Origin of the sequence: Actinomadura graeca, assembly GCF_019175365.1 — a bacterium.
In the GTDB taxonomy this organism is placed as follows: Bacteria; Actinomycetota; Actinomycetes; order Streptosporangiales; family Streptosporangiaceae; genus Spirillospora; species Spirillospora graeca.
This window is the reverse complement of the sequence record NZ_CP059572.1, coordinates 7,175,275-7,230,368: the sequence shown is the minus strand read 5'-3', so window position 1 is coordinate 7,230,368 and position 55,094 is coordinate 7,175,275. Positions and strand designations below refer to the sequence as shown.

Here is a 55,094-nt window from a genome sequence, read left to right as displayed (position 1 = left end):
ACGGTAGGGAAACGGCCTGATCACGCCGTGTATGCCCGCTCAGGAGAGGTCAGCGGGTGTCCGCGGTGACCTCGCGAGCGCGGGCCACGTCCCGGTGCATCTCCTCGATCAGCGCCTCGACGGAGTCGAACTTCAGGGTGTCGCGGATTCGGGCGACGAAGTCGACGGCCATGTGCTCGCCGTAGAGGTCGAGGTCGTCGCGGTCGAGCGCGTACGCCTCGACGGTCCGCTCCCCCCCGCCCTCGAAGGTCGGGTTGGTGCCGATGGAGATGGCGGCGGGCCAGCGGAAGCCCGGGTAGCGGTCGGAGTCGCAGACCAGCCAGCCCGCGTACACGCCGTCCGCGGGGATCGCGGTGTGCGGCAGCGTCTCCAGGTTCGCGGTGGGGAAGCCGAGCGCCCGGCCGCGCTGGTGGCCGCGCACGACGACGCCCTCGACGCGGTGCGGGCGGCCGAGCGCGGTGGCGGCGGCCCCGACCTCCCCGCTCTCCAGCCGCGTGCGGATGTAGGTGGAGGAGATCGTGTCGCCGTTGGCGACCAGCGGCATCCCCTCGGCGGTGAAGTCGTACTTCTCGCCGAGGTCCCGCAGCAGCGCGACGTCGCCCTTGGCGCGGTGGCCGAACCGGAAGTCCTCGCCGACGATCACGTGGGCGGCGTGCAGCCGGTCCACCAGCACCGACTGGACGAACTCCTCCGGCGGCACCTTGGACAGCTCCAGCGTGAACGGGACGACCACCACCGCGTCGGTGCCGAGGCCCTCCAGCAGCTCGATCCGGCGCCGGGTGGAGGCCAGCAGCGGCGGGTGCGTGCCGGGGCGGACGACCTCGTCCGGGTGGGGGTCGAAGGTGATCGCCACCGAGCGCAGGCCGCGGCGGCGCGCCTCGTCCGCGGCGGCGCCGACGATGCGCTGGTGCCCGCGGTGCACACCATCGAACACCCCGATGGTCACCACCGAACGGCCCCAGTCGGCGGGAACCTCGTCGAGGCCATTCCAGCGCCGCACCATGCTCTCCCTGCGTCGGACGTGAGACCCGGTCATCTCCTGCGGTCTAAGGGTGCCATGCGAGGGCGCGCGGGGTCGCATCCAGGGGTGGCGGTGGGGGCCGCGGCCCAGGGTGGGGCACAGGCGGGGGCGCGGGCGGGGCGCGGGCGGGAGCCGCTCAGGCGGACTGGTAGACGACCAGCGACACGGCGATGTACTGGAGGACGTAGGCGGCCAGGGTGCAGGCGTGGAAGACCTCGTGGAAGCCGAACCAGCGCGGCGAGGGGTTCGGGCGGCGCAGCCCGTACACGATGCCGCCGACGCTGTAGCAGACGCCTCCGAGCGCGACCATCACGCAGGCGGCGACCCCGGCCCCGGAAAGGAAATGCGGCAGGAAGAACACCGCGACCCAGCCGAGGACGATGTAGAGGGTCACGTAGAGCGCGCGCGGGGCGCCGATCCAGGTCGTCCGGAAGACGACACCGGCGACGGCCCCCGTCCACACGATGGCCAGGACGCAGACGCGGGCGCCGCCGTCCAGCGCCACGACCGCGAAGGGGGTGTAGGTCCCGGCGATGATCAGGTAGATGTTGGCGTGGTCGAACCGGCGCAGGACCTCGATCAGCCGGAGCGACCGCTGCCGGTGGTAGGTCCCCGAGATGCCGAACAGCATCGCCGAGGTCGCCACGTAGACCGCCGACGCGAGCCGCGCCTGCGTGGTCGGGCCGAGGGCGACCAGGACGAGGCCGGCGAGCAGCACCGCCGGGAAGGCGCCGAGATGGAGCCAGCCGCGAAGGCGGGGACGGGTGGGAGACGGCGCCTGGGGTTCGCCGGTCTCGATGGTCGTCATGGGGACGCCTCCTCACGCGAACAACCTACGACCCAGTAGGTTACGCGACCGTAGGTTCACGCGCACGGCGTCCGGAGGGTGACCCTCGCCACCCGCTCAGGAGACGAAGACGGCGAGCGGTCTGGCCAGCCCGTCCCGCTCCTCGACGAGCGCCAGGAGGGTCCCGTCGGGCGCGAAGACGCCGACAGGCCCCGGGCCCTGTCCCGCCGCCGGGAGCCGCCCGCCGTGCGCGATCCTGCGGGCGTCGTCGTCCGAGACGTCCCGGCGCGGGAACGCGGACGCGACCGCCTCCTCCATCGGCAGGACCTCCGTCTTCACGGCCAGCTCGTCCAGCGTGCGGGCCATGCCCAGGTCGTAGGGGCCGACGCGGGTGCGGCGCAGCGCGGTCAGATGCCCGCCGCAGCCGAGGGACGCGCCGAGGTCACGGGCCAGCGCCCGGATGTAGGTGCCGGACGAGCAGGCGACGGAGGCGTCCACGTCGACCACGTCCCCGTGCCGCCGCACACCGGTCACGGTGAACGCGTGCACGGTCACCGGACGGGCGCGCAGCGCGACCTCCTCGCCCTTGCGGGCCATCTTGTAGGCCCGCTCGCCGTTCACCTTGATCGCGCTGACCTGCGGCGGGATCTGCTCGATCGGCCCGGTGAGCGCCGCGATCCCGGCCTCCAGCGCCGCGTCGGAGACCCCGGCGGCGGACGCGGTGGCGGTGGTCTCGCCCTCGGCGTCGTCGGTGTTCGTCGACTCGCCCAGGCGGATCGTCGCGTCGTAGCCCTTCTCGGTCAGCGCCAGATGGCCGAGCAGGCGGGTGGCCTTCCCGACGCCGACCACCAGGACGCCCGTCGCCATCGGGTCGAGCGTGCCGGCGTGCCCGACCCGCCGCGTCCGCGCGAGCCGCCGCATGCGGCCGACCACGTCGTGCGAGGTCCAGCCGGAGGGCTTGTCGACGATGACGAGGCCCGATTCAACCGATTCCACCTGTGCTCCGAAGCCGTCGGGTGAGGCGCTCTGCCCACGATGTGACTCTGCCGGATGTGACTCTGCCGCCCAAGTCACTCTGCCGCCTGTGCCACGCCGCCGTCGGTGTCACTCGCCGCCGTCCGCGTCACCGTCGCCGGGGACGCGCAGCGCGGCGCGCAGCCGGTCGATGATCCAGGCGGGCTCACCGCCCATGGTGAACGCGGCGGCGGTGCGGTGCCCGCCGCCGCCGAGCTCGACGCAGGCGCGGCCGACGTCCACCGAGCCCTTGGCCCGCGTGGAGACGTACCACTCGCCCTTGTCGGTCTCCTTCAGCACGACCGCGACCTCGGCCTCGTCGGTGCGCCTGAGCTGGTCGATGACGCCTTCGAGCTGGTCGTAGGGCACGTCCCGGCAGTCCCGGTCGGCGCGCGCGATCGTCGTCCAGACCAGGCCGTGGCCGCCGGCCGCGTCCCGCTCCAGCCGGGCCCGCGCCAGCGCGCCCGCCAGGACCTGGAGGTAGCCGAACGGCGCCCGGTCCCACAGCTCCCGGCTGACGGCGTCCGGGCGGACGCCCGCCGTCAGCAGCCGCCCCGCGAGGTCGTGCACCTCGGGCGTCGTGCAGGGGTACTTGAACGAGCCGGTGTCGCTGGCGAGGCCCGCGTACAGACCCTCGGCGATGGCGCCGTCCAAGGGGACGCCGAGCCGCCGGATCAGCTCCTCCACCAGGACCGCGGTGGCGGCGGCGTCCGGGTCGACCAGCCGCACCCCGCCGAACTCGGTGTTGGACGCGTGGTGGTCGACGACGATCAGCGCCCCGGCCCGCCCGGCGCGGGCGGCGAGCGAGCCCAGCCGGGACTGGCCCGCCGCGTCCAGGGAGATCAGCAGCGCGGGCGCCTCGGGCATCCGGTCGGGTTCGACGAGCAGTTCCTGCCCCGGCAGGAACCGCAGGATCGCCGGGACGGTGAACGGCTCGCCGAACGAGGCCAGGCACCGCTTGCCGAGCGAGCGCAGGGCCTGCCCGAGCGCGAGCATCGACCCGAGCGCGTCGCCGTCGGGGGCGACGTGGCAGACGAGGCAGACCTCGTCGGCGGCCCGGATCAGCTCAACGGCCCGTTCCCAGTCCAGGTCCTCGGCGGGGGACGCCGGCGCCGTGAGGGCGGGCGTCCCGGACTCGAGCGCGGCCGGGCCGTTCGGCGCGGGCCCCTTGACCGGCGTGGCGGGGACCGCCGAGGCGGCCCGTCCCGCGCCGGGGCCCGTGCGCGGGACGACGTCGTGACCGCCCGCGGCGTGACCGCCCCCGTCGTGCGCCGAGCAGCGCCGCGTCCACCCCGCACCCGGCATCTCCGCGCGACCCTCGGGCCCGCTCACGATGCCGGGCGTCCCGATCGGCCGTCCTCGCCGCCCCCCGCCGTGTCGCGGCCGTCGAAGTCGTCGTCGTCCGCGTCCTCGTCGTCGCCCTCGGGCTCGCCGGGCTCGCGGTAGGGATTGGCGTCGCCGGCGGGGGACGCGCCCTGGGCCGCCCTGGCGACCTCGGCGTCCCTCGCGCGGGCCTGCGCCAGCAGGTCGTCGATGTGCGCGGCGTTCTCCATCAGGGAGTCCATGACGAAGGTGAGGCTGGGCGTGTGCCGGACACCGGTCTTGCGGCCCACCTCCGTGCGGATGACGCCCTTGGCGCTCTCCAGGGCGGCGGCCGTCTCCGCGCGCTCCCCGTCCGAGCCGTACACCGTGTAGTAGACGGTGGCGTCGCGCAGGTCGTTGGTGATGCGGGTGTCCGTCACGGTGACGAACCCGAGCCGGGGATCCTTGATCCGGCGTTCCAGCATCTCCGCCACGATCTGCTGGATGCGGTCGGCGAGTTTGCGCGCCCGAGCTGCGTCCACCATGATCGCACTCCCTTTCCGTACTCGTCGCGACGAGCTCAGTCGTCGTCGTTGAAGAGACGCTGCCTGGCCGACAGCACCTCGATCTCCGGCCGCCCCGCCACGAGCCGTTCGCACTGGTCGAGCACCCGGGTGCAGTTGGCCGCGGTGGCCGAGACCACCGCCACACCCAGTTCCGCCCTGCGATGCAGGTCGTTGTCGCCCGTCTCCGCGACGGCCACCGCCGGGAAGCGCCTGTGCACCTCCGCGATGACGGGCCGCAGGACGGACCTCTTCTGCTTCAGCGACCGGACGTCGCCGAGCAGCAGGTCGAGCGTCAGAGCACCCACGTACACGTGGTCGATCACCTCGGGATCGCATAGTCAGAACGACGGCGGACCGCCGCCGTGTTCCCGGATCCGCCTCCGCCGGCGGCCGGGCCGGAACATGACGGACGCCAGGCTAGAAGATCCGCCTGGCGTCGGGGCACCGATCAGTCGATCATTCGGCCCCGGTCGATCGTCCGGTCGCCGGGACGGCCCGGCCGCGCGGCGCGTCCCGCAGGACGGCCGCGCGGCCGGGCCGGCGCCTCAGTCGCGGGGCTTCTCGCGCATCTCGTAGCACTCGATGACGTCACCGAGCTTGATGTCGCTGTAGCCGACGCCGATACCGCACTCGAAGCCCTCACGGACCTCGGTCGCGTCGTCCTTGAACCGCCGCAGCGACGACACCGTGAGGTTGTCCGACACCACGACGCCGTCGCGGACGAGCCGGGCCTTGGCGTTGCGCTGGATGATCCCGGAGGTGACCATCGAGCCGGCGACGTTGCCGATCCGCGGCACCTTGAAGATCTCGCGGACCTCCGCGGTGCCGAGCTGGGCCTCCTCGAACTCCGGCTTGAGCATGCCCTTGAGGGCCGCCTCGATCTCCTCGATCGCCTGGTAGATGATCGAGTAGTAGCGGATGTCGACGCCCTCGCGGTCGGCCAGCTCCTGCGCGTTGCGCTCGGGCCGCACGTTGAAGCCGATGATGACCGCGCCCTCGGACGCCAGCGAGAGGTTGACGTCGTCCTGCGTGATCGCGCCGACACCGCGCCGGATGATCCGCAGGTTGACCTCCTCGCCCACGTCGATCTTGAGCAGGGAGTCCTCCAGGGCCTCCACCGAACCGGACACGTCGCCCTTGAGGATGAGCAGCAGTTCCTGCCGCTCGCCCCGCTCCAGGTCCTTGAACAGCTCTTCCAGGGAGCTGCTCTTGCGGCTCTTGAGCAGTTCGGCGTTGCGCTTGCGCGCCACCCGCTTGTCGGCGATCTGCCGGGCGATCCGGTCGTCCTCGACGACGAGGAAGTTGTCGCCCGCGCCGGGCACGGCGGCGAGGCCGAGCACCAGCACCGGACGGGACGGGCCCGCCTCCTCGACGTTGTGGCCGTTCTCGTCGAGCATCGCGCGGACGCGGCCGTGGGCCACGCCGCAGACGATCGAGTCGCCGACCCGCAGGGTGCCGCGCTGGACCAGCACGGTCGCCACGGCGCCCCGCCCCTTGTCCAGGTTGGCCTCGATGGCCGAGCCCTGGGCGGGCATGTCGGGGTTGGCCTTCAGGTCGAGCTCGGCGTCGGCGGTCAGGATGACCGCCTCCAGCAGGCCGTCGATGTTGATGCCCTCGCGGGCGGACACGTCGACGAACTGCGTCTGGCCGCCGAACTCCTCGGCGACCAGGCCGTACTCGGTGAGCTGCGCCCGGACCCGGTTCGGGTCGGCGCCCTCGACGTCGATCTTGTTGACCGCGACGACGATCGGGACCCCGGCCGCGGTGGCGTGGTCGATCGCCTCGGTGGTCTGCGGCTTGACGCCGTCGTCCGCGGCGACCACCAGCACCACCAGGTCGGTGGTGTCGGCACCGCGGGCGCGCATGGCGGTGAACGCCTCGTGGCCCGGGGTGTCGATGAAGGTGATCTTGCGGTCCTCGCCGTCGACCTCGGTCTCGACCTGGTAGGCGCCGATGTGCTGGGTGATGCCGCCGGCCTCGCCCGCCTGCACGTTGGCCTTCCGGATGGCGTCCAGAAGCTTGGTCTTGCCGTGGTCGACGTGGCCCATGACGGTGACCACCGGCGGACGGGACTGCAGGTGCTCCTCGCCGCCCTCGTCCTCGCCGTACTCGATGTCGAAGGACTCCAGCAGCTCGCGGTCCTCGTCCTCGGGGCTGACGACCTGGACGTCGAAGTCCAGCTCCAGCCCGAGGGCCTGGAGGTCGTCGGGGTCCACCGACTGGGTCGCGGTGACCATCTTGCCGAGGTGCATCATGATCGCGACGAGCGACGCCGGGTTGGCGCCGATCTTCTCGGCGAAGTCGGTCAGGGACGCGCCCTGGGGCAGCCGGATGGTCCGGCCGTTGCCGCGCGGTGCCTGCACGCCGCCGACGGCGGGTGCCTGCATGTTCTCGAACTCCTGGCGGCGTGCCCGCTTCGACTTGCGTCCGCGCGCGGGGCGCCCGCCGGGACGTCCGAAGGCGCCCTGCGTGCCGCCCCGGCCGCGTCCGCCGCCACCGGGACGGGGGCCGAAGCCGCCACCCGGACGGCCGCCGCCACCACCGCCCGCACCGGCGCGGGGGCCGCCGAAGCCGCCACCGCCGGGACGGCCGCCGCCACCAGGGCCGCGTCCGCCGCCACCGGGACCGCGTCCACCGCCACCAGGGCCGCGTCCACCGCCACCGCCGCCACCGGGACCGCCGCGCCCGGGGGCGCCCGCGGGCCGCGAGGAGGGCATGTTCATCGGGCTCGGCCGCGGGCCGCCCGGCCGGGGCGGCATGCCGCCGGGGTTGGGACGGGGGCCGCCCGCTCCGGGGCCGCCGCCGGGACGGCCGCCCGCGGGACGCGGCCCGCCGGGACGGTCGCCGCCGCGGGGACGGTCGTCACGCTCGGGACGGTCGCCGCCCGGGCGCGGGCCGGGACGCGGACCCGGCTTGGGCGACTGGCCCATGCCGGTGTTGGTCGAGCTGAACGGGTTGTTGCCGGGGCGCGGCCTGCCGCCGCCCCCGCCTCCGCCGCCACCCTGGCGCGGGCCGGGACGCGGGCCCGGCTTGGGCGCGCGGGGGCCCGGCTTCGGGCCGGCTCCGGCGCCGGGGCCCCTGCCCCCGCCGGACGGACCGGCCGCGGGCGGGGCGCTCGGCGCCTGCGCGGCGGGCGCGTTCACCGGCGTGCTCGGCGCCGGCGGGACGGGCGGGCGCGGGCCCGGCTTCGGGCCACCGCCCGCGGGACCGCCGCCGCCCGCGGGACCACCGGGACCCGGCTTGGGCGGCGCGGGCGGGCGCGGCGCCGCGGGACGCGGGGCCTGAGGACCCTGCGGGCGGGCGCCGTGCCCGTCGGAGGTGTTGCCGGGCGCGCCACCGGGCGGACCCGGGCGCGGACCGGAGGGGCGCGGACCCGAGGGCCTCTTCTGCCCGCCGCGCCTGTCCCCCTGCTTGGAGGACGAAGAATTGGAAAAGGCTTCGGTAAGCCTGCGAACGACCGGCGCCTCTATCGTTGAAGACGCCGAACGTACGAACTCGCCCATTTCCTGGAGCTTGGCCATGACGACCTTGCTCTCGACACCGAACTCCTTGGCGAGTTCGTAAACCCGGACCTTGGCCACTGCACTCCCTAACTCGGTCCGGGGGTGCGGCCTCCGGACCGTCGCTAACTTGCCGTACTCATCGCGGCGTGCTCATCGAGCGCTCATAGCAATCTCGACCTGCTTCCGACTAGACGTCGCTTACCTTCGGTCATCCTGCTGCTGCACCGCCTGCTCCGCAAGCCTCGCCCGCAGCACACCTGAGTCGAGCGGCCCCGGCAGGCGGAACGCCCGAGGGAACGCCCGACGACGCTCTGCGAGCTCGAAACAGGCCAGGTCGGGGTGCACATGGGCGCCCCGGCCCGGCAGCCGCCCGCGGGGATCGGGGACGAGGACGTCCTCGACCACCACCAGGCGTAGCAAGTCGGACTTGACCGTGCGAACCCGACAGCCCACGCACATGCGTCGTGGAGCCACCCGGCCACGTGTCACGAGTCTACCGCGCCGAGGCGTCGGCGGGACCTGTCGCATGCTCTCCTGGCCCGGAAGATCCGGATTCGCCGGACTCGTCCCTACTCGGGGCACCCTCCCCCCGCGACGGCGCGGCCGTTTCCGGCCCCGGGCGCCGCGGCGCCGCGGCGCGGGCGGCGCCGGAGGCGTCCGCCGGTTCGGTGTCGGACCGGATGTCGATCCGCCAGCCGGTGAGCCGGGCGGCGAGGCGGGCGTTCTGCCCCTCCTTGCCGATCGCGAGGGACAGCTGGTAGTCGGGCACGATCACCCGGGCGACCCGGCCGTCGGCGTCCACGACCTCGACGGCCGACACCCGCGCGGGCGACAGCGCGTTCCCGACGAACTCGGCCGGGTCCTCCGACCAGTCCACGATGTCGATCTTCTCGCCGTGCAGCTCCGCCATCACGTTGCGGACGCGGCTGCCCAGCGGGCCGATGCAGGCGCCCTTGGCGTTCACGCCCGCCTTCCGCGACCGCACCGCGATCTTGGTGCGGTGGCCGGCCTCGCGGGCGATGGCGGCGATCTCCACGGTGCCGTCGGCGATCTCGGGGACCTCCAGCGCGAACAGCTTGCGGACGAGGTTCGGGTGCGTCCGCGACAGCTGCACCGACGGGCCCCGGTGCCCCTTGCGGACCTGGACCACGTAGGCGCGCAGACGCTCGCCGTGCTCGTACCGCTCGCCGGGCACCTGCTCCTGCGGCGGCAGGACGGCCTCGATCTTGCCGAGGTCGACCAGCACGTTCCGCGGGTCCTTGCCCTGCTGGATGATGCCGCTGACGATGTCGCCCTCGCGGCCGGCGTACTCGCCGAACGTCAGCTCGTCTTCGGCGTCGCGCAGCCGCTGCAGGATCACCTGCTTGGCGGTGGTCGCCGCGATGCGCCCGAAGCCGGTCGGGGTGTCGTCGTACTCCCGGAGGGCCGTGCCCTCCTCGTCGGTCTCGGTCGCCCACACGGTGACGTGCCCGCTCTGCCGGTCCAGCTCGACGCGGGCCTTGGGCGCCGCGCCCTCCGTCCGGTGGTAGGCGATCAGCAGGGCGTCTTCGATGGCCTTGACGGCCACGTCGAGCGAGATGTCCTTCTCGCTCTCCAGGCCGCGCAAGGCGGTCATGTCGATGTCCACGAGGTGTCCCCCCTCTAGTCCGGCTGAGCCGGAGAACGCGTTTCCTCGGCCGCGCCGTTCCCCCTGGAACTGCCCGCGGGAGCCTTGAACTCCACCTGCACCCGGCCGCGTCCCAGCTCGGCGAGGGCGAACCGGCGCCGCCCGGCCTCCGGCGCGGCGGTCCCCGGCCCGGCGGACCTGCCGCCCCGGCCACCGGCCCCCTTGCCCCGGCGCGCCCCGGCGACCTCGATCTCGACGGTCTCGTCGTCGGCCGCCACCACGCGGCCCTCGACCTGGCCGCCCGCGGTCAGCGGGACGGCGACCAGCCGGCCCACGGCGCGGCGCCAGTGGCGCGCCTCGGTGAGGGGGCGGTCGACCCCCGGCGAGGTCACCTCGAGCACGTACGGCGACGCGCCCATCACGTCGGAGGCGTCCAGCAGCGCGGAGGCGGCCTCGCTGACCTTCGCGATGTCGTCCAGCCCGACACCGCCGTCACCGTCCACGACGATCTTGACCAGGCGGCGCCGGCCGGCGGGGCGGACGTCGATCTCCTCCAGCTCGAAGCCGGCCTCGGCCACGGCGGGCGCCAGCAGCCCGGTCAGCTCGGCGACGACCGCCTCGCGGGTCGGCCGCGCCGTCCCCTCGCCGCGGCCCCCCTGAGCGCGGCCACCGCGGGACTCGACGCTCATGGGACCCTCCTCCTGTTGTGCTCCTGCGCGAAAACCCGCCCGCGGATGTGCGCGGGCGGTGCCTGCGCTGAAATCACCGCTCGTCCGTTGACCCTTCAAGACTATCGACAGCCGGACACCTCAGGGGTCCTTCGATCAGCTCACCGGCGCGGCGGATATGGAATGCTTGAGCTGGCCCGATGGGCGGGTCCAGGACGGGACCGCCGCGGGCCGCCACCACGACACTCCGGGTGAGGAGACGCCCTTGCCAGCGGCCTTTCCGCGTCTGCCACCGGCAGTGCCGCCTTCGTCACGGGCGGTGCCCGGCCCGTCCGGCCCCCGCGTTCCGCGCAGGGCGGTGCTGGGCGGCGCCGCGGCGCTGGCCCTGCCCTGGCTGTCCGGGTGCGCCGCGGAGGCGGCCCCGCGCCGGGACGTGGCCGTGCTCACCGCCGCCATCGCCTCCGAGCAGGACCTCGTCGCGACCTACGAGGCGGCCCGGCGGGCGGACGCCTCGCTCGCCCGCCGGATCGACGCCGTCCTGGCGCACCACCGCGAGCACCTCGCGGTGCTGCGGCGCCACTACGTGCCCGGGTCGGGCGACCGGGCGGACGAGGGCGGCCGCATCCCCGCCCCGCGCGCGACACCGCTGCCGTCCGGCGCGGGGCGGATCCTGGCCGCGCTGAGGAAGGCGGAGGAGCGCGCGGCGCTGGCGCGCCGGGAGGACACCGGGCGGGCCGGTCCCGGGCTGTCCCAGCTCTTGGCGAGCATCGGCGCATGCGAGGCGGGCCATGCCGGGACGGTCAGGAAACCGGCGCCGCGCGACGCGCCGAAGTCCGAGGTGCGGGCGTTGCAGGCGGCGCTGGCGGCCGAGCACGCCGCCGTCTACGGGTACGGGGTGCTCGGGGCGCGGCTTCGCGGGGCGCAGCGTCAGACCGCCAGGGCCGTCTGGGACGCGCACCGGGCCCAGCGCGACCGGCTGACCGCGATCCTGTCCGTCCCGCCGGTCGCGGCGGCGCCCGCCTACAGGCTGCCGGGGAGCACGGCCTCCCCGCGCGCGGCCGCCCAGCTCGCGGCGGCGCTGGAGGAGTCGGTGGGCTCGGCCTACGTCGGCCTGGCCGGGGCGTCCTCCCCCGACCTGCGGTATCTCGCGGCCGACGGCGCACAGAACGCGATGGCCCGCGCGGCGCGGTGGCGGCAGGCGGCGGGCGCGCCGGCCCCGGCGGCGGCGTTCCCCGGGCTGCCGTCCGCCGCGCTGCCGCCGCGTCCCGAACCGGGTGAGTGATCTTCCGCACTCCGGGGAACGAACGGGCTTCGTGTACGCGTTGGTCCTTTTTGTACTGGATCACTCGGGGGAGGAGCCCAGACCGGCATGACCATCACCCCGCACGGGAACGGGACAGGCGGGTGCACCGCCTTGGACGAGCTCCGTGCCGCCTACCACGCACAGCTGACGCAGCTCGCCGGCGAGCGCGACGAGGCCCGCCGCCAGGCGCGCCGGGCCAAGGACGACGCCGCCGTCGCGCGCGCCGAGCTCGCCAGCCTCACCGACCGCGTCCGCGACCTTCTGAACGCCGCCGCGCGGCACCTTCCGGACCTCCCCGCGATCGAGGCGCCGGCCGCACCCGCCGCGTTGCCCGCCGCCCCGGGCCGGAAGTCCACGCCGGACCAGCAGGCCGCACAGGAGGAGCCGGACGGGCAGGAACCGCGCGCCGCCGCGGAGCCGAAGCACAAGACGAACGACAGGCGGAACGCCCGCGGGACGAAGAGACGTCCCGTCCGGGCGGGCTGACCCGAAGGGAGCGGCCCGCCCAAGGGCCGCAGGAGGCCGCCCGGGACTTCCCCGGCGGCCTCCTCGAACGTTCCCCGGACGCTGCTAATGTCGGCCGAATGACCGCGTACGGCCTCCTCGTCTCCCCCTCGCACAACCGGGTCTACGCCCAGGCCGCGGCAGGGATGGTGAGGGCGGAGCTGTCGGTCTTCGGCGAGCGGGCGCTCGGCGGGCGCGTCCGCGACATCGCGGAGACCGTGATCGGCGGCGTCCCCTATGTCACGTTCTCGGCGGACGGCCTGTCGGAGACCGATGTCCGCCTCCTGTCCAACCTCTCGTCCCTCTACGCGCTGTTCGAGATCGAGGGCGGCCTCCTCCGCCCCGTGACGCTCGCCCCCCTCGACGTGTTCGGCAGCGACCTCCTCACCATCCAGAAGTACTCCGGCAAGACCAACGAGTACTTCACCAAGCTGCTGCTCAACGTGACCGCCATGGCGACCGACGCGCCCCTGGACCTGGTCACCGGGCGGCCCCGCGTCCTCGATCCCATGTGCGGCCGCGGGACCACGCTGAACCAGGCGATGATGTACGGCCTGGACGCGGCCGGGATCGACATCGACCGCAAGGACTTCGACGCCTACGCGGCGTTCATCAAGACCTGGCTGAAGAACAACCGCGTCAAGCACCAGGCGGAGATCGCCAACGTCCGGCGGGAGAAGGCCGTCCTCGGACGCCGCCTGCACGTCACGTTCGGCGCGTCCAAGGAGCGCTACAAGGACGGCGAGACGATGGAGATCACCGTCGTGAACGCCGACTCGCTCGGCGCCGGGCGGTTCTTCCGCCCCCGCTCGTTCGACCTGATCGTGACGGACGCGCCGTACGGGGTGCAGCACGGCAGCCGTTCCAAGGGCGCCCAGCCGGGCCGCAAGGGCAGGCCGGAGCTGTCGCGCAGCCCGGTTGAGCTGCTGGCGGCGGCGGTCCCGGAGTGGGCCGGCCTGCTACGCCCCGGCGGCGCCATCGGCATCTCCTGGAACACCTTCGGCGGACGCCGTGAGGAACTGGCGGAGATCCTCGCGTCCAGCGGCTTCACCGTGCGGGACTCCGACGCCTACCGGGGCTTCCGGCACCGCGTCGACCAGGCCATCACCCGCGACCTGATCGTCGCGACGAAGGGCTAGAGCGACGGGTCCTTCACGCGGCCGCCCACCGCTCGATGTGCGGGAGGAGCTCCCCCAGGTCGTGGATGACGGCGTCGGGGGGCGTGAGGCCCGGCCTGGAGAAAGCGAGGGTGGTCTGGTGCCAGATCTGGACCGCGCGCAGGCCCGCCGCCTTGGCGCCGTGGATGTCGTCGTAGGGGCGGTCGCCCACGAACACGCAGGACGCGGGGTCGGTGGCGCCGACCGCGTCCATGGCGGTGCGGAACGCCTCGGCATGGGGCTTGGTCCAGGGGATCTCGCTGGAGTAGACGGCGCCGTCGAGCAGGTCGAGGACATCGTCACGGGCGAAGACGCGCTCGTGCCAGGCGCGGGTGCACATCGTGTTCGACAGGACACCGATCTTGATGCCGCGGCCCCGGAGCGTGCGGAACAGGCCGGGGACGGCGGGGTGGGTGTGGGTGTGCGGCGTCCACGCCTCGAAGTGGGTGTCCAGGAGGGCCTCGGTGGGCTCGACGCCCGCGATCTCGAACAGCTCGTCCATCGTGGCGCTGCGGTGCTCCTCGGTGCCCCGGCGCCACAGCTCCAGCTCCGCGCCGGCGAGCGCGGCGGCGGCCTTCTCGACGGTCTCCGCGGGCAGGTGACCCGTGCAGATCGCGCGCCACATGTCGTCCAGCTCGATGTCGTGCCAGGGGGTCAGCGTGCCGCCCCAGTCGAAGATCACTGCCTGTACGCCCATGCGGGGATGGTAACCACCGAGATGCCGGACTTGGGACGGTCCAGACGGATGGATCGGTGTCCCCTCGCCCCCGGCGCATAGGGCGGCCCGCAACGGGGATACCGGTGCGATCAGCGCAGCCGAGCCGATCTGGAGGGCCGATGACCGAGCGCAAGCCCGGCGAGGACCGTGACTTCCGTGAGGACATGGACGACATGGGCGACGACGAGCAGGCGGAGGAGATCGCCCTGACCGAGCAGTACGTCCAGGACCCGCCGGAGGACCACGTCATCCGTGAGCCGGAGGAGGACAGGGACGGCGGCATCGGCATCACCGACTACGAGAGCCAGACGACCGACGAGGACGGGCGGGAGACCTGGCCGGAACCCGGTCCGCCCGCCGAGTCCGACGCGGTGAATCCCACCCGCAGGCCGTAGGGGCACGGCGGGCGGTCCGCGCCCGCCCCGGAAGTGGCAAGAGTCACTTTGCGGTTCCGTGACGCGGTCACGGGGAATGTCGTAGGCACGCCGTAGGTTGCGCAGAGCGGGCGGACTTGCGAGGTGACCGAGGCATGTACAAGGCAGTCGCGGTACCTGACCTGCCCTTCGCCCAAGCGGGCCCCGATCCGGGCCCCGGCCCACCTGCGGAGACACCCCCCGGAGCCACCGCCGAGCACACTCCGCGGCGCTCGTGGCCGAGGCGCCGGGCGGGTCTGCTGCTCCAGTGGGCGGTGCTGCTGGCCGCCTTCGCCGCCCTCCCGTTCGTTCATGATCAGCTTCCCGACCTCGGGGTGATGTGGTCGGCCGCCACCGGCGCCGATCCCGGCTGGCTCGTCGTGGTCGTCCTCGCCGAGGCCGGGTCGATGGCCGCCTTCGCCCGGCTCCAGCGGCGCCTGCTGCGCATCGGCGGCCTGCGGATCTCCCTCCGCCGCGCGTTCGCGATCACCTACGCGGGCAACGCCCTGTCCACCACGCTGCCCGCGGGCCCCGCGGTGAGCGTCGTCTACACCTTCCGGCAGTTCCGCCGGAAGGGCGCATCCGCGCAGCTGGCGACCGCCGTGATCCTGGCCGGCGGCGTGATCACCACGACCGCCTACACGGTGATCGGGCTGGCCGCCCTGATGGCCGATCCGCACGCCCGCGAGCTGGCGATGACAACGCTGGCGGTCCCGGCGGCGTTCGTCCTGCTGCTGGTGCCCGCGCTGCGGTGGCGGCCGCTGCGCGCGGTGGTCACGGCACCGCTGCGGCGCCTGTACCGGATCGCGCTCGCCCATCCCCGGATCGCGCCGCACGCCGAGCGCGTCGCCGGGATCCGGGACGTGCTGCGCCCGACGGCCCGCGACTGGGCCGCACTGGTGGTCCTGGCCACCCTGAACTGGCTGTTCGACATCCTGGCGCTGCTCGCCGCGGCACGGGCGGTCGGCATCGACGTGGGCCCGCACGGCGTCACCCTCGCCTACTTCGCGGCGCAGGCGGCGGGCAGCGTCCTGCCGCTGCTGCCCGGCGGGCTCGGCGCGATCGAGAGCAGCATGGCCGCCTCCCTGGTCGCATTCGGCGCGACCCTGTCCCCCGCGGCCGCCGCCGTGGGACTGTACCGGCTCGTCTCGTACTGGGCCGTCGTCGGAGTCGGCTGGATCGCCTGGCTCGCCCTCCAGGAGGGCCCGCGGCTGTCCGCCCGCTCCCGCCGCCACCTCGCCCGCACGGGCCGCCTCGTCCTGGACGGCCTGACCTCGACGGCGCTCCTCAACCCCTACAGCGCGGTCCACGCCGCGTCCCCGGCGCTGACCGCCGTCCGCGCTCCCGGCCAGCCGGGAGGACTGCCCGCAAGGCCGGTGCGCTGAACCGAGGTGATCCGGCCGTCCCGCTTCCGCCCCGGGACCGACTCCCACCGGGACCTTTGACCGAGATCGCCCTCGATCGGAATCATCGCGGCGGAACACGGGCTTTAGTGGATGTGCGCCGTGCACGCCCGTGCCCGGCGGGTCACGCAGGCGTCCGGCCAGAGAAGGGACGGGGTCACATGGGTCACGGAGCCGCCTCCGCCACACGACCCCCCGGCCAGGAAACGGATCTCCTCATGCAGGGATCGGCCCCGGGCGCGGCGGGTTCACCGGCATCCGGCGTCGACGGCGCCCGTTTCCGCTCGGTCCTCGGCAGGTTCGCGACCGGCGTGGTCGCGATCACCGCCGTCGAGCCCGGCACCGGCCGCCCGGCGGGCCTGGCCGCCAACTCCTTCACCTCCGTCTCCCTCGACCCCCCTCTCGTGGCGTTCTGCGTGGCCCACACGAGCACGACGTGGCCGCGGCTGCGCGCGGCCGAGCGGTTGTGCGTCAACATCCTGGGCGAGCCGCAGCTGGAGATCTGCAAGCGCCTGGCGCTCAGCGGCGGCGACAAGTTCGCCGGGATCGGCTGGACGGGGTCGCCGGGCGGCGCCCCCATCATCGAAGGCGCCCTGGCCTGGATCGAATGCGGATTCGAGCAGGAGCACACGGCCGGTGACCACGCCATCGTCGTCGCCCGCGTCCACGACCTGGCCGAGCAGCACGAGGGCGATCCGCTCGTGTTCTACAAAGGCTCCTACGGAAGCTTCGTTTAGCCGGGGCTCGCGGCGCGGCGGTGCCGGAATATCGCCTGTTCGTAATACCGAAGAGTCCCTGGAGACCTGATCGTCCCGCGTCTGTGAAGGGACGCGGGGCCCGGCCGCGGGATCGCGGGCGGGACGCTAGACGGTGGAGTCCTCCGGGGCCCTGAGACGGGCCAGGACCTGGATCGGATCGGCGAGGACCTCGGCGAAGGCGAACTCCGCGGCGCCGGCGAGGGTGGTGTCGTCGCCGAGGGCGGCGGTGCGGAGGCGGACGTTCTGGCGGGGCGCGGCGAGGGCGCCGGTCGCGAGGACGCTGCGGACCTGCGCGGCGGCGCCGAGGTAGATGTCGCGGAGCGTCCCGCCGAAGACGACGAGGCCCGGGTTGAAGACGTTGACGAGGTTGGCGACGCCGAAGCCGAGCCAGGTGCCGACGCGGTGGAGGGCCTCGCGGGCGACGATGTCGCCGCGGTCGGCGGCGTCCACGACGGCGCGGACGGCGTCGCGGCCGGTCTCGCCGCGGGCCTCCTCGCGCTCGGCGTGGGCGAGCAGGGTCCGCTCCCCCACCTCGGCCTCCAGGCAGCCGCGGGAGCCGCAGGCGCAGGGGCGGCCGCCGGGGTTGACGACCATGTGCCCGACCTCGCCGCCGTAGCCCTCGTGCCCGCCGAGGAGGCGGCCACCGACGATGATGCCGCCGCCGACGCCGACGTCGCCGTGCAGGTAGATGAGGTCGTCGCAGCCGACGCCCGCGCCGCGCTCGTGCTCGGCGATGGCGCCGAGGTTGGCGTCGTTGCCGACCAGGACGGGCAGGCCGAGGCCGAGGCGGCGGGACAGCGCGTCGGCGAGCGGGAGGTCGCCGATGTCGAGGTTGGGGCCGAACATGACGGCGTGGTCCTCGCGGCGGACGGTGCCGGGGAAGCCCAGCGCCGCGCCCACGCACACCGCGTCCCGCTCGGCCCTGCGCACGAGCGACCGGGCGCCCGCGGCGAGCGTGCCGACGAGGTCGGCGGGGTCGGAGCCGCGGGCGCGGGACGCCTCGCGGCGCTCCAGCACGGCGCCGCCGAGACCGACCCGCGCGATCACGAGGCGGTCGACGCCGACCTCGAACGCCAGCACGTACACGCGGGTCGACTCCGGCCGCACGACGAGGGACGGCCGTCCGGCGCGCCGCCCCGGCGTGCGGGGCAGCTCCTCGCGGACGAGCCCGGCGGCGGTGAGGTCGGACGTCAGCGCCATGATCGTGCTGCGGTTGAGGCCGAGGGACTCGGCGAGCGTCGCGCGGGAGGCGGGGCCGCGCAGGTGGACGAACCGCAGCAGCGTGCCGAGGTTGTGCCGCCTGATCTCCTCCTGGGACGGGCCCGCCCTCATCATCGGCGCCGCCCCAGATCGCCGCTGACGCCGGAGGTGATCAGTTCGACGACCTGCCGGTGGGTGACGTCGGCGGTGCGGACCTGCGCGACCGTCCGGCCGAGGTACAGCGCGGCGATCCGGTCCGAGACCGCGAAGACGTCGTTCATGTTGTGCGAGATGAGCACGACGGCGAGCCCCCGGTCGGCGAGCCGCCGGACGATCTCCAGGACCTGCTGGGTCTGCGCGATGCCGAGCGCGGCGGCGGGCTCGTCCAGGACCACGACCCGGCTGTCCCACAGGACGGCGCGGGCGATGGCGACGGTCTGGCGCTGCCCTCCCGACAGCGTCGAGATGCGCTGCCGGACCGATCCCACCGTGCGGACCGACAGGCCGGACAGCGCCGTGCGCGCCATCTCCTCCATGGCGTCCTCGTCCAGGGCGACGCCGCGGCGGCGCTCCCGGCCGAGGAAGAGGTTCTCGACGATGTCGAGGTTCTCGCAGAGGGCGAGGTCCTGGTGGACGACCTCGATGCCGAGGGCGGCGGCGTCGCGGGGGCTGCCGACGCGGACGGGCGCGCCCGCGAAGCGGTACTCGCCCGAGTCGGGAGGGTGGATGCCGCCGATGCACTTGACGAGCGTCGTCTTGCCGGCGCCGTTGTCACCGACCAGCGCGGTGACCTCGCCCGGATAGGCGGTGAACGCGACGTCGTGCAGGACCTTGACGGAACCGAAGCTCTTGTCGATGCCACGCAGGTCGAGGACGGGCGTCACTGACATGCCGAGAGGCTCCCACCGTGCCACACCGCCGTCCCGCGCCGAACGGTCGTGGGTGGTGAGCGTATCAGCCGCGCCCCGCGGTCCCAAGCCGGCGGCGATCCACCCGCCGCCGGGGTGCCGGTGTCCGTCCCGGTCCGCGGTCACGGCCTCACCTGCCCGTGGCCGTCCGCCGGCGCCTGGCCAGCGCGTCGATGCTCGCGGCGAGCAGCAGCACGGCCCCGGTGATGAGGAACTGCAGGTACGCCTTGGTGCCGAGCAGGCCGAGCCCGTTCTCGATGATCGCGATGACGAGGCCGCCGAACACCGCGTCGCGGGCCTTGCCGCGCCCGCCGAACAGGCTCGTCCCGCCGATGACGGCCGCGCCGACCGCGTACAGCAGCGTGTTGCCGCCGCCCGCGTCGGTGGTGACGGAGTTGAGCCGGGACGCGGCGACGATGCCGCTGATCGCGGCCATCCCGGACGCGATCATGAAGACGGAGATCCGGATCCGGGTGACGTTGATGCCGGCGCGGCGCGCGGCCTCGGCGTTCCCGCCGACCGCGTAGATGTGCCGCCCGTAGGGCGTGCGGCCGAGCACGAACGTGCAGACGATGAGCAGGGCGCCGACCAGCGGCACGCCCCACGGGACGCCGCCGAGCGTGACCAGCGGGCTGGGCGCCCGGTCCAGGCTGAGCAGGTAGGTGCCGGCCAGCAGCGCCAGCGCGACGAGGCCGGACTGGGCGAGCACCAGCTCCAGGGGACGGGAGTGGAGCCCGCGGACGCGCTGGCGCCGCCAGCGCAGCAGCTGCGTCCCGGTGTATCCGGTGACGCACGCTGCGGCGAGCGCCCAGCCGAGCCAGATCGGCATGTTCTTGTTGGCGAGGGCGACGATGACGTCGTCGCGGACGGGCACCGTCCCGCCGTCGCCGATCATCCGCAGCGTGACGCCCTGGAGCCCGAGGAACAGCGCGAGCGTGACGACGAACGACGGGATCCGCACCACGGCGACCAGCCAGCCGATGAGCGTGCCGATGACGATGCCGATCGCCACCGCCGAGATCACCGCGACGTACCAGGGCTGTCCCGAGCCGGCGATGAGCTTGGCCATCACCGCCGCGCAGACGCCGCTGGCGACGCCGGCGGACAGGTCGATCTCGCCGAGCAGCAGCACGAACACCAGGCCCATCGCGAGGATGGTGATGGGCAGTGCCTGCGTCGAGAGGTTCGCGATGTTGCCCTTGCTGAGGAAGGTGTCGGGCTTCAGCGCGGTGAACAGCGCGACCAGCGAGATCAGGCCGAGGACCGCGGGCAGCGCGCCGATCTCCCCGGCGCGGATCCGGTTCCGGTAGTCCAGCAGGGCCGAGCGCAGGTCGTGCTCGCGGCGGTCGGCGGCGAAGTCCGCGGGCGGACGCGTGAGCGCCGCCTCCTTGCCCCCGGGGATGTCGGTGGACACCTCGCGTCCCCTTTCAGATGCTCTCGGCGGCGGTCGTCGGCGCGAGGCCGAGATCACCGGAACGGCCGGCGGTGATGAGCTCCACGACCTGGCCGCGGGTGACCTCGGAGCGGGCGACGTCCGCCGCGACGCGTCCGAGGTACAGCGCGGTGACACGGTCGGCGACCTCGAACACGTCGTTCATGTTGTGCGAGATGAGCACGACCGCGTGCCCGGTGTCGGCGAGGCGGCGGACGAGGTCCAGGACCTGCCGGGTCTGCGCGACGCCGAGCGCGGCGGTCGGCTCGTCCAGGATCACGACCTTCGACTCCCACAGGGCCGCCTTGGCGATGGCGACGGTCTGGCGCTGGCCCCCCGACAGGCTCGCGACCTGCTGCCGCACCGACGCGACGGTGCGGACCGACAGCCGGGCGAGGGTGCTCCTGGCCGCCTCCTCCATGGACGCCTCGTCCAGGACGATGCCCCTGCGCCGCTCGCGGCCGAGGAACATGTTCTGGACGATGTCGAGGTTATCGGCGAGGGCGAGGTCCTGGTAGACGACCTCGATGCCGAGGGCGGCGGCGTCGCGCGGGCCGCCGATCCGCACCTGGCGGCCCTCGAACTCGACGCTCCCGGAGTCGATCGGGTGGATTCCGGCGATGCACTTGATGAGGGTGGACTTGCCGGCGCCGTTGTCGCCGACGAGGGCCATCACCTCGCCGAGCCGCGCGGTGAAGTCCACGTCGCGCAGCACGTGGACGGCGCCGAAGCTCTTGTTGAGGCCGGTCAGGCGGAGGACGGGGTCGCCGTTTTCTGCCACGAGTCTCCTTCCAGGGTCGGCGTGGTGCCCGCGACGGGCCCGTCGGGCGGCCGGGGTGCCGGCCGCCCGCGCAGGGGTGGGCCCGCCACGGAGTTCAGTGGGACGGGCTCACCGGACGCCCGCGTCCGCGCACTTGGCGGCGTAGGCGCCCTTGCAGAGGTCGGACGCCTTGACGAAGCCGTCGCCCACGACCTGCTTGACGTTCTGCTTGTTCACGCCGATGGGGGTCAGCAGCACCGAGGGGACGTCCCGCTTGCCCTGCGGGTCGCGGGTGGTGCCGTTGGTCTGCCCCTTCTCGCCCTTCAGCAGCGCGACGGCGAGCTTGGCGGCGGCCTCGGCCTCCTGCTTGACGGGCTTGTAGACGGTCATGCACTGCGTGCCGTCCAAGATGTTCTGGAGGCCCTGGAGGGTCGCGTCCTGGCCGGTGACGGCGACCTTCCCTGCCTCGCCGTTCTTCTTGATGATGGACACGGCCGCGTTGCCGAGGTTGTCGTTGGCCGCGAGGACGCCGTCGATCCGGCCCTTCTGCTCGGTCCACATCTGCTCGAAGATGGTCGCGGCCTTCTCGGGCTTCCAGTCGGGGACGGCCTGCTCGGCGACCTTCCGGTAACCGGTGACCTTGTCCAGGACGCTGTGGGCACCCTGCGCGAACAGGGTCGCGTTGTTGTCGGTGGGGGCGCCGTTCAGGTAGGCGACGTTCGCGGGCTTGTCGCCCAGGCACGCACGCAGGCCCTTGCCGAGTTCCTCGCCGACCTTCACGTTGTCGAAGGAGACGTAGTAGTCCGCGACGCCCCCGAGCGTCAGCCGGTCGTAGTCGATGGTCTTGACGCCCTGGGACTGCGCCTTGCGCTGGACGGCGGCGGCCGAGTTGGAGTCCAGCCCGTCCACGACCAGGACCGTCGCGCCACTGGTGATCATCTGGTCGGCGATCGTCTGGAAGCGCTGGGTGGAGCCCTCGGCGTTCTGGATGTCGTAACGGACGCCCGCGGCCTTGAACGCCTGCTCCAGGTAGGGCCGGTCGAAGCTCTCGTAGCGGGTGGAGGACGTGGTGTCGGGCAGGATCACGCCGACCTTGCCCTTGACCGGGCCGGAGGCGCCCTGAGAGTCACCGGAGTCGTCCCCGCAGGCGGTCAGGGCGAGCGCCGCGGCCGCGGACAGGGCGGTGAGGCTGAGGATCCCCTTGCGCATAGCCAGGGTCCTTTCGGGGGGTGGTGGCCGCGGACGCGGCTGGAATGTTGTGCCACGCAACTTATGTCGCCCTTGCCCTATACGCCAGATGTGTCGGGCGACCGGTTTGTTGTGGGCAGTAACAATCTAGTAACGCGAGATCAGCCGGGGAGTGGCGGAGGAGGGCGCGGAGGATCGTCCTGCGGACGCGGCGGGAGGGGCGTCAGAGGCGGGGGGCGCTTATGTTCGGGGCCTCAACATTCGGGGGGACCGCCCCAGCCGTGATCATGCAGGGGGCCGCCGGAGTGGGCCGGCGCCAGGCTGCATGATCACGTCGTTCAGCGGGCGGCGAGGACCAGCGCGACCCGGTCGGCCGCGGCGGCGACGTCGTCGGCGGTCGCGATGCGCTCGGCCCACGACCACCAGTACCACCACCCGTCCGCGCCCTGCTCCGCCAGGATGTTCTCCGTGAGGGCGGACGCGTCCGGGTTCATCACGTGCAGGCTCGGCGACTGGCCGCGGGGCAGGGTGAGACGCACCCGGAAGCCCCGCTTCGCCAGCTCGTCGCCGAGCTCTTCCAGATATTCGATCCGCGTCCTCGAAGGTGCGGCGGTTCCCGTATCGTCAGGCGTCATCCTCGTCTTCCTCGTGGACTCCGCGCGGCCCGACGGACACTCACCCTTCCGTCTCCCCGCCCCGACCGCAAGCACTTCGGGCAGGTCAGCGCGGGTGCGCCGGACGGACGAGCGGGCAGGGGGCACGCGTCCCGGGTGCCGGGGACCCTATCCGGGATATCTTGCGCCTAACAGGCGAACGTGAAGATGGGGGCGATGATGACGGTGAGCGCGGGGTCGAATCCGGAATGGACCCGGCCCGACCAGCGGCTGCCGGAGCCCCCGGGCACCGATCCCCCGGCACCCGGATCCCCCGCCCCCGGCGACGCGACCATGGTGGACCCGTCCGCCGGGCCGGCGGCGCCCGCGCCGGTGCAGCCGGCCGTCCCGCCGCCGTCGCCGCCCGTCCAGCCGGGCCCCGTCCCTCCCGCCGGCGGGCCGCCGGGCGGCGCCGCGCTCCAGGGCGGCCAGGGCTGGCACCGCCTCCACTACGTGGTCGGGGTGTTCCTCCTGGCCTACGGCGTGACCGGGATCGCGACGGCTGCGCTGCTGTGGGACGACCGGCGCGACGAGTTCGAGCGGTACTTCGCGTCCGGGCCCGCCGTGGGCCTGCTCGTCCTCGTCAAGGCGGTCGAGGTCCTGCTCGTCCTCGTCACCGCGGCGGCCCTCGTGCGCCGCCGGGACACCTGGCTCGTGCCGCCGCTCGCGGGCTGGATGGCGGGGTTCGCGATGTTCGCCGTCCTGGACGTCCTCACGGGCCGGTGGGGCGGCCTGCTGGAGCACCTCGTGTACCTCGCGGGCTTCGTCGTCCTGCTGTTCCTGTCCTACGGGCTGAGCGCCAAGGCCCAGCTCACCGCGGACGCGCGGGCCAGGCGCGCGGCGGGCGCGGACGCGGCCGGAGCCGGTCCCGGAGAGGGCCGCCGGCTGACCAGGACGCAGGAGTTCGCCCTCTCGGCGATCAACCGCCTGCCGCGCCGCTGACCAGCGGCGGTCCCGCCGGTCAGGGCCGGGGCCGTACGCGATCTCGGCAAGTGCCGCCGTCGGAGTCCGGCGGCGGCGCGCCTCAACGGGGAAGCCAGGCGATGGCGGTCATCGTGCCGGGCGGGACCTCGGTGAAACCGCCGTCGCGGACGGCGACCGCGGCGCGCTTCACGCAGTCCCGCCATGGGACGTCCCGCGCCAGGGCCACGCGCGCGCCGCCCGCGATCCACGCCGCCACGTCGCGGCGGCGCCCCTGGCGCAGCAGCAGCTGGGCCGCGTGCCCGCACTGCGCGGCGGCCTTGCCCGTGGTCATCGTGACGTCCGGGTTGAGGGCGATCGCCGCGTACGGCGGCTCCGGCGGCGGCCCGGGTTCGCCGTCCTCCAGGTCGAGGCCCGCGACCTGGAGCCTCGCCAGCTCCGGCGCTACGTCCGCCATCGGGCCCGGCACGAACGCGCGCACCTCCGCGCCCGCGTGGACGACCGTGAGGCCGGGAAGCTTCTCCGCTTCAGGCCAGCGCACTCCGCGCGCGCGCCGAGTCACCTTGCGGATACGACGCGACTCCCATTCATGGACGGCATCGGCCCACTCTCCCTCCGGCTCGGCCGCACGCGGATCGGTCAGCAGGCGGACGACGGCCATCGCCGCTGCCTCGCACACGGCACCGTGGTTGGGCGGATCCGCCTTCTCCGCGCGTACCACGATCTGCATCGCCCAGGGCGGGTCGTCCATGGGGTCGACGTCTGAAGGGAAAGCGTCCGGTCGCACGCATGGAGTATTCCAAACACCTCTCGGAGGACTTCCCCCAGGCGGTTGTGGGTACTGCAACTCTTATGGTCCCCCGGACGTCAGTTCTGGTGCAGGGGCTGAAGGGCACGGCGGAGGAGTCTGGTCGGAGGTCGCCGGTGACCAGTGGCGCGTGGAGCGATTCCATCCCCGGGATCGGTACGTTTTTCGTCGGCATCGACGTCGCCCCGGGCCGGTACCGGTGCGACGACGGCAAGGGCGGCTGGTGGGTCCGCTTCACCGGGCCCGGCGGCGGCGATCCGGTCGGCTCCTGGCCGCTGCCCGCCGGCCCCACCGAGATCGAGATCTCGCCCACCGACTTCGCGTTCGAGACGCACATCGGGACCTACTGGCGGCGGATCGCGCCCGCCCGCGACCCGCGGGACGGCCCCGCCGCGGAGCCCCGACCGGTCGCCGACCCGACGCTGCGCGCCGAACTCGACACGCTCGTGGCGCGGCGCCGGCCGCTGCTGTGGCTGGCGCCGCTCACCGTCCTCGGGCTCGGGCTCATCGGGTCACCGCTGCTCGGCTCCCTGTGGCTGGTCGGCCTCGGCATGCTCGCCGTCCTGGTCGCGCTCGGCACCCCGTCGGTCTCCCTGGACCTGCGCCGCGCCCGCGAGCTGGAACGGCGCCGCGACCGCTACCTCACGCCCGAGGACTTCGACGGCCCGGCCCGCGCGCTGCTCGTGCGCACGCAGGGAGCCGTCGACGCCGTCCGCGACTCGGAGGTCAACCGGGAGGGCCTGCTGGACACCGTCGACAATTCCGTCACGCTGCCGCGCCAGGAGTGGGAGATCGCGCAGGTGCTCGCCCGGCAGTCGAGGCTGCGCGGCGAGCAGGAGGAGATGGGCGAGGCGGCGGAGCTCCCCGAGGTGAAGGCGGCGCTGCGGCCGCTGCGCGAGAAGCTCGACGTCTCCGTCGAGGCGGTCACCCGGCGGGTCGAGGCGCTGGAGCGCTACGCCGACCGCGTCCGCGCGGCCGACGAGGCGCTGCGCGCCCAGCGGCACCTGGAGGCCCTGTCCGAGAAGGCCCACGAGTACGACGAGCTGCTCGCCGACACCGTCCGCGACGACCTCGCGGTCCCCGCGATCGAGCGCCTCACCGAGCAGTCCGACACCCTCGTCCGCACGCTCCGGGCCCGCCTGGCGCAGGCCGCCGAGGCGGGCGACGAGCTGCCGCCCGCCCCGTAGCGGGTTCAGGCGCGGGGACGGCCGGGACGGGCGGGCGCGACGGTATCCCGGGCGCCGCCGAACAGCTCGTCCAGGTGATAGCGCAGCAGGTCGGCGGCCTGGCCGGGGCCCCGCTGCCCCACCAGGACGCTCGTGCCCAGCCCGTGGGCGAGCGCGAGCAGCCGCGCGGCCTCGGCGCCCGGATCGGCGTCCGGCCGGATCGCGCCGTCCAGCACCTCGGCCAGCCGGTCCTCCAGGCGCCGCGGGCCGTCGACGAACGGCTGGGCGGCGAGCGAGGCGTCGGTCATCGACAGGACGGCGTAGGCCGTCCACACCTGGTGGAACGCGCGGCTCTCCGGATCGGTCGGCAGCGCCTCGTCCAGCAGCGCCTCGGCGTAGGCGCGCGCGGACGGCTCCGGCAGGGCCGCCAGCCGCGCGGCACACCGCTCCCGGCTGAGCCGTTCGAGCCGTTCGAGCGCCGCGTTCATCAGATGCGCCTTGCTCTCGAAGTAGTACTGGACGAGCCGCAGCGACACCCCGGCCTCGGCCGCCACCGACCGCATGGTCACGGCGTGGAGCCCGTCCCGTCCGGCCACCCTGACCAGCCCGTCGGTGATCTGCGCGCGGCGCGCGTCGTGATCCGCGGTTCTCGGCACCACCCGATCCTCTCGCACCACCATCCTGATACAGACGTATCATAATGGTGCGCCCGTATCGGACGGGAGGCCATGACCCGGCGTGACCGGGCGGTCCTCGCCCTCGCGTGCGCTCGCCGAGCACCACCTCAAGGTGATGTCCGACGGCATCAACGTCCACTGGCCGGGAGCAGCCTGGCCAGCGGCCGGGGAAGCCACCAGTTGGCCTCGCCGAACAGCTCCATCAACGCCGGGACGAGCACCATCCGCACGATCGTCGCGTCGATCAGGATCGCCACGCCGAGCCCGAGCCCGATCTGCTTGACCGCGACGTCCGCGCCGAGCAGCACCGACAGGAACACCATCACCATGATGGCGGCGGCGGCGGTGATCACGCGGGCGGTGCGGGCGAGGCCCTCCGCGACCGCCTCGCGGGTCTCGACGCCGCTCCGGTGCACCTCGCGGATGCGCGAGACCAGGAACACCTCGTAGTCCATCGAGAGACCGAACAGGATCGGGAACATCATCAGCGGCACCCACGTGGTCACCGGCATGTCCGTGGGGAACCCGAGGGCACGCCCGGCCCAGCCCCACTGGACGACGGCGGTCAGCACGCCGTACGCCGCCGCGATCGACAGCAGGTTCATCAAGGCGGCCTGCAGCGCCACGGTGACCGACCGGACGAGCGCGACCAGCAGCAGCAGCGACAGCCCGACGACCACCGCGATCAGCCACGGCAGCCGCGCGCCCACCTCGTCGGCGAAGTCGATGGACGCCGCGTTCGGGCCGCCGACGTAGGCGGTGACCCCCGTCCCGGCGGTGGCGGCGGGGAGGACCTCGTCCCGCAGCCTGTGGACGAGGCGCGGCGTCTCCTCGTCCTGCGCGCCCGTCTTCGGGAAGGCCATGACCATGGACGCGGCGCCGTCCGCGCTGACCCGCGGAGGCTGGACGGCCGCGACGCCCGGGGCCGCGCGGACCGCGGCGGCGACGCGCGAGGCGTCCCCGCCCTGCGTGACGATCACCAGGGGCGCGGCGGTGCCGGGCCCGAAGCCCTCCGCCAGGATCCGGTGGGAGGCGTACCCGCTGGTGTCGTGCGGCTGGGTGCTGGAGTCCGGCACGCTCAGCCGCATCGACAGCGCGGGGGCGGCCAGCACCAGCAGCACCGCGGCGGCGGCGAGCCCCGCCACGACCGGGTGCCGCTGGACGGTCCGCGCCCAGCGCTCGGCGAGCGGCCGGCGGGCGCGGCCGAGGCCCGGCACCCGGAACCGGTCGATGGCGTGCCCGGTGAAGCCGAGCAGCGCGGGCAGCAGCGTCACGGCGCCCAGCATCGTCATGAGAACGGCCAGCCCGGCGGCGACCGCGACGCCGTTGAGCAGCTTCTGCTGCATCACGAACAGGCCCATCAGCGCGATCACGACCGTGGTGCCGGCGAACAGCACGGCGCGTCCGGCGGTCGTGATGGCGGTGACCGTCGCCTCCTCGGGATCGCTCCCGGCGTGCAGTTCCTCGCGGTACCGGGTGACGATGAACAGCGCGTAGTCGATGCCGACCCCGAGGCCGATGAGCGCCGCGACGATCGGGCTGAAGGACGGCGCGGGGAGCACGTGGCCGAGCAGGGCGACCAGGCCGAGCCCGGAGCCGATGCCGAGCAGCGCCGTCAGGATCGGCAGGCCCATCGCCAGCAGCGACCCGAACGCGATCAGCAGGATCACCACGGCGGCGAGGACGCCGATGCCCTCGGCCGATCCCCCGCCGGGCGTCTCGGCGGCGTCCACCGCCTCGCCGCCCATCTCCAGCCGGACGGGCCCGCCGCGCGACCGGACGTCCTCCAGGAGCGCCTTCACGTCGGCGACGGGCATGTCCTCGGCGGTGACGTCGAGCGCGGCGGTGGCGAACGCCGTCCGCCCGTCCGCGGAGATCTGGCCGGGCGTGCCGTACGGCGAGGTCACCGACGACACGTGCGGGGTCCGGCGGATCCGCTCGATCGCCCGCTCCACGCGCGCCCGGACGTCCGGTGCCCGCACGCCGCCCTCCGCGCGGACGGCGAGGGTGACGGTGTCGCCGCTCTGCTTCGGGAAGTGGTCGTCCAGCAGCCGGCCGGCCTTCGCCGAGCCGGAGTCGCCGCCGGAGAAGTCGTTGAGCGGGTCGGCCGCGAAGCCGAAGCCGAGGACGATCACCGCGATCGTGCCCGCGATCCACGCGGCCACCGTCAGGCGCCGCCTCCGGTGGCAGAGCCGGGCGAGCCGGGCCAGTGTCATGGGAAACCACCTTCGCGGACGTGCCGCTAGCAAGGGACGGATGCGTTCCCCTGGAGCCTTCCTTCTCGCGGGGCGGCCGGGCATCCGGCGTGCGATGTCATCCGGCCGGCCGGATACTTCGGTTGGAGTACGCCCGGCGCGGTATCCCACCGTGGGGCGCTCCCAACCCCCATAGTGTGTTTAGTCACAATTTGCCGAGTAGGGGTGACACTTTGGCCCATGGGGACGCTGTTACCGGAGACGACTTCGGGGGGAGGACGACATGACGGCTCAACGGGGCGCCGCCGGTCGCGAGGAACCCACGCCCGCCGCCTTGCGCGCCGCGACGGCGCGGGGGCTGCAGGAACAGTTCCCGGGAGTGCGCGTCTGGTACGGCGAGTCCACCCGGTCCTGGTGGGCCCTCGTCCCCACGAGGCACGGTCCCCGGCTTCTTGAGGCGCCCTCGCCCCAGGAGCTCCGCGAGGAGGTCATGAGCGCCCGGAACCGGGGGTGACCAGCCCCGACTCGTACGCGAGCACGACCAGCCGGACCCGGTCACGCACGCCGAGCTTGCCCATGGCCCGGCTCACGTGCGTCTTCGCGGTGAGGGGGCTGACCGCGAGCTCACCGGCGATCTCCTCGTTGGACAGGCCCCGCCCGACGAGCCGCACCACCTCGCGCTCCCGTCCGGTGAGCACGCGGAGCGGCCCCGCGGCGTCCCGCGCGGCCGCCGGCGCCGGGTCCGGCCGCCGCGCGACGAACCCCTCGATGACGGCGCGCGTCACCGCGGGCGCCAGCAGCGACTCCCCGGCCGCGACGACGCGCACGGCGCGCAGCAGGTCGGCGGGCTCGATGTCCTTCACCAGGAACCCGGCGGCGCCCGCGCGCAGCGCCCGGTAGACGTCCTCGTCCTCGGTGTAGGTGGTGAGCACCACCACCCGCACCGCGGCGAGCGCCGGGTCCGCGGCGATCCGGCCGATCGCGGTGAGCCCGTCGATCTCGGGCATCCGCAGGTCCATCAGCACCACGTCCGGCCGCAGCCCGCGGGCCAGCGCCACCGCCTCGCCGCCGTGCTCGGCCTCGCCGACCACCTCGATGCCGTCGGCGGAGTCCAGCAGCATCCGGAACCCCGCGCGGACGAGCGACTGGTCGTCGGCGAGCACGACACGGATCACGGCGCGCCGCCCGCCACCTCCGCGAAGCCCACGGCCGCCCCGGCCGGATCCGCCCCGGCGGGCCCCGCCCCGGCCGGACCCGCGCCTCCCGGAAGGCGGGCGCGGACGAGGAAGCCGCCGGAGGGACCGGCGCCCGCGCTGAGCGTGCCGCCCAGAGCGCGCGCCCGCTCGCGCATCCCGGTGAGCCCGTGCCCGCCGTCCCCATTCGACGGGCCGTCGCCGTCGTCGGCGACCTCCAGGTCGAGGCCGTCACCGGTGTAGGCCAGGCGCACGCGGACCCGGACGTCCGTCCCGGCGTGCCGCAGGACGTTCGTCAAAGACTCCTGCAGGATCCGGTACGCGGCGTGGTCTGCGGCGCCGCCGAGCTCCCCCGCGGGGCCGGTGACGTGCAGCTCGACCGGGACGCCCGACGACCGCACGGCCTCCAGCAGGACCGGGAGCCGGTCCAGCCCCGCGGGCCCGTGCCGTCCCGCGTCCTCGCCGGACCGCAGCACGCCGAGCGTGGCGCGCATCTCCCTGAGCGCCTGTTTGCTGGTCTCCCGGATGGCGGCGAGCGCCGGGCGGAACTCCTCGTCCCGGTCGCCGAGGACGTGCAGGGCGCTCCCGGCCTGCACGGTGATGGTCGCCATGCTGTGCGCGACGGTGTCGTGCAGCTCCCGCGCGATGCGGACGCGGTCCTCCGCCACCCGCCGGGCGGCCTCCGCGTCGCGCTCCTCCACGGCGGCCCGCAGCCGCTCGCGCGTCTCGGCGGCGAGCGCGCGGCGGCTGCGCACCACCTCCGCCAGCAGCATCACGGTCACGGCGAGGGCTGTGTGGGTGACGAAGACGGCCGCCGCTTCCAGCGGCTCGTGGTCCTCCAGGCAGACGATGACGTAACCGGCACTGAAGTAGGCGGCACAGATGCCGACCGCCCAGCGCGTGTGGCCCGCGTAGACGGCCGAGTAGAACGGGACGGCGAGCAGCGCGGTCGGGGGATCCCCGGATATCCCAGTGAGTAGTACACGAACAGCCCCGCGCTGGACAGCAGCAGCGCGGCGACCGGGCGGCGCCGGTGCAGCAGAAGCGGCAGCGTCATCAGCACGCAGATCACGTACGCGCGGGCGTCCGCGGGCACCGAGTGGCTCTCGTCCGACTCGTGGATCATCATGGCGACGACCGTCCCGGCCGCCAGCGTCACGCCCGCGTCCAGGAGCGGGCCGCGCCATCGCAGCGGGCGACCGGAGATCTTCACCCGTCAACGGTACGACGATCCCGCGCCCGGCGGAGGCGGGTCAGGGACGGTTCAGGGGCGACTCAGGGAGAGGTCAGGGCCCGCCTACGTCTCGTACTGGATCGCCGCACGCGAGGCCACGATCGGCGTGATGAAGTGGTCGATCACCGCGCGGTGCGCCGGATGGTCGCGATAGGCCAGGTAGCCCTCCCGGTCGGCGAAGTCGGCGACCACCGCGAAGTCGTAGGACGAGGAGTTCACGCCCGCGTCCGCACCAAGGCTGTACCCCCGGATCTCCGGGATGACGCCGGGCAGCTCGCCGAGCCGGGCCGCGACCTCCTCCTGCTGGCCGGTCGTCGTCCCCTCGGCCCACATGAACATCACCACATGCCGGAAACCACTCATGGCAGCACGGTAGCGCCGCATGGCGCGGCATCGGGGGCGAAGACGGGTTGTCCCTTCCGGACACGGGGTAATAGACATGATCGAAGAGGTGAAAGCGCACCTCTTCGTCATCGCGGGCCAACCGGGAGAGGACGACGTCCGGTCCGGGGAACGGACACCCGAGGACCACGGTCATGGGCTCGGCGGAGGTGTCCTCGTGCGACCAGCGGAAGCGTGGCGGTGGGAGCGGCCCGTCTGGCCGCTCGCACTCGCCACCGCGGCCGTCGCCGCGCTGATCGCCGTGCCGGCGGCGCCCTCCCCGCACTGGCTCGGCCGCCTGTCCCAGCTGGTCACGGGCCGCCCGCTCGCCCCGGCGCACGCCGCCGCGCTCGCCCTGGCCTTCGCGCTGGTGGCGCGCGCCGTCCTGCTGCGCCGCCGCGCGGCCTGGTACGGGCTGCTCGCGCTGGTGACCATGGGGGCGCTCGCCGTCCTCGCGGGCGAGGACGCGCCGTGGCGCCTTCCGCCGCTGGCCGCGGTCCTGGTGGTGCTGTGGACGCGGCGCGAGCGGTTCACGGTGCGCCCGCACCCCGAGCGCGTCCGGACGGCGATGCGCACGGGCGTGGCGCTGGTCGTCGCCGCGACGGCCGCCTCGGTGCTGCTCGGCGGCGTGTCGGTCCGGTCGGCCGGGCGGGACGTGGCGACCGGCCTCGGCGCCACCGGGGCGCCCATCGACGGCGCGTCCTGGCTGCCCGGCGCCCTCGGCGTCGTGGGCACGGCGGGGCTGCTCGTGCTGGTGGCGACGCTGCTCGCACCCGATCCGGCGCCGCCGCCCGGTGATGACGGCGAGCGCGGCCGGGTCGCGCGCCTCGTCGCGCACCCGGGCTCGGACACCCTCGCCCCGTTCGCGCTGCGCCGCGACAAGGCGTACGTGTTCAGCCCGGACGGGCGCGCCGCGATCGGCTACCGGGTGCTGTTCGGCATCGCGGTGGCGGGCGGGGACCCGGTCGGCGACCCGGCCTCGCAGCCGGCCGCCGTCGGCGAGTTCCTCGCGCGCTGCCGCCGGACGGGCTGGCGCCCGGCCGCGCTCGGCGCCGGCGCCGGGATGCTCCCCGCCTGGGGGCGGCTGCGCTCGTTCGGATACGGCGACGAGGTCCTCGTCCGGCCCGCCGGGTTCACGCTCTCGGGACGGCCGATGCGCAACGTCCGGCAGGCGGTCAGGCGCACCGCGAACGCCGGGGTCACGGCGGGGATCGTCGCCGAGCGCGACCTGGCGCCCGGGCTGCGCGCCGACCTGCTGGACGTGGCGTGCCGCTCGCTCGGCGGCGCGGCCGAACGCGGCTTCTCGATGAACCTGGACGAGCTGCTCACCGGCCACCATCCCGGCACGATCGTCGCGGTCGCCTACGACGCGGCCGGCCGTCCGATCGCCTTCCAGCGGTACGTGACCGCCGGGGAGGGCATCAGCCTGGACGCGATGCGCCGCGTCCCCGGCGGGCCCAACGGCGTCAACGAGCGGCTGATCGTCGAGATGGTCGCGTACGCGGGCGAGCACGGGCACGGCGTGGTCTCGCTGAACTTCGCCGCGTTCCGGGAGCTGCTGGACTCCCGCGACCGCGGCGCGCTGGAGCGGATCGGCCACCGGGCGCTCCACCTGCTCGACCCGCTGATCGCGGTGGAGTCGCTGTACCTGTTCGACAAGAAGTTCCGGCCGTCCTACCGGCCGCGCTGCGTCGTGTTCCGCTCCTGGTCCGACATCGGCCGGCTGGCCGCCGCGCTGCTCACGCTGGAGTTCGGACGGACCAGGGCGCGTCCCGCCCGCGCTGCCGGGCAGGCCGCGGGCGAGCCCGCCCGCCGCTTCGGCGCCCACCCGGGCGGCTGACGGGAAACCCGACGCCATTCGCGCGCCAAGCAGGCCGATAATTGACTCGCCGTCGAATTGGCATCCTTTCCGCAGGGTCCGTAACCCCGCATTTTCAATGCCCGTCACACGGTGAGCTGCGACGGAACTCCCGCCCTCTTCGTCAAGACTTGATATGCCCTTCGGCGCGTACGATCCTGGTCGGTGAGGAAGGCCGCGGGCCGACACCCCGCGGTGCCGGACCGTGCGAGTAATTCTGTTTTCAACAAGCATGGTTTCCCCTCCTTGCACGGCCGGGCCGGCACACCGCGGCCCACCTTGAACGATGACGGTTCCGGCGGCGTCTCCCGGTCGCCGCGCGCAAAAGGAGGTGGCTTTCGTGGGCGGCGATGAGCGCATCTGGTGGCACAGGCTGAACGACGACGGCCGGACCTGGACGGGACCGCAGCCCCTTCCCGGCGCCAACAGCTCCGTCGGCCCGGGAGGCACGAACTTCGCCGGGCCCCTGACCGCATGGAAAGGCGTTGACGGCGACCAGGACATCTGGTGGAGTCAACGGCGGGACGGGCAGTGGCGGGCACCGCAAAAGATTTCCGGCGCCGCCACGAGTTTCGACCCCGAACTGGGAATCCGGCAATACGATCTGCCCGGCTTCGAACCCGTCATGCTCTGGAAGGGCGACAACGACGACCAACGCCTCTGGCGGAACCCCCTCAACGGCAGCTCCTACATCGGCTGACCGGACGGCGCCCGGAGCGGCGCGAGGGATGTGCACCCGGGCCCACCGAGCGCTCGACCATCCAGGCGGGAATGGGGTGGCGCGAGGCCCGGCGTGCACCGGACGGCCCGTGCGGGCAGACCCGCACGGGCCGTCCGCCCATCTTGGGACGAGGACACCTGAGAGGCGCGGGCCCGCGAACCGCGAGGTCCCGGCGACAGGACGTGGCGGGAGGGGCGGCGGAGGGCGTCGCGTGTGAGCGGGCACGCACCCGGCACGTGGCCCGGCCCCAGGGGCGGTAGCGTGCCGGTCCATGGAGGTTCGCGACCTGCACCCGTGGCCCGCCACCCCCGAGGCGGCGCTGGCGATCCAGGACCGGCTGCGCCCCCTCCTCGTCCTGGACGAGCCGGGCCCCGCGGAGCCGCGCACGGTCGCCGGGCTCGACGTCTCGTACGCGGGCGACGGCGGCGGCACCGGCGCGCGCCTGGCCGCCGCCGCGGTCGTCCTCGACGCCACGACCCTCGACGTCCTGGAGGAGTCGGTCGTCACGGGCACCGCCGCGTTCCCCTACGTCCCCGGCCTGTTCGCCTTCCGGGAGCTGCCCGCGCTCGTCGAGGCGCTGCGCGGGCTGGAGACCACGCCCGACCTGCTCGCCTGCGACGGGTACGGCGTCGCGCACCCCCGCCGGTTCGGGCTGGCCTGCCACCTCGGCGTCCTCACGGGGCTGCCGACGATCGGCGTCGCCAAGACGGGTTTCGTCGGCGCCTACGAGCCGCCCGGCGCCCGGCGCGGCGACGCGAGCCCGCTGACCGAAGGCGGCGAGGTGGTCGGGCGGGTCCTGCGCACCCAGGACGGCGTGAAGCCGGTGTTCGTGTCCGTGGGCCATCGCGCCGGGCTGGACGACGCGTGCCGCGCCGTCCTGGACCTCGCGCGCGACCACCGTCTGCCCGAGACCACGCGCCGCGCCGACCGCCTGTCCCGCGACGCGCTCACCGCCCGCCCTCCCGCCGCGTGACCACCGCACCGGCGGCGGCCGGCATTGCGTCCGGCCAGGTGGGTGTCATGATGGAGTCCTCCGAGAAACAAGCGGAGACCGTCCCCGGTCGTCCGGGCGCGTTTCTCCGGCCGCACCACCGCTGGACGGCGCCCATGGACACCCGGCCGATGAGAGCCGATGCCCGCCGCAACTACGAGCGACTCGTCGACACGGCCCGCGCGGCCTTCATGGAGCACGGCACCGGCGCGTCCCTCGACGACATCGCCAAGCGCGCCGGCGTCGGCTCCGGCACCCTCTACCGTCACTTCCCCACCCGCGACGACCTCCTGCACGCCGTCCTCCGCGACCAGATCGACCGCCTGCTCACCCACGCCGCCGAACTCCTGGCCGAGGCCGCGCCCGGCACGGCACCGGAGGAGACGGCCCCCGCGGCGGCGCCCCCGGCCGGGGCCGAGGTGGCGCTGGGGCTGTGGCTACGCCTCTACCTCGCGGGCTCGGCGAGCCCGCGCGGCACGTCCGGCGCGATCATCGACGCCATGTCGGCGCGCTGGCCCGGTACCGGCCTCGGCGCGTGCGCGGAGGCGATCTGCGAGGCGCTCGGGCTGCTGCTGGACCGGGCGCAGCGGGCGGGCGCCCTCAGGCCCGACATCGACCCGCGCGATCTCCTCCGCCTCACCAACGCCATCGGCGTCGCCGCCGAGCGCGCCCCCGATCCGGGCGAGTACGCCGACCGGATGCTCACCCTCCTCTTCGACGGCCTGCGGACGAGGTAGGCCGCGCGCTTCGGCGTCCGCGGCCTCACCATGGCCCTGCCGCTCGGCAGGCCGGGCAAGAACACCGAGGTGCCGGGCCTTGTCGCCTACCTGGCGTCGGACGACTCGTCCTGCTGCACGGGCGGCGAGGTCCTCGTCGACGGCGACATGCTCACGGGCGCGGGTCACCGAGCGCAGCCGCGGTCCCCCCGGGCCGTCTACCCACCCACCCCTCGACCGCCTCCAGCTGGGCGGCCAGCGAGATGAGGGTGGCCTCGTCGGAGTCATGCCCCAGGAGCTGCGCGCCGATGGGCAGGCCGCTCTTCGTGAACCCCGCGGGCACGCTCATGGCCGGCCACCCGAGGACGTTCCACGGCCACGCGTACGGACAGGCCGCAGCCGCGCCCGCCTGCGTCCTCCGGTACCCGGCCCCGTCGAAGGCGCCGACCCTCGGGGGCGGCTGCGCGGTCGTGGGCGTGAGCACCACGTCCGCGAACCGGAAGACACGCCCGGCCCTCCGGTGCAGGTACGGTTCCAGCCTCCGGGCCAGGGGAAGCAGCCGCCGTCCCGCCAGCCGCCCGATCCTCGCCTCGGCCAGCGTCCTGGCGTCGGGCCGCGGGTCCGGCATCGCGTCGAGCAGATCGGCGACGCCCGCCGTCGCCCTCGGGACCAGCCCGAGCGCCACGGGCCCGTAGTCGGGATCGGCCGGGAACACCTTGTGCCCCAGGTCGGTGAGCCTGCGCGCGATCCGCTCGACCGCCACGCGGATCTCCGGATCGAGCCTCGAACCGACGCCGAACGCCGTCCGGTACGAGACTGCGACACGGAGCCTCCGCGGCTCCCTCCGGACCGCCTCCACGAAGGGGCGGGCGGGCGGGTCGATCTGGTGGACGTCGTCCGGATGGCTCCCCGCGAGGACGTCCAGCAGGAGCGCGGCGTCACCGACGCTCCGCGCGAGCGCCCCCCACACCGTGATGCCGTGGAAGGGATCGGTCCGCGGATAGGCCGAGACCCGGCCCCGCTGCGGCTTGATGCCGACCAGCCCCGTCCACGCCGCCGGGATCCGGATCGACCCCGCCCCGTCCGACCCCACCGCCGCCGCGACCATGCCCGCCGCCACGGCGGCCGCCGAGCCGCCGGACGAGCCCCCCGGCGTGTACTCCGGGTTCCACGGATTGCGCGCCGCCCCGAACGCCGGCGACTCGCTGAAAGGCCACAGCCCGGCCTCGCACGTCGTCGTCTTCCCCACGATGACCGCGCCCGCCGCCCGCAACCTCCGCACCGGTTCCGCGTCCCGCGTGGCGGGCAGGTGGGCCCCGGCCACCGCGAACGGCGTCGTCTCCCCCGCGAGGTCGGTGTCGTCCTTGATGGCGACCGGCACCCCGAGCAGCGGCAGCCGTTCCCCCGCGGCCAGCCGCTCGTCCGCCCGCGCCGCCTCGGCCAGGGCCGCCTCTTCCCGGACGACCCGGAACGCCCCGAGCGGCGCCCGCCGCCCGATGACCTCCAGCGCGCCGGCGACCAGCTCCGCGGCCGAGACCTCACCCGCCGCCAGCGCCTCCGCCTGCTCCGCCAGTCCCCGCTCCACGCGGCCTCCCGGTCTCGTTCGTTCGAACGAACGATAGCGGCGGCCGTCGTCCTGGGGAAGACTGTGCACCGATGAGCGCCCGCGACCAGATCGTCCAGGCCACCCTCCGCCTCATCGGCGAGCAGGGCATCGGCGCCGTGACCAACCGCGCCGTGGCCCGCGAGGCCGGGGTCTCCCTCGGCTCGCTCACCTACCACTTCCCCAGCCAGGACGACCTGCTCCGCGAGGCCCTGCGCGCCTTCGTCGACGACGAGATCGCCCGCATCACCGCCCACGTGGCCGCCCTCGCCGACTCGGGCATCGGCCCCGACCAGGCCGCCGACCAGGTGGAGAGGGCCGTGGCGGGGTTCGCCCACGGCCCCGAGCAGGTCGCCAACCTCGAACTGCACCTGCACGCCGCCCGCGACCCCGGCATCCGCGACGCCTCGACCCGCTCCGTCGCCGCCTACGACCGCCTGGCCGCGGCCGTCCTGACGGACCTGGGCATCCCCGACGCCGACCGGCACGCCCCGGCCGTGGTCGCCATGCTCTACGGCCTCGCCGTCCGCCGGCTCGCCACCGGCGACACCGCCGCCACCGGCACCGCCGACGCGTTCCGCCTGCTCCTTCTGGGCGCGCTCCCCCGGGCGTGAAAAAGGCTTCTGGCCCGCACGGCCCCCGAGCGGGGTCAACAGGGCCGTGCGGGCCAGAAACCTGTCTCAAACAGGAACCTCAGTCGGAACCTCAGCCGACGTTCACTCTGCTCTCCGCCTGTGCACCTCCGCCGTCTTTGGATGTGACACCGCAACGCTAAGCCGCCCCCCTCCCCACAAGAACCCACTTAACCCTCACTTAGGGAACCGCTGAGCAGCGCTTATTTCACTCTCCGTCCGGTTTTTCGCCCGAGCGCCTCTTCAACCTCCCCCCACCTGCGCGAACGCGCCACGCACACCGGACGGGCCGCGCGGATCAGGAGTGCCCGGCCACGGCGGAGAACCGGCGTGGCCGCGTCGGCGGGGAGCGCAGCACACGGACGGAGACGTCGTCGCGGTCGTGCGGGCACTCCGCCTCCGCCCACCCGGCCGCGTCCGGGGCGGGGGGCCGCAGCCGCGCCAGGCCCCTCCAGTCTCCGTGCACGTACGCGAGATGGTCCGCCCCCTTTCCCCGGACGACGAGCGAGTGGAACGCCTCCGGCGACAGCGCGCCCAGCCGGCTCTCCACGACCTCCGCGTAGACGGCGGACGAGAGCGCGAAGACGAGGTCCGTCGCCCGCCGTTCCCTCAGTTCCCGGCGCAGGCCGTCCGCGTCGACCAGGCGCGAGACGAGGATCGGCGCCGGGCCGACCGGCCCGAACGGGCCTCCGACGACGGTCCCGTGATGGACGGCCAGGCGCAGCCGGATGCGCGGGCCCGGCCCCCGGTCGGCGTTCACCGACGCCAGCCCGCGGGCGAGTTCGAGGGGGTAGGCGGCGACCAGCCCCAGCACGTCGGTGTTCCTCGGCAGGACCGCGAGTTCCCCGTCGCCGCGGGCCTGGCGGTACCAGGATCCACGGTCGAGCGCGGCCCGCAGCGCCGCCTCGTCGAGGACCCGGCGCAGGACGCCCTGGACGCCGATCTGGTCCAGGACGCTCAGCCTGCTGAACCCCTCCACGTCGACCGCGGTCACCCAGTGGTACCCGAACTCCATGCGTTCACCGTCCAGATCGCGGCCGGAGCTCGTTTTCTGACCATTTGAAGACTTCGAACTTCCGACGTTCATCACGTCCATGACCGACCTCATCTCTCGTAGTGCGAACCGCCGGTCAGCACGACTTCGATCGCCGATGAACTCCAGTTTGGCCGGGCCATGGAAACAGCGGCATCCAAACTGGGGTCAATCGAGTGTTGGAATCCGTCCCGCCCTCGCGGCACGACACACCACGGCACAGAAGTCGGCGCGGCCGATGGAGGACCAATGGCCGGTTCCTCCCGGTTTTGGACCGCAGCTGGAGCCCGATGGGCGGGCATGCCCGCGGTCCGAAAAATGATCTCGTGCGAGTATGCAAGAATCCCTTCTCCACCGGTGGACCACGTGTCACTTTCCTGGCTATAAAGCTAGGCAGCGCGGCGGGCGGATGTAAACGACCAACCACCGGACAAGCTGAGTACTCACGGATCCCGAGGGAACGCGAGAGGCACGTACGATGGACGACGGCACAGAGGATGCGCGCCGAAGGTACATACGCGGTCTCAAGGAACTCCGACAGGACATGGGCTGTACCGTCGAACGGCTTATGGAGTGTCCAGAACTGGTGACCGCCCTCCGCCGCAGACTGTCGCACCGGCATCGCCCGACGACGATCGAAAGCTGTGTCGACGAATTGAAAGCGCTAGTCGAAACCCTCAGCGACCCGAAATTCCGCGGTCCCCTCCTGGTGGCATTGCGCTTCGATGAAAAGTATGCCGAGGACACCCTCACCGCCCGCAGGACCAGTTACAGCACGGACCTCAGGCGCTCGGCCGATCCCGATGTCCGCAAGTACCGGGTCGACAGTCTTCGCACACTCGAACGCAGGGAGAACGACGGTATCGACAAGGTGTCCCGCTTCCTGGCGGAGGAGGACGCCCAGGCGGTCGGCACCGGCCCGCGGCTCACGGCCGCCCACGCCCACACCGGCGAGCCGCTGACCCTGGTCACCGAGGCCATCTCCTCCACGTGCCAGTTCTCGGCCACCGGCGCCATCGTGCAGAACGACGTCCGGGTGTGGCTGAAGGCGCTCGTCCCCCAGGCGAGCCCCCAGGTCACCGTCGACTACCGCTACTACAGCGAGAGCCGGCCGGGCGTCCTCGACATCGAGCCGATCTTCGGATGCGACGTCGTGCGCAGGAGCGAGAACAGCGCGGGCGGTGTGCTCGCGACGCTGGAACTGCCCAAACGGCTCGGTTCGGACGACGGGATCTACGTCTTCGCCTATCGCGTGCGCGTCAACAGCGAGGCCCGCGCGGAGCCGGTCCTGAGCTGGTCGCCCCTCACCGGGCACACCAGGCGCATCGAGTTCCAGCTCCTCTTCGATCCGAGGATGACACCGAGCCGCGTCTGGTGGTTCCGTGCCGCCTCGGACACCACGGGGGAACTGGAGCCGGACACCGCGGACATGCAGCATCTGGAGCGTCTCGACCGCGGCTCGTACGTGTACAAGATCTTCGATGGCCGGCCGCTGGAGCCCCTGCTCAACTACGGCGTCGCCTGGAGCTGGGATCCATGACCGTGGTCGAGCCGGTGCGGTCGGCCACGCTATGGAGATCGGCACATGAACGGAGAGGCGGACGGCAGCCGGTCACGGGATTCGTTCACATCGGGCTTCAGAACAGCGCGCACCCGGCGGGTACGCGCTGTGACCATTCAGCAGGGCTAGGCGCCGCTTCCGTGCACGTGGCCACCTCTCGCTTACGAATTGAAATACCATTCACATCACTCGGGCATGGCCAGCCGCAGCCGTCACCGATCGGGGTCGGCGGCTTTCGGCCTGGCCGCATGCCCGCCAGGGGGCGGTGCGCGTTCTCTCGGCCCCGCCGACCACGTCGAAAGCTTAGCGATCAGCCAAGATTGGGGCAACTCAAGCCATTACGGTGCTACTCCAGAACAGACGGCCAATCTGGAGCGGCCACCAGGACGGGGCCTTCACCTCCGACTGGGACTTTCAAGATCCCGTTCGAGGCGCCCGCGCGGGACGAGGCGCCGGGTGCCCCAGAAAAGGGCATATCACCGCGAACCACTCGCACCGGGGCGATCCGCCCCGCCCGCGGCACCGTCACCGCCAGGTACGGGCCACGGAAACGGCACCGTCCGGCACAGAGCGCCTATCCTTCAGCCTCCGCGCCGATAACATCAACAACCCCACGACCCGTGGAATGCTCCATGCATGCGGCGCAGCACACGCGGGAACCGTCCTATTCGGGCCAAATTCACTGAAAATTCGGACAGCCCTTTAACACTTGTGAAATACTTCAAAGATCTGTCGATGGCAGTGTCCGTGAGGACTGAGATCGGGCCCACACATTGAAGGTATTGACAACTTGGCCCATGCTATCCTGAACCAATGGACGCTTCCGCCCCCCGACAGCGCAGTGCTGAAACCAAGAAAAGGCGGACACGCAACGCCCTGCTGGAGGCGGCTCTGACCCTCTTCGCCGAACGAGGGTGGCACGGAACAAGAGTGGAAGACGTCGCCAAGGCCGCCGGCGTGAGCACCGCCACCGCCTACAATCATTTCAGAACGAAGCAGTCCCTCATCGGCTACGCCTATTCACCGTTACTGAAAGACCTGATCGAGGCGGCGGACCAGGCGATCAAGAACAGATATCCGCCCATCGCCGCCATCAGGGAGCATATTCTCGATCTTTCCCTCCTGGCCCGCACTCATCGCGACCTCACGCTGTGCCTGATCGCCGCGATGCAGGAGCAGAGCCAGAAGACGGGGAGCACCATCACGGAATCCGACGACGTGCGCCGGCTCGCGCCGCTGTCCGAGCCGCTCGTCCGGCTCATCTCCTACGGCCAGGACTTCGGGGCGGTGCGGCCCGACCCGTCGGCGGCGGACACGGGCGTCTACCACACGAGCGCCCTGCTGTTCCGCGTGCTGAGCAGGCCGCACGAGTCGGCCGAGGACACCGCCGCGGTGACCTTGAGCCAGCTGCTGCCCGCCCTGGTCTCCGAGTCGGACCAGCCGGAGTGGTCGCCGGAGGACGATCTCTCATTGATCCTCAAACGGCTGACCGGCGTCGCCGACGCGCCCGGGGCACCGGCGGAGGACAGGCGCAGGCTCGCCAATCATCCGCTGACCAAGGACTACCTCGAAGCCGGTTTCCGTCTCCTCGTCCACGCTTGCGAACCCGGCGACCGCGAAGGGAAGGGCGGCGGATCGCCGTCGTCCTCCATGTTCTTCGACTTCCTCACCGCCGAGCGAATCATCGAGGAGACGGCGAAAGGGAGCGAGAGGGACGTCGCCGAGGACTCGTTCCACGACAGATGGCTCGACCGCGACGCCTACGTGAGCGATGTGCTGGCCTATTCCCTATGGATCAAGAACTGGCTGCCGCACACCGTCGCCGCCGACAAGGCGCGGGCGGTGATCGCCAATGCGACCGATCTCGCGGACGCCGCCCACGAGGCGTGCTACCAGGATCAGGTGGCCGGGCTCCACAACCCCGCCCTCCGGCTCGCATTCATCGCCGCCGTCATCGCCGAGCACCACCCCGAGCTGAAGGAGTCGCTGTCCGCGGTCTACCAGAGCACGCAGGAGAAATGGATCCCGATCTACCGGCAGATCTTCCTGCGGCACAGCCTGAGACTCCGCCCCGACGTCAGCATCAGGGATATCGCCGACATATTCACGGCACTGTCCGATGGCTTCATCCTCCGCATGCACTCGGACTCGGCCGGCCGGTTCATCGACCATGACAGGAGGAGCACCATGCTGGGCAAGGCGATCATGGCCGTGGTGCTCGGGAGTGTCGCGGAGGGCGAGGGCGAGGATCTGGAGAGCGCCTTCCGCCAGCTCACGTCCGCCCGCTAGAACAACACCGGCATTTCGGCCATATCGTCCAACCCTTTGTCAAGGATAGATCTTCGTTACCCGGCGTGTATGTATTGTGACTCCAGGTAAGAACGCGGCTGTAAGTCGCGTACGACCTGGAGGAATGAGATGCGAGCAGCAGGAACACTGGGTACGGGTCTGATCGCCGCCGTCGTGACCGGGACGGTGCTGGGCGCCGGGGTCTCCGCCGGCGCGTCACAGCCGCCGCCCAAGCCGCGGCACGACGAGCAGAACATCACCCAGCCGGCCGAGCCGGCCGAGCCGACCCCTGAGGCGGAAGAGGAGGGAGAGGGGCCGGGAGCGCTCGAGGTCGGCCAGGAGGGCGCCCAGGCGGCGCTGAACCGGCTCCTCGATCAGGACGAGCAGCGCGCCCGGTGGTGCAGGGGCACGGTCGTCGTGCGGCGCCTGAACGTCCGCAGCGCGCCCTGGGTCGATCACAACAAGGTCGGCCATCTGCGGAAGGGTGACCACGTCGTCACCAACTGGAGGAGCATCAAGCGCAGCGGCGGCTACCTGTGGGTGAAGCTGCACAACGGTAACTGGATCGCCGACTACAAGATCGGCAACGGCAGCGGCAAGTGGTACGTGAGGTACCACAACTGCTGACCGCCTCGACGGCCGGTGCCTCCGACATCGCGATGGGCGGACGGCACCGGCCTCGATGGGACCGGGACGGGCCGCCCGTGGAGGGACGCCCAAGACGGGACCCGACACCGTGCCGCGGAGGGAGCCGCATGAGGCCCGCGTCACGGCGCTAGCCAAGGGCGCTGGTGAAGGCGAGGGGCTCCTGGTCGACGCCGCTGCAGGTCGGGTCGGCCTGGGACTTGACCCCGCCGGGGCAGGGCCGGTCGCGGTTCGCCGACCACATGGACGTCCAGGCGAGGCCGCGGGCTCGGGCGAACGCGCCGACCTGGGCGGCGTCGGCGAGGGTGAAGGTCTCCCCGGCGACGTCGTTCACGCCGATCATCGGGGTCACGGCGAGGCGCTCCCAGGCGGACGGCAGGTCAAGGACGGAGCGGAGCTGGGCCTCGGTCGACGTCGCCGCCTGGATCGCCAGGTCCCCCATCTGCGAGGACGGAGGGCCGTAGTCCATCGCCATGATGTTGACGGCGCCGATGTCCACGCCGTTCGCCTTGGCGTTCTTCACCAGCTCGACGCCGTCCGGGGTCAAGCCCTCCGGCAGGACCGGCAAGGTGAGGGACACCTCCAGGTCCGGGTTCCTCTTCTGGAGCGCCGCGATCGCCTGGGCGCGGCGGGTGTTGGCCGCGGTGTCGGCGAGCGCGGAGCCTTCGATGTCGAAGTCCGCGCGGGTGAGCTTGAACGCCGCCACCACCTGCTCGTAGGCGGCGGAGAGTCGCTCGGCGGTGGGGCACGCCGCCGCGAGCTCGATGCCGGTCGCGCCGCCGAACGAGATGCGGATGTCGCCGCCGAGGGCCCGCAGGTCGCCCGCCTGGTTCGCGACGGGGTTGGCACCGATGTCGGTCACCCCGCCCCATTTCGGTACGCAGCCGCCGCCGGAGGTGATGAACGCGAGGGTGAAGGTCTTGACGCCCGTCTTCTTCGCCGTGCCCACGAGGTCGAACGGCGGGTGGAGGCTGCCGTCGACGTACGGGGCGAAGTCGGTCGCGGCGGCCGCGGCGCGGAGGGCGCGCACCGGCTCGCCGTCGGCGGGGTCGGGCAGGATCGCGAGGCCGCAGGCGACGGTGCCGAGCGCCGCGGCGAGCCCGACCGCGAGGTAGCGCAGCAGAGGGCACGCGCGGATGTAGCGGGCGACTGACCGGCTCATGGGCGCCTCCTCGGCCGGGGGTGGTGCCGATCAACGTAGGGCGCGCGGCGGCCGGGCGGTCCGCGGTTAAGCATCTGTTAAGCCCGTTCTAGGACGTCCGGGAGCGGCGGCCCTCCGGCGGCCGGGAATGGCGGCGGCGGACGAGGCGCCGGGAGCGCCGCGCCGGGGGCAGCCATTTGGTGCGGAACCACATCTGCACCTGCGCGCCGCCGAGGACGCTGCGGTGGATGCGCAGGTAGCCGCCGGTGGACTCGGCGGCGCGGCGGGCGATGTCGAGTCCGAGCCCGGTCGAGCCGCCGCCGCTGCTGCCCCGCTTGAGCGCCGCGTCCGGGTCGGCGATGCCGGGGCCGCCGTCGGCGACGAGGATGCCGGTGATGCCCTGGCCCTGGTGGAGGGTGACAGCGAACCCAGTGCCCTCGGAGGTGTGCCGGAAGATGTTGCCGAGGAGGGCGTCGACGGCGGCGGCCAGCTCGGTGCCGGGGAGCGGGAGGGACGCGGGGCGCTCGGCGCCGATCAGCTCGCAGGAGCGGCCCTCGTCCTCGGCCAGGACGGACCAGAACGCGACCCGGTCGCGCAGCACCTTGGCGGCGTCACAGCTCCCGCGCCCGGTGGGGCGGCGGACGGTGCGGATGATCTGGTCGACCTCGCGCTCGATGCGGTCGACGGCCTCGCGGGTCTGCTCGGCGACCGGCCCGTCCCCGAGCGCCTCGGCGTTGAGGCGGAGCGCGGCGAGGGGCGTGCGCAGGCGGTGGGACAGGTCGGCGGCCATCTCCCGCTCGGCGGACAGGAGCTGGACGACGTGGTCGGCCATCGCGTTGAAGGCCAGGCCCGCCTCGACCAGCTCGGGCGGCCCGTCCGGCTCGATGCGCGCCGACAGCTCGCCGTCGCCGAACTCCCCCGCGACCTCCGCGAGCCGCCGGGTGGAGCGGATCATCCGCGCGCCGAGCCGGTCGGCGACCGCGACCGACCCGGCGACGAGCGCGGCGGCGACGGCGGTCATCACGATCCACGCCTTCCACACGCCGCGCGACAGGTCCTCGTCCGGGAGGAACACCTCCACGACGGCGGTGCGGCCCGCGTCCAGCGACACCGGCTGGAGCAGCGCGTACCCGCCGGAGACGCGCGCGGTGTAGGCGCGGCCGCGGCGGCCGGCCTCGGCGAGCTGCTCGGGGCGGGCGCCGGAGCCGCCCGGCGACCGCGGGACGAGCCCGCCGTCCGGCATGTGCACGGACATCCGCTTCGCCGCGCCCGCCTGGGTGCTGGCGACGGCGCGTTCGAGCGCGGCCGGGTCCTCGGTGACGACCAGGACCGGGCCGAGCGCGCTGGCCTGCCGCTCGGCGGTGGTGAGGGCGCGGTCGCGGGCGATCTCGCGGACGGTGAGCGCCAGCGGGATGAGGAAGGCCAGCGCCACCATCGAGGTGACCGCGAGGGACACCAGGACGAGCGTCCGCCTCATGAGCGCGGGCCCGGCTCGGCCAGCCGGACCCCGACGCCGCGCACCGTGTGCAGGTAGCGGGGCGCGGCGGCGGTCTCGCCGAGCTTGCGCCGCAGCCAGGACAGGTGCACGTCGATGGTCTGGTCGTCGCCGTACGCCTGCCGCCACACCTCGGCGAGCAGCTCGCGGCGCGCGACGACGCGCCCGGGCCGGGCGGCGAGGTAGGCCAGCAGGTCGAACTCGCGGCGGGTCAGCTCCAGCGGCGCGCCGTCCAGCCGGGCCTCGCGGCGGTCGAGGTCGATGTGCAGGCCGCCGACGCTCAGCTCGGCGGTCGGCCCGGACCGGGTGGAGCGGCGCAGGACGGCGGCGAGCCTCGCGACGAGGTGCTCGGCGGAGAACGGCTTGATGAGGTAGTCGTCGGCGCCCGCGTTCAGCAGCCGGACGATCTCGGGCTCGTCGTCGCGGGCCGTCGCGACGATGACGGGCACGTCGGAGATGCCGCGCAGCATCTTCAGCACCTCGGCGCCGTCGAGGTCGGGCAGCCCGAGGTCGAGGACGACGGCGTCGGGCGGCGACTGCGTGACCTCGCGCAGCGCGTCCATCGCGGTCCCGACGCTGCGCACGACATGGGACCGGGCGCTCAGCTCCCTGATCAAGGCGGTGCGGACGTTCGCGTCATCCTCGACCACCAGAACACTCGCCATGGCGGAACCGTATGCCACCATGTGCCCATGCGTCGCGCGATGTCATATGTTGCGCCGTGGGCCGGAGTGACCGCACTCGCGGTGACGTTCTCCTGGCTCGGTGTGCGCGGCGTCGTGCGCGACACGGTGTCGGAGCGGTCGGCGACGCCGCCGATGGCGGGACCGGTCATCCATGCCAGCCCGTCCGTGCCGCAGGGACCGACGAGCATCGGCTCCCCGACCGTCCGGCCGGGGCCCGCCGCGGGCCAGGACCGGGCCCCGACACCGACCCCGGAGAAGGCGCCGGCCAGGCCGGACGCCTCCGGGACGCCGCGGCCCGCGGGCAAGGTCCGCAGCTACGCGACGCGCGGCGGGCAGGCGGCGATGTCGTTCACGGGCGGCCGGGTGCGGCTGGTGTCGGCGACGCCGAACCCCGGGTACGAGACGCGCGTGACGGAGGCGGGCGGCTGGCTGCGCGTCGACTTCCTCACCGACAAGCGCACCTCTTCCGTCGTCGCGACCTGGTACGACCAGCCGGCGACGGTCAAGGTGTACGAGTACTGACCGCGCCCGCCTCCGAGCCCGCCTCCGAGCCCGCCGTCCGGGCCCGGTCGTCCTCTCCGCCTTCGGGACCCGTCCCCGCCGGGCCGCGCCACGGTAGATTCCTCGTGATGACCGAACAGCCTCCTCCGCCGCCACCTCCGGGTCCCGGCGACCGGCCGCCGCCGTTCCAGGGACCCTACGGCGGGCAGTACGACCCGCGCTGGGGGTACGGCCCTCCCGGCGTCCCCCACGGGCCGCCCGGCCAGGTCCAGGGCAACGACCCGACGTGGGCGATCTTCACGTACATGGGGGTCCTGCTGGTCGGGTTCCTCGCACCGCTGATCATCTACTTCGTGAAGAAGCGGGAGTCGGCGTTCATCCGGTTCCACGCGGCGCAGTCGCTGAACTTCCAGATCACGCTGCTGATCCATCTGCTCGCGGTCGCGGCGGTCTGCGTCCCGCCCGCGATCGCCGCCGAGAACCCGGTCTTCCTCGTCCCGTTGATCCTGCCCTACCTGGAGCTGCTGATCGGGCAGTGGGTGTTCCTGATCCTGGGCGCGGTGAAGGCGGGCAAGGGCGAGTGCTACCGGTTCCCGACGTTCTTCTGCTTCCGCATGATCCGCTGACCGGCCGCTCCGCCGTGCTCAGGCGGGGCGCAGGCGGGCGACGGCCCGGACCGGCGCGCCGTCCGCCCCGGCCAGGGCGAGCGGGAACAGATCGACCTCGACGGACAGCCTCTCCGCGCGCGCGTCCAGCAGCCGTCCGAGCCCGGTGAGGTTCTCGGCGATCACCGCGCCCGCGCCGCACAGCACCCGGTGGGCCGCCAGCGAGAAGTCCTCGGACCCCGGCGGGGGTGTGCGGTCCACGCTCAGCGCGTCGATCCCCACGGTGCGGACCCCGCGGGCGACGATCGCCTCCGCCGTCTCCGGGGCCGGGTAGGGGTGCGCGAGGTAGGCGTCCGTCCCCCAGTGCGCCGACCAGCCGGTGGCGATGAGGAGGACGGTGCCGGGCGCCAGCCCGTCCGGGAGGGCGTCCGGGGGGATCGGCGTGCGGGGCGGGAGGCCGCGCGCGTCCATCACGACCGCGGGGCCGGTGAAGAGGCCGAGGGGGAGCTCGTCCAGGCGGGGCAGCGCGTCGTCGATGTGGAACGGGGCGTCGACGTGCGTGCCCGACTGCGAGCCCATGTGCAGGCGCAGGACGTTCACGCCGGACGCGGCGACCGTCAGCGCCGGCACCGCCTCCACCTCGGGATCGCCCGGGTAGACCGGCATTCCGGTGACGAGGGGGACGGAAAGGTCGACGAGTTCAGCGCCCATGCCGATGATTATCCCGGCCGCGCGTCCAGCCGATACCGTGACGTGCGTGTTGCCACATGTCACAGCCATCCGCTACGTGACGCCGCTGCGCGAGGGCGGGTCGCTGCCCGGCGTCGTCGAGGCCGACGACCTCGGCACGTACGTCATGAAGTTCCACGGCGCCGGGCAGGGCCGCAAGGCGCTCATCGCCGAGGTGGTCGCGGGCGAGCTGGCCCGGCGGCTGGGGCTGCGGGTCCCCGACCAGGTCCTCATCGACCTCGACCCGGCGATCGGGCGGCACGAGCCCGACCCCGACGTCCAGGACCTGCTGAAGGCCAGCCCCGGCTGGAACCTCGGCATCGACTTCCTGCCCGGCTCCCTCGGGTTCGACCCCCTCGGCTGGCACGCCGACCCCCTGTTCGCCTCGCGGGTGCTGTGGTTCGACGCGTTCATCGGCAACGTCGACCGGAGCTGGCGCAACCCGAACATGCTCGTCTGGCACCGGGACGTGTGGCTGATCGACCACGGCGCGAGCCTGATCTTCCACCACGCGTGGGCGAACGCGACCCGCCTGTTCGCCGGTCCCTACGACGTCGACGACCATGTCCTGACCCCGTACGCGACGGAGCTGGAGGCCGCGGAGGCCCAGCTCGCCCCGAAGATCACCGAGAGCCTGCTGCGGGAGGTGACGGGGCTCGTCCCCGATCGCTGGCTGGAGGGCGAGCCGGGGTTCGCCGACCCCGCCGCGCTGCGGGACGGCTACCTCGACATCCTGCTCCCCCGCGCCGGCAAGCCCCGCGACTGGCTCCCCGACCTGGACGTCGCGGGCCGCACGCCGCGCCCGGCCGCGGGCCGCGGCGGGAACCGCCCCGGCCGGCTCGGCGGCCCCGCATGACCAACATCAGGACGGCCTCGGAGCCGACGGTCTTCGAGTACGCGACGCTCCGCGTGGTCCCCCGGGTCGAGCGGGGCGAGACCATGAACGTGGGCGTGGTGGTCTACTGCCGCGCCCTGGACTACCTCGGCTGCCGCACCCACCTCGACGAGGGGCGCCTGCTCGCGCTCGACCCGTCCTTGGACCTGGACGGCGTGCGCTCGGCCCTGCGGGGGGTGGACGCGGTCTGCTGCGGCGGCGAGCGCGCCGGCCAGGCCGCCGCCGAGGCGCCCGGCGCCCGGTTCCGCTGGCTCACCGCCCCGCGCAGCACGATCGTCCAGCCGGGCCCCGTCCACGCGGGCCTCACCGACGACCCCGCCGGGGAACTGGACCGCCTCCTCGGCCTGCTGGTGCACCTCACCAAGTAGGCGGCCGGGGCCCGGCACGGCGACGGCCCCCCGCCGGTGGGCGAGGGGCCGTGCCGTGGAAGCGAGGGTTCAGTCCCATTCCCAGCGGATGCCGTGGAAGCCGGCGGCCATGCCGAACTCGATGAAGTGGACGCTGTGGTAGCTGGACATCCGCAGGTCGGCGGAGTCCTTCAGCGCGGTGTGGCCGTCGGGACGCCAGGTCCGGTAGCAACGGGCGGGGAGCATCGCCGGGTGGAAGCGCACCTCGATGAGGAACTCGTGCTGCGGCGTGCGGAACCCGCGTCCTTCCTCGGTGACGACGGGTCCGGTCTCGTCGAATCCGAACCCGTACTCCAGCAGGTAGGTCTCACCGCGCCCGAGGGCCCGGTCGAACAGAAGCTCGGCGGCGATCAGGCCGCTGGCCTCGTCCATCCGGACGCGGCCGAAACGGCAGCCGCGCGCGGTGCGTGAGGAGGGCAGGATGCCCTGCGGGTGATGGTAGACGGTGATCCAGCGGTCGACGCCGCGCTGCTGGGCCTGGAAGACGGCGCGGGTGCGCACCTCCAGGAGTTCCCTGCGGCGTCCGATGACGTGCTGGTCGTGCAGGCTGAGCCCGGTGAGCTGACGCTCACCGCGGTCGCCGATCTCGTCCAGCAGGTCCTTCACACCCGGCTCGGGACACAGCTCCTCGAGAGGGAGCCATGGCCCTGCCGACCGCTCGGCGGTCGGTTTCAGCAGGGTGAGCAGGGAGTGGCGGGGAAGCTCGAGGATCACCTCCAGTCCTCGTACCGCGCGTAGCGAGTCGGCGCGCTCGGGCCGTGTCCGGCCGCGCTGCCAATAACTCAGTGTGGAAAGGCTGACCGCGATTCCCTGGTCCTCCAGGCGCCGTCTCAGCGATTCGAGGCTGAGACCCCGCGCCTGGATGGCCGCATGAAGGGCCACATTGAAGGGACCGTACTGCAGAACCTGTAGTAGGTCATCCTCCGTTACGCTCTGCACTGCTCGGCCTCCGGATCCGCTCCGGCCGGCCCCCGTAACGGCCCTGACAACTGCACTTGCAACTTCAGCGCTCACTGTAAGGCCAACAAGGTCTCAAATCCAACAGCAATTTGTCACAACCGCATAGCCCCGGGGGGCGCGGAGGCCGCCGCCGGGGCCCGGATCCACGTCCCGGCGTGGGGTCGCTCCGGGGCGCGTCACTATTGGGGCACGTGGTGAGCAGGGGGTTCGGCGCCGCGGACGGCCGCCGGGGGTCTCGCCGCCGACCTCGGCCGGGGCGGCCCGGCCACGGAACGCGACGAGAGGATCGCCGGCCGCGGGACGCGGCCGGGTTCACGAAGCGCGAACGTTCAGATACTCAGACAGCACGTGACGGATCGTCAACGTTTCGATCCGGACTGGATTTCAGTGTGAACGCGTGCGGCCCGCTCGGTGCCCCTGTGATCGGCGTGTCCCGGTCAGTGCCACTCCCACTCGATGCCGACGATGCCGCGCCGGACGTTGCCGACGGCCAGGTTCGCGCTGCCGGACGTGCCGATCCACAGCTCGCCGAGCCGCCGGCGGGGCGCGTCCGAGGTCTCGGCCGTGAAGCCGTAGCAGCGGGCCGGGAGGCGGCCGCCCTCGAACTGGATGATCGCGACATAGTCGTGGACGGGGTGGGAGAAGCGCCGCTCGTAGCCGTCGGCCACCCATGCCCCGGCGCCGGACGCCCCGACGCCCACCGGGACGCCGCCCGCCGGGCCCAGCTCGTACTCCACGACCGCGGTGTCGCCCGCCGCCAGCACCCGGTCGAAGACGAGCTCGAACGCCATCAGCCCGTCCTCGGCGCGGATCCGCCCGGGGCGGCAGTACCGCACGCCGGTCAGCTCCACGTCCCCGCCGGGCCCGCCCGCGCCGGATCCGAGCCCGCCGTGGCCGCCGGGCGGCCCGCCGTGAACCGTTCCGGGCGGCGGGGCGCCGGCGCGGTCCGTGCCGTCCGGCGGGGAGTCCGTCTTGGCCGGGCCGGTCTGGTGGACGCAGACGACGCGGTCGATGTCGTCGCCCGCCGCGCGCAGCACCGTCCGCACCGACAGCGACCAGGTGCGGCGGACGTCGTCCAGCCGGTACACGTCGTGGATGCCGAGGCGCTCCAGCCGGTGGTCGCCCGACCGGTCGAGCTGGGCGACGAGGCCCGCGTACCGGTCCGGGTCGGGCCACAGGTCGCCCGCGGCGCGGCCGCGGTCACCGTGCCCGGACGGCCCGGAGCCGTTCCCGGCCCTGCCGGGGCCGCCGCGGACGGGCGGCGCGGTGGGCGTGGGGTCGTCGAGCAGCTCGGTGAGCGTCCCCGCGGGCACCTGGAGGATCTCCTCCAGCGTCGTCACGACGGCCCGCGAGCGCGGTCGGCTACGGCCACGCTGCCAATAGCTGAGCGTGGCGACGCTGACGGTCAGGCCACGCTGGCCGAGCCGGTGCCGGATCCGTTCCAGGGTCAGCCCGCTCGCCTGGATGGCCTGCCGCAGTGCACCGGCGAACTCCACGGCCGGATGGTACCCGTCCTGCGACCTTTCGTCAGGTTTCTACGCGGACCTGGCACTCTAGGACAATCTTGGAACGGACCTAGAACAGTACTGACATGAACGACCCCGTCTCGGTGAACCCCACGTGACGGTAGGCGGCACGCGCCCGGCTGTTGTAGTCGTTGACGTACAAGGACACCGTCGGCGCGATGCCGTGCAGCGCCTCCCGGACGACCGCGGACATCCCCGTGATCGACCGGCCCTGCCCGCGCAGATCGGGCGGCACCCAGACGCCCTGGACCTGGCAGGCCCGCGGGGTGACGGCGCCGACCTCGGCCTTGAACACGACCCGGCCGTCCTCGATCCGGGCGAACGCGCGGCCGTCGCGGATCAGCTCGGCGACCCGGGCGCGGTAGAGCACCCCGCCGTCCCCGACGTTCGGCGAGACGCCGACCTCCTCGGTGAACATGGCGACGCAGGCCGGGTAGACGATGTCGAACTCCTCCATCCGGACGCGGCGCACCGCCGTGTCGGGCGGGACGTCCGGAACGGACGAGGTGGCCATCACCGGCTGGACGGCCCGGACGGCGCGGGGCGGCCCCCAGTAGGGCGCCAGGATCTCCCACAGGTCCCCCACGGGCCCCACCGGGCCGACGATCGACGAACAGCGCCGGCCCTGCGCCTGCGCCCGCTCCGCGAACGCGCGGACCGCACCGGGGCCCGCGGCGACGGGGATGAGGTTCGCGCCGGAGTAGCAGAGGGAGACGAGCCGGCCGTCACGCAGATAGCCCCACATCTGGGCGCCGAGGCGGCGCGGGTCGAGCCCGGCGGCGTGCACGCGGGATCCGACGAACACGTTCGCCACCGGATCGGCGTCCAGGATGGCGAGCGCCGCCGCCCGGTGACGGTCGTCCAGGACCCGCACCGGGAGCGACCCGAGCATGCGCACGGCTACCGGCTCCGGGACGGGACCGGTCCCCGCGCGGCCGTCTGCACTGTCAGCACCACGCAGACAAGCCTATGACGTCCGCGGGCCGGGTACCGCACCCGGATCCCTTCACCGCGGCACGGTGGACCGCCCGTTCCGTCCGCCGTTCTTGGTGTGGGCGGGCTCGGGGGGCGGCCCGGCTGGGCATTCCGCGTCGGGGCCGGGCCGGTCGGCGGGGATCCTGCCGGTGGCGAGATAGGCGGCGACGGCCGCGTCCACGCACTTGTCACCGGACATCGAGACCCCGTGGTTGCCGCCGCCGACCTGCGTCACCAGACGGGACGCCGGGAACCTGCGGTGCATCTCCAGCGCGCCGGGATAGGGGGTGGCGGCGTCGCCGGTGGCCTGGACAAGGAGCAGCGGCGGCAGCGAGGAGGCGCCGTGCACCTCGGGGACCGGGCCCCCGGGCACGCCCCAGAAGGCGCAGGGGGCGTTGTACCAGGTGTTGCTCCAGGTCTCGAAACGGTAACCCTCGCGGAAGAGCCGCTCGCTGTCGGCGTGCCAGCGGCTCCAGTCGCGCGGCCAGGGGGCGTCGCGGCATTGGACGGCGTTGTAGACGGCGTAGTTGTTCTGGTCCAGCCAGCCAGGGGGCTGCCACGCCTTGCCGAGGGGCCTGGTCTCGTGCCGGACGGCGTAGGCCGACAGCGCTGAGGCGTGGGCGGCCCAGGTGTGGTCGCCGTAGCCGTCGGTGAGGAACACGTCGTCCAGTTCGGACGCGCCGACCTTCCCGCCGATCGGCGCGGCCTTGACCGCCGCACGGACCCTCGCGTAGGAGGCGGCGACCTCCTCCCCCGTCCGGCCGAGCCCGTAGGTCTTCTCATGGCGGGCGATCCAGTCGAAATAGGCCCTGATCCGCTTCTCGAACGCCACGTTCTGGTCGAGGTTGGCGTCGTACCAGACACGGCCCGGGTGGACGACGCTGTCCAGCACCATCCGGCGGACGCGGCCGGGGAACATCGTCGCGTAGACCGCGCCCAGGTAGCTGCCGTAGGAATAGCCGAAGAAGTTGATCCTGTCCTGGCGGAGTGCCTGCCGGATCGCGTCCATGTCACGGGCCCAGTCCGCCGTGCCCATGTGCGGGAGGATCGCCCGGTACTTCTTGGCGCAGTCGTCGGCGTAGGACCGGGCGCGTCCCGTCCAGGCCGTCTCCTCCGCCGGGCCCGCGGGGACGGAGTCGGCGCGCGGGCGGCCCGGGTCCTGGTAGCCCTTGTCGCAGACCAGCGCGGGCTTGCTCGCTCCCACGCCGCGCGGGTCGTAGCCGATCCAGTCGTAGGCCGCCGCGACCTTCTTCGGCAGCCCCGAGGTGAAGGCGGCCGGCAGGTCGCGTCCGTGGGCGCCGGGGCCGCCGCGGTTCAGCAGCACCACGCCCTTGGAACGCGGCGCGGTGTGCCGGGCGCGGGTGAGCGCGAGGGTGATCTGCCTGCCCTGCGGACGGCCGTGGTCGAGCGGGACCCGGAGGGACGCGCACTGCAGGCCCTTGAGGCGCCCCTTCTCCACGGGGTCCTTGGCGGGGCAGGACGTCCACGCGAGCCCGGCGGGACGCGGCGCGGGGTCGGGACCCGTCCTCGCGGGCGCCGCGGCGGTGGCGGGCGCGCCCAAGGCGGCGGACATGGCGGACCCGAGCAGGACTGCGGCGGCGGCCGTCGCGGCGGCGGCCCTCTTCCCAGGGACGTTCGGCACTCCCGCTTTCTACCTCCGGCACGCCCCGGAACCACCGAACCGCG

The 55,094-nt window shown here is 73.4% G+C and carries 55 protein-coding genes; 22 read left to right on the top strand and 33 right to left on the bottom strand.

Going from position 1 to position 55,094, the window contains the following annotated elements; translation table 11 throughout:
- Window positions 1-49: 49 nt before the first annotated feature.
- The 10 genes from AGRA3207_RS32155 to rimP form a co-directional block, all read right to left on the bottom strand.
- On the bottom strand, window positions 50-1,003 hold the full coding sequence (locus AGRA3207_RS32155) for a bifunctional riboflavin kinase/FAD synthetase (protein ID WP_420830813.1): 954 nt from the start codon (window positions 1,001-1,003) through the stop codon (window positions 50-52).
- A 154-nt stretch (window positions 1,004-1,157) separates the two neighbouring features.
- Window positions 1,158-1,829 (bottom strand): PAQR family membrane homeostasis protein TrhA, encoded by a 672-nt coding sequence (gene trhA, locus AGRA3207_RS32150; RefSeq protein WP_231330877.1) that lies wholly within the window; start codon window positions 1,827-1,829, stop codon window positions 1,158-1,160.
- Window positions 1,830-1,925: 96 nt separating this feature from the next.
- Window positions 1,926-2,804, bottom strand: coding sequence for a tRNA pseudouridine(55) synthase TruB (gene truB, locus AGRA3207_RS32145; protein WP_231330876.1), 879 nt, complete (start codon window positions 2,802-2,804; stop codon window positions 1,926-1,928).
- A gap of 108 nt (window positions 2,805-2,912) precedes the next feature.
- Window positions 2,913-4,127: a DHH family phosphoesterase gene (locus AGRA3207_RS32140; protein ID WP_231330875.1), complete on the bottom strand. Its 1,215-nt coding sequence runs from the start codon at window positions 4,125-4,127 to the stop codon at window positions 2,913-2,915.
- Between the two features lie 23 nt (window positions 4,128-4,150).
- Window positions 4,151-4,669 (bottom strand): 30S ribosome-binding factor RbfA, encoded by a 519-nt coding sequence (gene rbfA, locus AGRA3207_RS32135; RefSeq protein ID WP_231330874.1) that lies wholly within the window; start codon window positions 4,667-4,669, stop codon window positions 4,151-4,153.
- 35 nt (window positions 4,670-4,704) lie between these two features.
- Window positions 4,705-5,013 (bottom strand): DUF503 domain-containing protein, encoded by a 309-nt coding sequence (locus AGRA3207_RS32130; protein ID WP_231330873.1) that lies wholly within the window; start codon window positions 5,011-5,013, stop codon window positions 4,705-4,707.
- 222 nt (window positions 5,014-5,235) lie between these two features.
- The gene (gene infB / locus AGRA3207_RS32125) at window positions 5,236-8,271 is read right to left on the bottom strand and encodes a translation initiation factor IF-2 (protein ID WP_231330872.1); all 3,036 of its coding nucleotides are present in this window, start codon (window positions 8,269-8,271) and stop codon (window positions 5,236-5,238) included.
- Between the two features lie 120 nt (window positions 8,272-8,391).
- On the bottom strand, window positions 8,392-8,652 hold the full coding sequence (locus AGRA3207_RS32120; protein ID WP_231336459.1) for a YlxR family protein: 261 nt from the start codon (window positions 8,650-8,652) through the stop codon (window positions 8,392-8,394).
- Between the two features lie 34 nt (window positions 8,653-8,686).
- Window positions 8,687-9,808, bottom strand: a complete 1,122-nt coding sequence (gene nusA / locus AGRA3207_RS32115; protein ID WP_231336458.1) for a transcription termination factor NusA — start codon at window positions 9,806-9,808, stop codon at window positions 8,687-8,689.
- Between the two features lie 26 nt (window positions 9,809-9,834).
- Window positions 9,835-10,488: a ribosome maturation factor RimP gene (gene rimP, locus AGRA3207_RS32110; RefSeq protein WP_231330871.1), complete on the bottom strand. Its 654-nt coding sequence runs from the start codon at window positions 10,486-10,488 to the stop codon at window positions 9,835-9,837.
- Between the two features lie 298 nt (window positions 10,489-10,786).
- Between rimP and AGRA3207_RS32105 the strand changes: the two genes are divergently transcribed.
- The 3 genes from AGRA3207_RS32105 (at window position 10,787) to AGRA3207_RS32095 (ending at window position 13,413) form a co-directional block, all read left to right on the top strand.
- Window positions 10,787-11,749, top strand: a complete 963-nt coding sequence (locus tag AGRA3207_RS32105; RefSeq protein ID WP_231330870.1) for a DUF4439 domain-containing protein — start codon at window positions 10,787-10,789, stop codon at window positions 11,747-11,749.
- Window positions 11,750-11,836: 87 nt separating this feature from the next.
- Window positions 11,837-12,256, top strand: a complete 420-nt coding sequence (locus AGRA3207_RS32100) for a hypothetical protein (RefSeq protein WP_231330869.1) — start codon at window positions 11,837-11,839, stop codon at window positions 12,254-12,256.
- A gap of 98 nt (window positions 12,257-12,354) precedes the next feature.
- A complete protein-coding gene (locus tag AGRA3207_RS32095) occupies window positions 12,355-13,413 on the top strand; it encodes a TRM11 family SAM-dependent methyltransferase (protein WP_231330868.1) in 1,059 nt (352 codons plus the stop codon).
- A gap of 13 nt (window positions 13,414-13,426) precedes the next feature.
- Here the strand turns inward: AGRA3207_RS32095 and AGRA3207_RS32090 are convergent, their stop codons facing one another.
- Window positions 13,427-14,128 carry an HAD family hydrolase gene (locus AGRA3207_RS32090; protein WP_231330867.1) on the bottom strand — a complete coding sequence of 234 codons (702 nt, stop codon included), beginning with the start codon at window positions 14,126-14,128 and terminating at the stop codon, window positions 13,427-13,429.
- A 140-nt stretch (window positions 14,129-14,268) separates the two neighbouring features.
- Between AGRA3207_RS32090 and AGRA3207_RS32085 the strand changes: the two genes are divergently transcribed.
- From AGRA3207_RS32085 to AGRA3207_RS32075, 3 genes are all read left to right on the top strand, one after another.
- Entirely contained in the window at window positions 14,269-14,544 is a 276-nt protein-coding gene (locus AGRA3207_RS32085; RefSeq protein WP_231330866.1) for a hypothetical protein, read from the top strand.
- 134 nt (window positions 14,545-14,678) lie between these two features.
- Complete coding sequence (locus AGRA3207_RS32080) at window positions 14,679-15,947, top strand: lysylphosphatidylglycerol synthase transmembrane domain-containing protein (protein WP_231330865.1); 1,269 nt, start codon at window positions 14,679-14,681, stop codon at window positions 15,945-15,947.
- Window positions 15,948-16,183: 236 nt separating this feature from the next.
- Window positions 16,184-16,702: a flavin reductase family protein gene (locus AGRA3207_RS32075; RefSeq protein WP_231330864.1), complete on the top strand. Its 519-nt coding sequence runs from the start codon at window positions 16,184-16,186 to the stop codon at window positions 16,700-16,702.
- A 126-nt stretch (window positions 16,703-16,828) separates the two neighbouring features.
- Here AGRA3207_RS32075 and AGRA3207_RS32070 read toward each other — a convergent pair whose 3' ends face one another.
- The 6 genes from AGRA3207_RS32070 to AGRA3207_RS32045 all read right to left on the bottom strand — a co-directional run bounded on the left by AGRA3207_RS32070 (window position 16,829) and on the right by AGRA3207_RS32045 (window position 22,846).
- Window positions 16,829-18,055, bottom strand: a complete 1,227-nt coding sequence (locus AGRA3207_RS32070; protein ID WP_231336457.1) for an ROK family transcriptional regulator — start codon at window positions 18,053-18,055, stop codon at window positions 16,829-16,831.
- Complete coding sequence (locus AGRA3207_RS32065; RefSeq protein WP_231330863.1) at window positions 18,055-18,813, bottom strand: ATP-binding cassette domain-containing protein; 759 nt, start codon at window positions 18,811-18,813, stop codon at window positions 18,055-18,057. The genes AGRA3207_RS32070 and AGRA3207_RS32065 overlap by 1 nt, the downstream gene beginning before the upstream one ends.
- A gap of 148 nt (window positions 18,814-18,961) precedes the next feature.
- Window positions 18,962-20,245 carry a sugar ABC transporter permease gene (locus AGRA3207_RS32060; RefSeq protein WP_231330862.1) on the bottom strand — a complete coding sequence of 428 codons (1,284 nt, stop codon included), beginning with the start codon at window positions 20,243-20,245 and terminating at the stop codon, window positions 18,962-18,964.
- A gap of 13 nt (window positions 20,246-20,258) precedes the next feature.
- Window positions 20,259-21,044: an ATP-binding cassette domain-containing protein gene (locus AGRA3207_RS32055; RefSeq protein WP_231330861.1), complete on the bottom strand. Its 786-nt coding sequence runs from the start codon at window positions 21,042-21,044 to the stop codon at window positions 20,259-20,261.
- Window positions 21,045-21,152: 108 nt separating this feature from the next.
- A complete protein-coding gene (locus tag AGRA3207_RS32050; protein WP_231330860.1) occupies window positions 21,153-22,232 on the bottom strand; it encodes a sugar ABC transporter substrate-binding protein in 1,080 nt (359 codons plus the stop codon).
- A gap of 317 nt (window positions 22,233-22,549) precedes the next feature.
- Window positions 22,550-22,846, bottom strand: coding sequence for a hypothetical protein (locus AGRA3207_RS32045; protein ID WP_067461675.1), 297 nt, complete (start codon window positions 22,844-22,846; stop codon window positions 22,550-22,552).
- Window positions 22,847-23,041: 195 nt separating this feature from the next.
- Here AGRA3207_RS32045 and AGRA3207_RS32040 point away from each other — a divergent pair, with 195 nt between their 5' ends.
- On the top strand, window positions 23,042-23,806 hold the full coding sequence (locus AGRA3207_RS32040; RefSeq protein ID WP_231330859.1) for a hypothetical protein: 765 nt from the start codon (window positions 23,042-23,044) through the stop codon (window positions 23,804-23,806).
- Window positions 23,807-23,888: 82 nt separating this feature from the next.
- Here AGRA3207_RS32040 and AGRA3207_RS32035 read toward each other — a convergent pair whose 3' ends face one another.
- The gene (locus AGRA3207_RS32035) at window positions 23,889-24,572 is read right to left on the bottom strand and encodes a peptidyl-tRNA hydrolase (RefSeq protein WP_231330858.1); all 684 of its coding nucleotides are present in this window, start codon (window positions 24,570-24,572) and stop codon (window positions 23,889-23,891) included.
- 137 nt (window positions 24,573-24,709) lie between these two features.
- Here AGRA3207_RS32035 and AGRA3207_RS32030 point away from each other — a divergent pair, with 137 nt between their 5' ends.
- Window positions 24,710-25,780 (top strand): apolipoprotein A1/A4/E family protein, encoded by a 1,071-nt coding sequence (locus AGRA3207_RS32030; RefSeq protein WP_231330857.1) that lies wholly within the window; start codon window positions 24,710-24,712, stop codon window positions 25,778-25,780.
- Window positions 25,781-25,785: 5 nt separating this feature from the next.
- On the opposite strand, the gene AGRA3207_RS32025 is transcribed toward AGRA3207_RS32030, so the two are convergent.
- Together AGRA3207_RS32025 and AGRA3207_RS32020 are read right to left on the bottom strand one after the other, a co-directional pair.
- Window positions 25,786-26,415: a TetR/AcrR family transcriptional regulator gene (locus tag AGRA3207_RS32025; RefSeq protein WP_231330856.1), complete on the bottom strand. Its 630-nt coding sequence runs from the start codon at window positions 26,413-26,415 to the stop codon at window positions 25,786-25,788.
- Window positions 26,416-26,564: 149 nt separating this feature from the next.
- Window positions 26,565-28,652, bottom strand: a complete 2,088-nt coding sequence (locus AGRA3207_RS32020; RefSeq protein WP_231330855.1) for an MMPL family transporter — start codon at window positions 28,650-28,652, stop codon at window positions 26,565-26,567.
- Between the two features lie 262 nt (window positions 28,653-28,914).
- Between AGRA3207_RS32020 and AGRA3207_RS32015 the strand changes: the two genes are divergently transcribed.
- The gene (locus AGRA3207_RS32015) at window positions 28,915-29,145 is read left to right on the top strand and encodes a hypothetical protein (RefSeq protein ID WP_231330854.1); all 231 of its coding nucleotides are present in this window, start codon (window positions 28,915-28,917) and stop codon (window positions 29,143-29,145) included.
- On the opposite strand, the gene AGRA3207_RS32010 is transcribed toward AGRA3207_RS32015, so the two are convergent.
- The 3 genes from AGRA3207_RS32010 to AGRA3207_RS32000 all read right to left on the bottom strand — a co-directional run bounded on the left by AGRA3207_RS32010 (window position 29,120) and on the right by AGRA3207_RS32000 (window position 31,421).
- The gene (locus AGRA3207_RS32010; RefSeq protein ID WP_231330853.1) at window positions 29,120-29,806 is read right to left on the bottom strand and encodes a response regulator; all 687 of its coding nucleotides are present in this window, start codon (window positions 29,804-29,806) and stop codon (window positions 29,120-29,122) included. The two genes, AGRA3207_RS32015 and AGRA3207_RS32010, sit on opposite strands and share 26 nt — an antisense overlap.
- Window positions 29,803-30,597: a sensor histidine kinase gene (locus AGRA3207_RS32005; protein WP_231336456.1), complete on the bottom strand. Its 795-nt coding sequence runs from the start codon at window positions 30,595-30,597 to the stop codon at window positions 29,803-29,805. The genes AGRA3207_RS32010 and AGRA3207_RS32005 overlap by 4 nt, the downstream gene beginning before the upstream one ends.
- Window positions 30,598-31,121: 524 nt before the next feature.
- The gene (locus AGRA3207_RS32000) at window positions 31,122-31,421 is read right to left on the bottom strand and encodes a Dabb family protein (protein ID WP_231330852.1); all 300 of its coding nucleotides are present in this window, start codon (window positions 31,419-31,421) and stop codon (window positions 31,122-31,124) included.
- Between the two features lie 196 nt (window positions 31,422-31,617).
- On the opposite strand from AGRA3207_RS32000, the gene AGRA3207_RS31995 reads away from it, so the two are divergent.
- The 5 genes from AGRA3207_RS31995 (at window position 31,618) to AGRA3207_RS40385 (ending at window position 35,992) form a co-directional block, all read left to right on the top strand.
- The gene (locus AGRA3207_RS31995) at window positions 31,618-33,279 is read left to right on the top strand and encodes a bifunctional lysylphosphatidylglycerol flippase/synthetase MprF (protein WP_231330851.1); all 1,662 of its coding nucleotides are present in this window, start codon (window positions 31,618-31,620) and stop codon (window positions 33,277-33,279) included.
- Window positions 33,280-33,637: 358 nt separating this feature from the next.
- The gene (locus AGRA3207_RS31990) at window positions 33,638-33,997 is read left to right on the top strand and encodes a hypothetical protein (protein ID WP_231330850.1); all 360 of its coding nucleotides are present in this window, start codon (window positions 33,638-33,640) and stop codon (window positions 33,995-33,997) included.
- Window positions 33,998-34,289: 292 nt separating this feature from the next.
- The gene (locus AGRA3207_RS31985; protein ID WP_231330849.1) at window positions 34,290-34,991 is read left to right on the top strand and encodes an endonuclease V; all 702 of its coding nucleotides are present in this window, start codon (window positions 34,290-34,292) and stop codon (window positions 34,989-34,991) included.
- Window positions 34,992-35,140: 149 nt separating this feature from the next.
- Complete coding sequence (locus tag AGRA3207_RS31980; RefSeq protein ID WP_231330848.1) at window positions 35,141-35,746, top strand: TetR/AcrR family transcriptional regulator; 606 nt, start codon at window positions 35,141-35,143, stop codon at window positions 35,744-35,746.
- Window positions 35,747-35,776: 30 nt separating this feature from the next.
- Complete coding sequence (locus AGRA3207_RS40385; RefSeq protein ID WP_420830810.1) at window positions 35,777-35,992, top strand: hypothetical protein; 216 nt, start codon at window positions 35,777-35,779, stop codon at window positions 35,990-35,992.
- On the opposite strand, the gene AGRA3207_RS31975 is transcribed toward AGRA3207_RS40385, so the two are convergent.
- Window positions 35,898-37,310, bottom strand: a complete 1,413-nt coding sequence (locus AGRA3207_RS31975; protein WP_231330847.1) for an amidase — start codon at window positions 37,308-37,310, stop codon at window positions 35,898-35,900. The two genes, AGRA3207_RS40385 and AGRA3207_RS31975, sit on opposite strands and share 95 nt — an antisense overlap.
- A gap of 71 nt (window positions 37,311-37,381) precedes the next feature.
- Here AGRA3207_RS31975 and AGRA3207_RS31970 point away from each other — a divergent pair, with 71 nt between their 5' ends.
- Window positions 37,382-37,942, top strand: coding sequence for a TetR/AcrR family transcriptional regulator (locus AGRA3207_RS31970; RefSeq protein ID WP_231330846.1), 561 nt, complete (start codon window positions 37,382-37,384; stop codon window positions 37,940-37,942).
- A 316-nt stretch (window positions 37,943-38,258) separates the two neighbouring features.
- On the opposite strand, the gene AGRA3207_RS31965 is transcribed toward AGRA3207_RS31970, so the two are convergent.
- Window positions 38,259-38,975 (bottom strand): nucleotidyl cyclase domain-containing protein, encoded by a 717-nt coding sequence (locus AGRA3207_RS31965; protein ID WP_231330845.1) that lies wholly within the window; start codon window positions 38,973-38,975, stop codon window positions 38,259-38,261.
- 733 nt (window positions 38,976-39,708) lie between these two features.
- Here AGRA3207_RS31965 and AGRA3207_RS31960 point away from each other — a divergent pair.
- The 3 genes from AGRA3207_RS31960 (at window position 39,709) to AGRA3207_RS31950 (ending at window position 43,470) form a co-directional block, all read left to right on the top strand.
- Window positions 39,709-40,533: a hypothetical protein gene (locus AGRA3207_RS31960; protein WP_231330844.1), complete on the top strand. Its 825-nt coding sequence runs from the start codon at window positions 39,709-39,711 to the stop codon at window positions 40,531-40,533.
- A gap of 951 nt (window positions 40,534-41,484) precedes the next feature.
- Window positions 41,485-42,843 (top strand): TetR/AcrR family transcriptional regulator, encoded by a 1,359-nt coding sequence (locus AGRA3207_RS31955; protein ID WP_231330843.1) that lies wholly within the window; start codon window positions 41,485-41,487, stop codon window positions 42,841-42,843.
- 129 nt (window positions 42,844-42,972) lie between these two features.
- Window positions 42,973-43,470 carry an SH3 domain-containing protein gene (locus tag AGRA3207_RS31950; RefSeq protein ID WP_231330842.1) on the top strand — a complete coding sequence of 166 codons (498 nt, stop codon included), beginning with the start codon at window positions 42,973-42,975 and terminating at the stop codon, window positions 43,468-43,470.
- 148 nt (window positions 43,471-43,618) lie between these two features.
- Here the strand turns inward: AGRA3207_RS31950 and AGRA3207_RS31945 are convergent, their stop codons facing one another.
- The 3 genes from AGRA3207_RS31945 to AGRA3207_RS31935 form a co-directional block, all read right to left on the bottom strand.
- Window positions 43,619-44,650, bottom strand: a complete 1,032-nt coding sequence (locus AGRA3207_RS31945) for a chitinase (protein ID WP_231330841.1) — start codon at window positions 44,648-44,650, stop codon at window positions 43,619-43,621.
- An 88-nt stretch (window positions 44,651-44,738) separates the two neighbouring features.
- Window positions 44,739-46,106 carry a sensor histidine kinase gene (locus AGRA3207_RS31940; RefSeq protein WP_231330840.1) on the bottom strand — a complete coding sequence of 456 codons (1,368 nt, stop codon included), beginning with the start codon at window positions 46,104-46,106 and terminating at the stop codon, window positions 44,739-44,741.
- A complete protein-coding gene (locus tag AGRA3207_RS31935; protein ID WP_231330839.1) occupies window positions 46,103-46,789 on the bottom strand; it encodes a response regulator transcription factor in 687 nt (228 codons plus the stop codon). The genes AGRA3207_RS31940 and AGRA3207_RS31935 overlap by 4 nt, the downstream gene beginning before the upstream one ends.
- Before the next feature lie 39 nt (window positions 46,790-46,828).
- Here AGRA3207_RS31935 and AGRA3207_RS31930 point away from each other — a divergent pair, with 39 nt between their 5' ends.
- Complete coding sequence (locus AGRA3207_RS31930) at window positions 46,829-47,332, top strand: hypothetical protein (protein ID WP_231330838.1); 504 nt, start codon at window positions 46,829-46,831, stop codon at window positions 47,330-47,332.
- Between the two features lie 107 nt (window positions 47,333-47,439).
- Window positions 47,440-47,937 (top strand): DUF4870 domain-containing protein, encoded by a 498-nt coding sequence (locus AGRA3207_RS31925; RefSeq protein ID WP_231330837.1) that lies wholly within the window; start codon window positions 47,440-47,442, stop codon window positions 47,935-47,937.
- Between the two features lie 18 nt (window positions 47,938-47,955).
- Here AGRA3207_RS31925 and AGRA3207_RS31920 read toward each other — a convergent pair whose 3' ends face one another.
- On the bottom strand, window positions 47,956-48,627 hold the full coding sequence (locus AGRA3207_RS31920; RefSeq protein WP_231330836.1) for a cyclase family protein: 672 nt from the start codon (window positions 48,625-48,627) through the stop codon (window positions 47,956-47,958).
- 46 nt (window positions 48,628-48,673) lie between these two features.
- On the opposite strand from AGRA3207_RS31920, the gene AGRA3207_RS31915 reads away from it, so the two are divergent.
- Window positions 48,674-49,501, top strand: coding sequence for a HipA family kinase (locus AGRA3207_RS31915; protein ID WP_231330835.1), 828 nt, complete (start codon window positions 48,674-48,676; stop codon window positions 49,499-49,501).
- Window positions 49,498-49,908 (top strand): DUF3037 domain-containing protein, encoded by a 411-nt coding sequence (locus AGRA3207_RS31910; RefSeq protein WP_231330834.1) that lies wholly within the window; start codon window positions 49,498-49,500, stop codon window positions 49,906-49,908. Before AGRA3207_RS31915 ends, AGRA3207_RS31910 begins: the two co-directional genes overlap by 4 nt.
- Window positions 49,909-49,977: 69 nt before the next feature.
- Here AGRA3207_RS31910 and AGRA3207_RS31905 read toward each other — a convergent pair whose 3' ends face one another.
- From AGRA3207_RS31905 to AGRA3207_RS31890, 4 genes are all read right to left on the bottom strand, one after another.
- Complete coding sequence (locus AGRA3207_RS31905; protein ID WP_084265527.1) at window positions 49,978-50,661, bottom strand: hypothetical protein; 684 nt, start codon at window positions 50,659-50,661, stop codon at window positions 49,978-49,980.
- Window positions 50,662-51,344: 683 nt separating this feature from the next.
- Entirely contained in the window at window positions 51,345-52,403 is a 1,059-nt protein-coding gene (locus AGRA3207_RS31900; protein ID WP_231330833.1) for a helix-turn-helix domain-containing protein, read from the bottom strand.
- 79 nt (window positions 52,404-52,482) lie between these two features.
- A complete protein-coding gene (locus AGRA3207_RS31895) occupies window positions 52,483-53,325 on the bottom strand; it encodes a GNAT family N-acetyltransferase (RefSeq protein WP_231336455.1) in 843 nt (280 codons plus the stop codon).
- Between the two features lie 114 nt (window positions 53,326-53,439).
- Window positions 53,440-55,050 carry an alpha/beta hydrolase gene (locus AGRA3207_RS31890; protein ID WP_231330832.1) on the bottom strand — a complete coding sequence of 537 codons (1,611 nt, stop codon included), beginning with the start codon at window positions 55,048-55,050 and terminating at the stop codon, window positions 53,440-53,442.
- Window positions 55,051-55,094 lie beyond the last annotated feature (44 nt).

What these genes read in the sequence shown, in the direction of transcription:
- rimP (WP_231330871.1), bottom strand. Translation starts at nt 10,488, where the DNA reads ATGAGCGTCGAGTCCCGCGGTGGCCGCGCTCAGGGGGGCCGCGGCGAG.
- AGRA3207_RS32140 (WP_231330875.1), bottom strand. Translation starts at nt 4,127, where the DNA reads ATGCCGGGTGCGGGGTGGACGCGGCGCTGCTCGGCGCACGACGGGGGC.
- rbfA (WP_231330874.1), bottom strand. Translation starts at nt 4,669, where the DNA reads ATGGTGGACGCAGCTCGGGCGCGCAAACTCGCCGACCGCATCCAGCAG.
- AGRA3207_RS31945 (WP_231330841.1), bottom strand. Translation starts at nt 44,650, where the DNA reads ATGAGCCGGTCAGTCGCCCGCTACATCCGCGCGTGCCCTCTGCTGCGC.
- AGRA3207_RS31920 (WP_231330836.1), bottom strand. Translation starts at nt 48,627, where the DNA reads ATGGGCGCTGAACTCGTCGACCTTTCCGTCCCCCTCGTCACCGGAATG.
- AGRA3207_RS31910 (WP_231330834.1), top strand. Translation starts at nt 49,498, where the DNA reads ATGACCAACATCAGGACGGCCTCGGAGCCGACGGTCTTCGAGTACGCG.
- AGRA3207_RS32075 (WP_231330864.1), top strand. Translation starts at nt 16,184, where the DNA reads ATGCAGGGATCGGCCCCGGGCGCGGCGGGTTCACCGGCATCCGGCGTC.
- AGRA3207_RS32015 (WP_231330854.1), top strand. Translation starts at nt 28,915, where the DNA reads ATGACGGCTCAACGGGGCGCCGCCGGTCGCGAGGAACCCACGCCCGCC.
- AGRA3207_RS31930 (WP_231330838.1), top strand. Translation starts at nt 46,829, where the DNA reads ATGTCATATGTTGCGCCGTGGGCCGGAGTGACCGCACTCGCGGTGACG.
- AGRA3207_RS31935 (WP_231330839.1), bottom strand. Translation starts at nt 46,789, where the DNA reads ATGGCGAGTGTTCTGGTGGTCGAGGATGACGCGAACGTCCGCACCGCC.
- AGRA3207_RS32000 (WP_231330852.1), bottom strand. Translation starts at nt 31,421, where the DNA reads ATGAGTGGTTTCCGGCATGTGGTGATGTTCATGTGGGCCGAGGGGACG.
- AGRA3207_RS32020 (WP_231330855.1), bottom strand. Translation starts at nt 28,652, where the DNA reads ATGACACTGGCCCGGCTCGCCCGGCTCTGCCACCGGAGGCGGCGCCTG.
- AGRA3207_RS32045 (WP_067461675.1), bottom strand. Translation starts at nt 22,846, where the DNA reads ATGACGCCTGACGATACGGGAACCGCCGCACCTTCGAGGACGCGGATC.
- AGRA3207_RS32065 (WP_231330863.1), bottom strand. Translation starts at nt 18,813, where the DNA reads ATGTCAGTGACGCCCGTCCTCGACCTGCGTGGCATCGACAAGAGCTTC.
- AGRA3207_RS32070 (WP_231336457.1), bottom strand. Translation starts at nt 18,055, where the DNA reads ATGAGGGCGGGCCCGTCCCAGGAGGAGATCAGGCGGCACAACCTCGGC.
- AGRA3207_RS32050 (WP_231330860.1), bottom strand. Translation starts at nt 22,232, where the DNA reads ATGCGCAAGGGGATCCTCAGCCTCACCGCCCTGTCCGCGGCCGCGGCG.
- AGRA3207_RS31970 (WP_231330846.1), top strand. Translation starts at nt 37,382, where the DNA reads ATGAGCGCCCGCGACCAGATCGTCCAGGCCACCCTCCGCCTCATCGGC.
- AGRA3207_RS32100 (WP_231330869.1), top strand. Translation starts at nt 11,837, where the DNA reads ATGACCATCACCCCGCACGGGAACGGGACAGGCGGGTGCACCGCCTTG.
- AGRA3207_RS40385 (WP_420830810.1), top strand. Translation starts at nt 35,777, where the DNA reads ATGGCCCTGCCGCTCGGCAGGCCGGGCAAGAACACCGAGGTGCCGGGC.
- AGRA3207_RS31985 (WP_231330849.1), top strand. Translation starts at nt 34,290, where the DNA reads ATGGAGGTTCGCGACCTGCACCCGTGGCCCGCCACCCCCGAGGCGGCG.
- AGRA3207_RS31925 (WP_231330837.1), top strand. Translation starts at nt 47,440, where the DNA reads ATGACCGAACAGCCTCCTCCGCCGCCACCTCCGGGTCCCGGCGACCGG.
- AGRA3207_RS31895 (WP_231336455.1), bottom strand. Translation starts at nt 53,325, where the DNA reads ATGCTCGGGTCGCTCCCGGTGCGGGTCCTGGACGACCGTCACCGGGCG.
- AGRA3207_RS32155 (WP_420830813.1), bottom strand. Translation starts at nt 1,003, where the DNA reads ATGGTGCGGCGCTGGAATGGCCTCGACGAGGTTCCCGCCGACTGGGGC.
- AGRA3207_RS32005 (WP_231336456.1), bottom strand. Translation starts at nt 30,597, where the DNA reads ATGCTGCTGGCGGAGGTGGTGCGCAGCCGCCGCGCGCTCGCCGCCGAG.
- AGRA3207_RS31940 (WP_231330840.1), bottom strand. Translation starts at nt 46,106, where the DNA reads ATGAGGCGGACGCTCGTCCTGGTGTCCCTCGCGGTCACCTCGATGGTG.
- AGRA3207_RS31980 (WP_231330848.1), top strand. Translation starts at nt 35,141, where the DNA reads ATGAGAGCCGATGCCCGCCGCAACTACGAGCGACTCGTCGACACGGCC.
- nusA (WP_231336458.1), bottom strand. Translation starts at nt 9,808, where the DNA reads ATGACCGCCTTGCGCGGCCTGGAGAGCGAGAAGGACATCTCGCTCGAC.
- AGRA3207_RS32085 (WP_231330866.1), top strand. Translation starts at nt 14,269, where the DNA reads ATGACCGAGCGCAAGCCCGGCGAGGACCGTGACTTCCGTGAGGACATG.
- AGRA3207_RS32090 (WP_231330867.1), bottom strand. Translation starts at nt 14,128, where the DNA reads ATGGGCGTACAGGCAGTGATCTTCGACTGGGGCGGCACGCTGACCCCC.
- AGRA3207_RS32040 (WP_231330859.1), top strand. Translation starts at nt 23,042, where the DNA reads ATGATGACGGTGAGCGCGGGGTCGAATCCGGAATGGACCCGGCCCGAC.
- AGRA3207_RS31950 (WP_231330842.1), top strand. Translation starts at nt 42,973, where the DNA reads ATGCGAGCAGCAGGAACACTGGGTACGGGTCTGATCGCCGCCGTCGTG.
- AGRA3207_RS31965 (WP_231330845.1), bottom strand. Translation starts at nt 38,975, where the DNA reads ATGGAGTTCGGGTACCACTGGGTGACCGCGGTCGACGTGGAGGGGTTC.
- AGRA3207_RS32080 (WP_231330865.1), top strand. Translation starts at nt 14,679, where the DNA reads ATGTACAAGGCAGTCGCGGTACCTGACCTGCCCTTCGCCCAAGCGGGC.
- AGRA3207_RS32120 (WP_231336459.1), bottom strand. Translation starts at nt 8,652, where the DNA reads ATGTGCGTGGGCTGTCGGGTTCGCACGGTCAAGTCCGACTTGCTACGC.
- trhA (WP_231330877.1), bottom strand. Translation starts at nt 1,829, where the DNA reads ATGACGACCATCGAGACCGGCGAACCCCAGGCGCCGTCTCCCACCCGT.
- AGRA3207_RS32095 (WP_231330868.1), top strand. Translation starts at nt 12,355, where the DNA reads ATGACCGCGTACGGCCTCCTCGTCTCCCCCTCGCACAACCGGGTCTAC.